Genomic DNA, 56,884 nt, shown 5'->3' on the forward strand with positions numbered 1-56,884 from the left:
CTCTCTGTCGCACGAAGGGGCAGGAGGAGCGAATCCCTCCCCCGGAGAACACCCGGGAGCCGTGCACAGGCTCTCGATGAGGAATTCAAGCCAATCACAGAGTCAGGCATTCCCTGGCCGGAGCGACCCCCCAGGCCCGTGCCGCGTCCGCACCACGCATCCGGCCCGGCACTGTGCCGCGCCGCCCGTGTCCCCCCGATGTCCCGGCGGATATGCCCGACGATCGACCCGGCGATGCCCTGCGCCGTCTCGGTGCACGGGTGGGAAAAGAGAGATCGGGTATGGAAAAAAAACTACGCCTCGAACCGTGACCCGTCCATCTGCACCATCTCGAACGAGCAGTAGGAGCAGCGGAAGCGGGATCCCTTGAGCTGCCCCTTCTCGTCGGTGAGCGTCCCCGCCGGGAAGAGGGAGGAGTTGCCGCAGCGGGGGCAGACCCGGAGTTTCGGCGGTCGCGGTCCGCGGGACTCCAGATTCTCGTAGCCGCAGTTGGCGCAGCGGTAGCGGACCTCCCTCACGGCACCCAGATCGTCCAGCACCTCCCTATCCACGAAGAGGGAGGCGGCGCGGCACTGGGGGCAGATGGAGAACTTCGTCGGCTTCTTCCCGTGCTGCTCGAAGTTCTCGTAGTTGCAGGCGGCGCAGCGGACCCAGACGCCGTTTCGCTCGCCCTGCTCGCCCAGCACCTCCTGGTCCACGAAGAGCGAGCCGCTCCCGCAGTTCGGGCAGCGCTTGAACCGGATCAGACGGGTCTCCAGCGGCTCGTAGCTCTCGAAGCCGCAGTTGGCGCACCGCACCTGGATCCCCTTCAGGCTCCCGTCCGCATCGTGGATCTCCCGGTCGATGAAGAGCGAGGAACTGCCGCAGTGCGGGCAGAGTTTGAACTTCAGTGCCATGGAGGTACATCGGGCGGACGGTGTTAAATTCCTGCCGCAGTGCGCTCCGGCAGGATGCCGGAGCGATTCCCGGATCGCCATGGAAGGCTGACTGGGGCAGCGATCCGTCCGTGCAGATATCTCTGCGAAAGGGAGGTTCGCAATACGCCAATTCCACGTCTCCACGCCCCGATTCGGATCGACCGCAGGGTACCGGGACCCGCGCTCCCGCGCCGGCAAAGGAGGGAAGACCCCCGGGGGCGGCACGGCGGAGGAGACCCCTGCCCGGCGGGCATTCCGGAGGAAATCTCCAGCATCCCGGACCGCCCGTGACGTGGCAGGAGGTATCATGTCCTCCCGCTGTGATGGTGGCGCACGTGGCGGTTCCAGGTCGGCATCACCGCATCCCCCTACCCGCGACAGGGGGCCTTGGCTTCCCCGGACCGTTCCTTCTGCCCCTGCTGGCGCGGGCGGACCCGGTGCAGACGGGGCAACCCGCCGGGGGAAGCGCCCCATCGCCGCTCCGCCCTCCCGAACCGGGAAACACCCCGTATCGGGGGAGGAGCGGACCGCTCCCGAAAACCGCAGCGTGCAGAAGGGCGCCGCACCCGTACACGGGTTCCCGCAGTGCCGCGCAAAGGGAGTTTAATAAGTGGGAACCGCTCTACCTTTACACCAGGTAACGATATGGCACTACTGGAATGGATCGTGGGCGGACTGCTGCTGCTCGTGGCGATCGGCCTGATCATTTTCTTCGTGGGAATCTACAACCGGTTCTACACCCTGAAGAACTCCGCGGAGGCGACCCTCGGGCAGATCAAGGTCGCCATGAAGAAGAGGCTCGACATGATCGAGCAGCTCCTGGGATCGGTGCGGAGCTACGCGACGTTCGAGAAGGAGACCCTGACGAAGGTGACCGAGATGCGGGCCAGAATCGGGGGCGCATCCCCGGAGCAGCTCGCCGAGGTGGAGCGGGAGTCGAGAACCATCCTCGGGCGGCTGATCGCCGTCGCGGAGGCCTATCCCGATCTCAAGACCTCGGCGACCGTCATGAACCTCATGGATGCCGTGCGGGGCGTGGAGGACGAGATCGCCCGCCAGCGCTACACCTACAACAACATCGCCCAGCAGTACAACACCATGACGGACACCATCCCTTCCAACATCGTTGCACGCCTGCTCAACTTCGTGAAGCTCCAGTATCTGCAGTTCGAAGAGGCGATTGCCACGCCTCCCCGGATCGAGTTCTAGAGGACGCCTCTCATGGACGAGAAGCAGCAGATCGCCCTCGTGGTCGTCATCGGGCTCGTCATCGGAGCGATCGGGCTGCTGCTGCTCACTGTCGCGCCGCAGGCGCTCCCCGAGGATCTGGCCGTCGAACGCTACGAGGCCGACTTCTACGGGAACGGCACCCTGGTCGAACGGATCACCTACGACGTGGGCGTCTCGGGGCGCTACCGCATGCTCTTCCGCAACTGGGAGGCCCCGCTCGTCTTCGACGGGATCGATCGCCCCCACGTCACCTTCGTCTCGGTGCGGGGGCCCGACGGAACCATCGGCTATGCGAAGGACTACCGCGGGGAGGTCTTCGTCAGCAGCGAGGCGTCGGGAGCGAGGAGCGTCGTGCAGAACCTGGCCTTCGAGAGCGAGAGCGGCGTCTACGCTCCGGCCTACTTCGGGGCGGGGATGTACACGGTCGAGTACCGCTACGTGGTGCATCCCCCGATCGAGACCGACGGGCAGCTCGCCCACATCAACCTGCGGCTTGCCGACGAGCACATCCCCTACCGGAACGTGCGGATCGCCATCCACTCCCCCCACCTCCAGGAGGTCTTCCCCTACCCGCCGTTCCTGGGCGTGCAGCAGGAGGACGGATCCGCGATCGTGACGGGGAGCGCCGCTGCGGACGAGCCTCTCGGCGCCGACATCCTCTACACGGACGACCTTCTGCAGGAGATCGACGGGTTCCCCCTGACCGTGACGGATGTGCGGGGGCAGACGACCACGGCGAACCTGCTCTACTCCCTCCCCTACCAGATCGCAGCCGTGCTCTCCCTCCTGGCGCGGATCTTCCTGCTGCTCGCGCCCTTCCTCCTTCTCCTCATCTACTACCGCTACGGGCGGGAGAAGCCGTATTCCGTGCCGAATTACCTCTCCTTCGTCCCGAACCCGGGCCTGAAGCCCTGGGCGGTCAACCTGCTCTTCCGCGGGGATGCCACCGACTTCGACGAGAACGGTTTCTACGCCACCCTCCTCGACCTGCACCGCCGGCGGAAGCTCCGGATCACCGAGCGGGAGGGCGGCGGGAGCGTGACCCTGCAGGTGCTGGACGCCGCATCCGACGATCCCTACGAGAGCCGGGTGCTCCAGGCGCTCCGCTCCATCGAGAAGGAGGGGGCGGTCGACACCGGGGAACTCGAACGGCTCGCCGCCCGGGCGAAGACCGATGCGGCGGCCCGGACCGAGATCCTCCGCTACCAGCGGGAGCTCCGTTCGGTCACCCGCCACTCCGATCCCCGCCTCGTCGCCCGCTACATCACGGACGGGCGGTGGCGGGTGCTGCCGGTCGCCGCGATCGGGGCGGTGCTCGCCATCGCCGCGGCGATCGTGCTGATCCTGGCCCCGTATACCGCCTACATAGCGATCCCCGCGATCGTCGCCGCCATCCTGGTGATCGGGCAGGCGGGGGTGAGCCTGCTCTTCCCCTCCACCCTCTTCGGGCGGTGGAAGGGCGACGCCTACAAGGAGAAGCTGGAGTGGGACGCCTTCCGCACCTTCCTCTCGGACCTGGCGCTGATGAAGCAGTACTCCCCGGCGGACATCTCCATGTGGGGTGAGTGGCTGGTCTACGGCACCGCCCTCGGGGTCGGCGAGAAGGTGGAGCGGGCGATGAAAGACCTGAACGTGAACCTCGCGGAGGCGAACGTGCCGCTCTACGTGCCGTTGAGGACTGCGTTCGTGCCCGTCATCCTCTTCACCCCCCCGCCTCCCGCCGGCGGCAGGGGCGGAGGTTTCGGCGGGGGCGGATTCGGCGGAGGCGGAGGTTTCGGCGGGGGCGGCGCCGGCGGGCGGTGAGGCGCACCCGCCCTCTTCCCCCCGAAGACCGCATATACCTGCAGGGCGGTTTACCGCCGGTCTGCGGATCTCGCAAAACCCTTTTCATCCAGCGGAGGACAGAGAGACCCGGCATGGGAGGAGAGGCTGGCGAGTCCCTCCCCGCAGAGGTCGAGCCGCAGGGGATCGGTGAGATCCCGGTGCGGTACCGCGGCGGCGGCGACTGCGTGGTGCTCGACGTGCGGGAACCGGAGGAGTATGCCCGGGGCCGCATCGAGGGTGCGAAGAACATCGCCTTCCCCGATACAGAGGCTCTATCCCGGGGGCCCGAAGAAGGACTGCCCCTGCATCGTCGGCTGCAGGCGCGGCGTGCGGGCTCCAAGCGTGCGGCAGTGCACGGGGGAGCGGGGGTCCCCGGGAGTCTGCAGCATCCAGGGCGGGATCGAGGCAGGCGCAGGGAATGCCGCTCGTTGCGCAGCGGCGGGCAGGGGAGAGGGGGCCTTCCCCGCAAGAGAATCCTCACCGGGAAAGCCGGGGTCAATTGATCCAGATTTCGTCCCGTTCAGAGAACACCGCTTCTCCCCATGCCGGGAAGGACGATCGGACCAGGGGGGAGGGCCGCCGCATACCCGCATGCGACAAGGTCCGCTCTGTCCGTGTTCCGATCCCCCTGCTTCCCTGCAGCAGGACAGCCTCCGTATGCGAGAGGGAGATCTGTCCTGCGCCCGCACCTCTTGCTCGATTGCGGTTCACCCATGCGGGGCTATCGCACCGAGGGGAGAGGGGGCGCACCCTCCTCCCGCCGTTCCCCGCCCCCGCTGATGCGATGCCCTGCGGGGAGGATCCGTGGCGGCGATTCACCATGCGCTCCCGCCCCTGCGGTACGATGCCCCCGGGTTGGAAGCCCCGGGCGCGGTCCGCTCGTCCCGCGGCGATGCGGTCGGGACCCTGCGGGGAGACAAGAAAGCCTATCGCCCGTCTCGGAAAAACGTCCGTGACCAGGACCGGATTTCAGATAACGCCGATTCCCTCGCCCCCGGGATCATCGCACTTGGGGAGGAGGGCGGTAAACGGATCGGGTCCGCCAATCCTTCTCCTCGCTTGACAGTCGATCGAAACCTGCACCTCCCGTTCCAACGCAGGCGAGATCGCCTCCGGCCAATCCCCGGAGGAGGGATCCGAAATCGAACGATTGGCCCTTCGCAACACGGCTTCAGTGCCCATGATCTCCGATATCGCCCGGCAGATCCCGGGGGGGAGATCGAGGAGCCGTTCCCTTCTCCCCGTATCGTGCTGCGGCAGGACAGATGGACGGGGATACGAGCGGAAGGATGGAGTGCACCGATCGTCTGCAAAAAGGGCCCGGGCCAGGCAGGGCCGTTACTTCTTCTCTTCCTCGACGATGTGCAGGATCTCGTCGATCACCTCGATCATGAAGATCTCGTCGAGTTCCATCGTCTCGTTTCCGAGCATGTCGATCAGGGCGTTGCTGGCCAGGTCGAGGGCCTCGTTCTCGTCGTCGGCATACACGAGGATGTCTGCAGTATAGCGGATGTGGAACTTCTCCTTCTCTGTCAATCGGTTCACCTCACGCGCCCTGCGGCGGGGGCTGCATTGACTCCTGCGGCAGGGTATAAAGAAGTTGTGGATTGCCTCCGGGGGCGTTTGCGCCTGCAGGATGCAGCACCGGAATCCTTTATGGCCCGGATTCCCCAATGGATCAGCATGAAGAGGCCGATCCTTCAGGTGGCTCTGGATCTCCTGGAGCTGAAGCGGGCAGTGCAGATCGCGAAGGATGCCGTGGACGGCGGCGCGGACTGGATCGAGGCGGGAACCCCGCTGATCAAGAGCGAGGGGATGAACGCGGTGCGGACGCTGCGGGCGGCGTTTCCCGATCACGTGATCGTGGCCGACATGAAGGTCGCCGATACCGGGACGGTCGAGGTGGAGATGGCGGCAAAAGCCGGTGCCGGCGTGGTCTGCGTCCTCGCCGATGCGGACGACGCGGTGATCGGGGAGTGCGTCCGCGCCGCGCGGCTCTACGGCGTTAAGATCATGGCCGACCTGATGGCGGTGCAGGACCCCGTCCGGCGGGCAAAGGAGCTGGAAGCGCTCGGCGTGGACTGCATCAACGCCCACGTGGGGATCGACCAGCAGATGGTCGGGAAGACCTCGGTGGCGCTGCTCCAGAGCCTGGTCGGCGAGGTGGGGATCCCGATCGCGGTCGCCGGAGGGCTGGAGCCATCCACGGCAGCCCGGGTGGCGGAGCTGGGGGCTTCCATCGTCATCGTCGGCGGAGCCATCGTGCGGTCGGCGGACGTGCGGGGGTCGACGGCAGCGGTGCGGCAGGCGATCGACCGCCGGGAGGCGAAGGAGGAGAGGCGGGAGAGCCGGGACGAGGCGATCCGCCGCATCCTTCTCGAAGTCTCGGCCCCGAACGTCTCCGACGCCCTGCACCGCAAGGGTGCCATGGCGGGGGCCGCGCCCCTCTGCGGGAACGTGAAGATGGTCGGACGGGCCGTCACCGTGCAGACGTTCGCCGGGGACTGGGCGAAACCGGTGGAAGCGATCGATCGGGCAGAGCCCGGGGACGTGATCGTCATCTACAACGACGGCGGCACCCACGTCGCCCCCTGGGGCGAACTCGCCACCCTCTCCTGCATCGGCCGCGGGCTCGCCGGGGTGGTGATCGACGGGGCGGTGCGGGACGTCGACGATATCCGGAGGCTCGGCTTTCCCACATTCGCCCGGGCCGTCGCCCCGAACGCGGGGGAGCCGAAGGGGTTCGGGGAGATCAACACCGAGATCACCTGCTGCGGGCAGACCGTGCGGCCCGGGGACTGGATCGTCGGGGACGAGAGCGGTGTCGTCGTCGTGCCGCGGGAGCGGGCCTACGAGGTGGCGCGGAGGGCGCTCGAAGTGAAGAAGACGGAAGAGCGGATCCGCCAGGAGATCCGGGAGGGATCCACCCTCTCCACGGTGATGGAACTCCTGAAGTGGGAGAAGAAGTAGGAGGTCACTGGAAGGTGCTGCGCTCCAGGAGCTGACCCCCGTGCGCCAGGAGCTCGCGGATCGCCGCGCGGGGATCGTCCACGCGGAGGATCAGCACGGCGGCATCCTTTCCGCTGTAGGCATAGGAGTACTCGATGTTGACGTTCGCATCCCCCAGGATGCGGGCGATCTCGTAGAGACCGCCGGGCTCGTCCCGCATCTTCACTCCGATCACGTCGGTGAACGAGACGATGAACCCCATCTCGGTCAATTTCCTGTGCGCACGGTCCGGATGATCCACGAGCGCGCGGACCACGCCGAAACCGTCGGCCTCCGCGATGGAGAACGCGAAGATGTTGATCTTCTCCTCCTCGAGCGCGTGGGCGACCGCCGCCAGCCGCCCGGGCCTGTTCTCCGAGAACACGGATATCTGCTGGATGATGTACTTCTCTTTCTCCATGTCAGAGCACCCTCTTGTCAACGACCCTTTTTGCCTTCCCCTCGAAGCGGGGAAGGGATCCCGGCGCCACCAGCTCCACGTCGGCGCTGACGTTCAGCGAGTTCTGGAGCTTGTGGGCCACTTTCTTCTTGATGTTCATCAGTTCGGGGATCTTGTCGGAGAACGACTCCGGCGAGAGTTCCACCCGCACCAGCATCTCGTCGAGCGCCCCCGTGCGGTCGACCACGATCTGGAACTGCCGCCCGACCTCCGGGATCCCCATCAGGGCATGCTCGATCTGGGAGGGGAAGACGTTGATCCCCCGGATGATCAGCATGTCGTCCACCCGCCCCTGGATGCGGGTGATGCGGGGATGCGTCCGCCCGCAGGGGCAGGGATCGCCATTCAGCGTGCTGATATCCCCGATGCGGAAACGGACCATGGGCAGCGCCTCCTTCTGCAGGATCGTCATCACCAGTTCGCCGGGTTCGCCCGGGGCGCAGGGCTCGCCGCTGTTCGGGTCCAGGACCTCGACCAGCGCAAAGTCGCTCCAGACGTGCATACCCTTCTGCTCGGCGCACTCCGTGAAGAGCGGCCCCGACAGTTCGCTCGTCCCGTAGATGTCGAAGGCCCGGATCCCCAGCCACTCCTGGATGCGGGTCCGCATCCGCTCCGACCAGGGCTCGGCTCCCAGGACACCGGTCCGCAGCTGGGTGTCCTTCGCGATGCTGATCCCCATCCGCTCCGCCACTTCGCCCATGTGGATCAGGTACGAGGGGGTGCAGGCGATCGCGGTCGCGCCCAGATCCTGCATCAGCTCGATCTGCCGCTCGGTGTTGCCCACGCTCGTGGGGAGCACCGTCGCCCCGATCCGTTCGGCCCCGTAGTGGAGACCCAGCCCGCCGGTGAAGAGCCCGTAGCCGTAGCTCACCTGTATCACGTCCCCCCGCCCGAGTCCGCAGGAGGTGAGCGCCCGCGCCAGCGACGTGGTCCAGGCGTCCACGTCCCGCTGCGTGTAGCCGACCACGGTCGGTTTTCCGGTGGTGCCGCTCGAGACATGGTAGCGCACGAGCTCCTCCTTCCCCACCGTGAAGATCCGATCGGGATAGTTGTCCCGCAGATCCCGTTTGTACATGAACGGCAGCTTCGTCACGTCGGCGAGCGTGCGGATGTCGTCCGGGTGGACATGCGCCTCCCGCATTCGTTCATGGTAGAACGGGTTGAAGCTGTAGAGGCGGTAGACCAGCGTCTTCAGGAGACGGAACTGGAGTTTCTCGAGGTCCTCTCTCGGCATCTCCTCGATCCGCGGATCCCAGTAGCTCAATACAATCCCTCCCGATGATCGACGACCCTCTTTGCCTTCCCCTCGAAGCGGGGCAGGGTTCCGGGCTCCACCAGCTTCACCGCCGTGCGCAGCCCCAGCGCGTCGTGCAGGGCCCGGGCCACCTTCTGCTGGATCTTTGCGAGATCCCGCAGCTCCCCGCTGAAGACCGCGCGGTTGATCTCCACCTCGATCGTCATCTCGTCCATGTGGTTGACACGGTCAATGTGCACCATGAAATGATCTCCCACCTCGTTCAAGGCCAGCAGTACATGTTCTATCTGCGAGGGGAATACGTTTATGCCCCGGATGACCAGCATGTCGTCGCTCCTGCCGGATATGCGGCCGATCTTCTGTCCGCGGCCGCAGGTGCATCCATCCTCCATCAGCATGGTGATGTCCCCCGTGCGGTAGCGGACGAGCGGCATCGCCTCTTTCACGAGCGGGGTGATCACCATCTCGCCGCGCTCCCCCGGCCCCAGCCGTTCCCCGCTCACCGGATCGACGATCTCCACCAGGTAGCTGTCGTGCCAGATGTGCAGCCCGTCCCGCTCGGGGCACTCGAAGGCGACACCGGGCCCGAACATCTCGGAGAGCCCGTAGGAGTCGTACGCCGTCACCTGGAGCCTCTCCTCGAGTTCGCGGCGCATGTTGTCCGACCAGGGTTCGGCGCCGAAGATGCCCGTTGTGAGCGAGGGGAGCCCCGCCCCCATCGACTCGGCGACCTCGGCGAGGTGCATCGCGTAGCTCGGAGTGCAGTGGATGGCGTTCACCCCGAAGTCCTGGATCATCTCGATCTGCCGCCGGGTGTTGCCTGTCGCCGACGGGACGACGGTGAGCCCGATCAGCTCGGCACCGTAGTGGAAGCCGAGACCACCGGTGAAGAGGCCGTAGTTCACCGCATTCTGGAAGACATCCCCCTCTTTGAGACCGATCATGGTCAGGTTGCGGGCGATCAGCTCCGCCCAGCGCGCCAGGTCCTGCCGCGTGTAGCCGACCACGGTGGGCTTCCCCGTGGTGCCCGAGGTGGTGTGGATCCGCACCACCCGCTTCAGGGGCACGGCGAGGAAGCCGAAGGGGTAGCCCTCGCGCAGCTCCTTTTTCCACGTGAAGGGGAGTCTCTCCACGTCGTCGAGCGTGCGGATGGTTTCGGGGGCGACTCCCGCTTCCTTGAACTTCCTGCGGTAGAACTCCACGTTCTGCGCCTGGGACAGCGTCCATTTCAGGCCGCCGAGCTGATGCTCCTCCAGAGCGCGACCCTGCAGGGTCTCCATCTTCGGATTCCAGAACATAGGAAAACTCTTGATATGCTATTGCGTGGCAGACCTTATTACATTACCTTTTTGCGGATCGCCGACCGCCGCGGCAGGTTCGTTCAGATCCCGCCGTTCCCGGAAGGGCGCACGCCGGAGATACGGTACGCCTCGGGAGGGACCCGCATCTCGAAGCGGGCGCCGCGCTCCCCGCACTCCCGGATGGCGATGCCGGTGATCCCCAGGATCTCGCGGATCAGGAAGAGCCCGTAGCCGGTGTTCCGCCCGTAGCCCTGCCGGAAGATCACCTCCTTCTCCGCCACCGGCACTCCGACGCCGTCGTCCTCGCAGGTGACGACGACATGCTCCCCGTCGCGGCGGTAGCCGATCCGGATCTCGGAGAGCGTCTCACCCCCGTGACGGAGGGCGTTCTCGATCAGGTTGTAGAAGACCTTCTCCAGCAGGGGATCCGCGTAGATCTCCAGTCCGTCCAGATCCAGATGCAGGTTCACCCGGTTCAGGGGCAGGGAGGCGGCGGCGGACTGCGCGATCTCCCGGACGGACTGCCAGACCGGCATGTGGATGCCCATGTTCTGGTAGTCGCGGCTGAAGCGGATCAGGTCCTGCATCTTCCGCGAGACCTCCGCGGCCGTGTCCAGGTACTTCCGGATCCGAGGATCCGTCCCGAACTCCGCGGCGAGCTGGACGTAGCCCTGGATCGCGGTCAGCTGGTTCAGGAGATCGTGGCGGGTGACGGACCCGAGCAGGTTCAGCTTCTCGTTCGCCCGGTGGAGCGCCTCCTCGATGCGTCTCCTGTCGGTGACGTCCCGCCCCACGGACTGGTACTCCGCAATCCGCCCGTCGGCATCCAGGATCACGCGATCGGTCCACTGCTGCCAGCGCACCTCGCCGCCGGGCATGACGATGCGGTGCTCGATGGTCGCCACCGGGTTCTCCCGCGATAGGGAGGCGAAGTGGCGGCGCAGCGGCTCCCGATCCTCCTCCGGGATCGCAGGGCGGAAGACCCTGCCCAGGATCTCCGAGCGGTCCTTACCAAAATAGCGGCAGTAGGCCTCGTTCACGAAGATGTGGGTGCCGTCGGGGAGGTAGCGGGAGATGAACTCGATCTGGTCCTCGACGACCGCCCGATAGCGCCTCTCGCCCTCCTGGTGAGCCTTCTGGGTCTGCTCGAGGGCCTCCAGCATGCGGTTGATCGTCATTCCCAGGTGCGCCAGTTCGTCGTCCCCGTGCACGGACAGCCGCGCTCCGGGATCGGCCTCGCTCCCGATCCTCGCCACGGAGGCGTTCAGCGTGGCGAGGGGCAGGAGCGCCAGCTTCTCCAGCGCAAAGAGGGTGACCAGCCCGAAGACCAGGCAGACGGAGAGGATGATCAGCGTGAAGGAGAACGTGCTCGCCTCCCCCTGCCGGTAGATGTCCCGCGGCATCTCCGCCCGCAGCACGGACGCCGGGGAGCCGTGGATATCGGACAGGACAGAATGAGCCGCCACCGTCGTGGGGGAGACGGGCTGGACGACTGGGGCGTCGTCGTGCAGTACCGCAGAAGGAACCGCCGTATCCCCGAGCGGCAGCACCGCCAGGGATAGGGCGGTCACCTCGCCCGTATGGGCGACCAGATCCGCGTCCAGGTACCGCCCCATGATCAGCGATCCCCGGCGCGGGCCCCCGTCCTCGCTCGTCAGGATCGGGCGGGAGGCGACCAGCATCGGACCGTCCGGGAGCTGGAGGATGCCGGCCCGGGGTTCCGGGGCGAGGAGCGGGGAACCCGGGCGGGCCTCTGCGAGCAGTCCCGGAGCGATCGGGACCGCCGTCCGGTTCTCCAGATCGTAGCCCTTCCCCCAGACCAGCGCGCCGGAGGTGTTGTAGAAGAGCATCGCGTGGATGTCCAGCCCGACGAAGGTCTTGTCCATCAGGTTGGACGCGATGAACGGCTGGTTGCCGTCCTCGACGAAGGTGTAGGTGTCGTCCCAGGAGGCCCAGTCGTAGGCGGTGCTGTCCAGGTGGGAGAGGGTCTCCCCGATCGTGCTCTCGGCGCGGCGGAGGTTGCGGACGGCGACCTGCTCCTCCAGGCGCGCGTAATCCTGCAGGATGACAAATGAAGATACCAGGGTCAGGAGCGCCATCAAAGCGATGATGGTGATGGAGACGATGAGGAGGGTCTTTTTGCGAATTTCCATGATCGTTCCCCGCAGCGGATGGGGATCAGGGGAGAGGCATGCGGGTGCCTGCACCGGGCAAGACCATTATTTATTCTATTCTATATATAAATATTTTGAATTATCAATTGGTTCAATAATTAGTTATATCTATAAATAAAAAGCATAAATTCGGAATATCGTGCTGATGCCGTGGCTTCGGCACGGAGGGGGGGGATCAGCCGCGGCGGATGACGCAGGTCATGCAGTGCGCCCCGCCATAGCCGCCGGTGGCGTTCGTGAGCAGGAGAGGGGTCATGTCGAGGCCATGCGCGTAGATGTCTGCCTTGTGCGGGAAGAACTCTGCATCGTGGCGGAGGCGGGCATAATCCCGCTCCGCCTGGGCGAGCAGCGGCCCGTACTTCTTCGGGTAGAGGTCGGCTTTCTCCTGCAGCCGCTTCAGCACCATGGGCGCCAGCACCGCCGAGTCGGGGGAGACGCAGACCCCTTCCCGGATGCAGAGAAAGTTGGTCGCGTAGCAGAGCTGCTCGAGCGTGGAGATCTCGATCAGTTCGAACCCCTTCCCGGCGACGTACTCCCGCAGGCTCCCGCCCGCCCCCTCGCGCACGTACCCGTCGGAGTCCCTGCGGTAGACCTCCACGCTCGCCCCCTCCAGGAGAACCGGGGAGCCCACGGCCAGGTGCGGGGCGGCAACGTTGAAGTAGGTGTCCAGGTGCATCGCCACCATGGGGTCGAAACCTCCGACGAGCGGGTGGCGGGGGGCATGCACGACGGCGACCTCCTCGAACGAGAGCCCGTGCGCCAGGAGATCCTGCACCCCCTCCTCGCTGGTGCGGGGGCCGCAGCCCACCAGCGCGAACGCGCCGGCGGGGATGAAATCCCCTCCTTCCAGACTGCCGCGGGCGATCTCGTGGGCTATCGGCAGCTCCAGCGCCCGAAGGGCGAGACGGGAGACCTCCACCTCCCCGCCCCGATCCGCGGTCGCCATCCGCCCGAGCACCATCCCGCGGTCGGTCGCCACCTGCTGGTCCCGCATGAAGTAGAGGTTGTAGAGGGGGTTGTCCAGCTCCACCCGCACGCGATCGCGGGCGATGGTGAGAACGGGATCGAGCAGCGCGATCCGGAAGAGGTGTTCGGAATCCCGCTCCTCCAGGGGCAGGGGGAAGCAGAGCTCGGCGCGGAGCCGCGGCGGCAGCTCCCCCTCCGGGATGGCGCACCGCCTCTCCAGCCGGCGTTCGGCGAGCTCCCGGAGACCCTGGCGGATCGCCGCACGGTAGCCCGCCCCCTGCACCACCGCCTCCTCGAGGCGGTCGACCCGGACCTGGAACCCGTTCTGCAGCACCTCGACCATCCGGCGGTGCTCCCGTTCGGCCTCCCCGAGGTTGAAGAACCGCTCGTACAGGTGGTATCCCGGCGCCAGGAGGGCGAAGAAGACCTCGATCCCCGGCGCATGCACCATCACGCGGCGCAACGGCTCCCACTCGGCTCCGGCCCCGGCCTGCATGCTCAACAGTACTCCCTCCCTCCATTTATCCCTGCCTCATCTGAAAAATGCCGAAAAACGATGGTTTAATGTGAACGCGGAGGCCAATACCTTGATAGAATGGCGAGGTGTGCAGCGATGGATCGTCCTCCCTGGCTGGTCGTCCACGGCTACGGTTCCCATATCAAGACCACGCAGTCGCAGCTGATCATCCAGCGGGGCGGGACGCTGGAGCGATACCCCCTGGGCTCCGTGCAGCACCTGCTGGTGCTGGGCGGGCATACCATCCATTCCGCCGCCATCGCGACGCTCCTGAAGGGGGGAGCGTCCATCACCTTCTTCGATCCCGACGGCACCCCCCTCGGGATGCTCCACCGCTACGGGGAGCGCCCCCAGGAGCGGATCCGCTCCGCCCAGCAGAGTTCCCCCGGGCGGAAGTACGCGATCGCGATCGCCACGGCGGCGATCCGGGTCCGCATCATGCTCGTGGAGCAGCTCGCCGAGGCCGCGAACGAACCTCTCCTCTTCGAGGGGGAGTCCCTGCTGCTTCACCAGGCGCAGCAGGAGCTCGAGTACCTGGTGCGGATGGAGGAGGTGCGGCGGCTCTACAGGCTCACGGCGGACATGTACTACGAGATCATGGCACGGACACTCCCGCCGGAGCTCGGGTTCCGCCGGCGGACGGAGCGCCCGCACCGCGATCCGGTCAACGCCCTCCTCTCTCTGGGATACGCGGTCCTCTTCGGTGCCTGCAGCGTCGCGGTGCACGGCGCCCACCTCGACCCGGACCTCGGGATGCTCCACGAGGGGGCGGCGGGGCTGATCCACGACATCGCCGAGACCCTGAAACCCCGGATGGTGGATACGGCCGTCTTCGCGATGGCCCGGAACGGCCTCGATCCCGACACCTACGAGTGCACCGAGAAGCGCTGCCACCTCTCGCACGATCTCGCCGGCAGGCTCATCGGAGCGCTGCACGAATCCGTGCGGCAGGACGAGATCGACGACTGCGTCAACAGTCTCCGCGAGTCCCTGCTCTACGGCACACCGTTCCGGATCTCGTCCTGAGGCCGCGTCCGCTGCACGGAAAACTGCGAGAAGTCGGCATCGGGATGGGGCAGGATCTCCACGTCGCGGACGACCGCCCGCGGGCAGCCGTAGAGCATCGAGGTGAACTTCTCGAGAATCGCCGCATCCGCGCGTGCCACGATCCGCACCCGCCCGTCGGGGAGGTTCTCCACCTCCCCCACGATGCCCAGGTTGATCGCCATCCTCCGGATGCAGGAGCGGAACCCCACCTTCTGGACGCGTCCGGCGATCAGGATCTCGACCGTCTTCACACGAGGCGCTCCACCATGATCCGCAACGCCACGTCCAGCTCGTCGAATACCGTATCGCGGAGGTGGTCCTCCCGCACGCTCATGGCCGCATTCACCGCCATGCCCAGGATGTCCCGGCTCCGCTCCCCCCCGTCGCCGGCGTAGACCCGCAGCGCCATGTCCCCGAGGACGTACGCCCGCCGGGAGAGGGGGCGGATGATGGAGGCCTCCTCCACCGCGTACTGCAGGAGGCGATCGGCCACTCTGTCCTGCGCAGCCTTCCGCGCGAGGAGAGAGAGTTCCACGGCGTACTGGGCCCGCTTCGCACGGTCCGGGAGGGAGCGGATGGCCCGGTCGACGGACGCGGCCTCCTGGACCGTGAACAGACCCTTGTCGACGCTGTCGTACGCCTGGCGCAGGAGACGGCAGGCGTTGGTGGCGGGAGGCTCCGCCCCGGCGGCCCCGAGCTGGGATAGCAGCGTATCCCGCACCTGCTCGTCCGGGATGCTGCCTGCCACGCGGATCGCCCGCTTCCGCAGGGACTCGTCCCCCCGCTTGGCGTGCAGCATCAGCAGGAGCTGCACGATGCCCTTCTTCACCATGGAGGAGATGAAGGGGATCTGGATCGCCTCGACAGCCTTCTCCGCCTCTCCGATCAGGCGCAAGCTGTCGTCCTTGTCGCCGTAGGTCTCGGCGAGCGGGATCACGTCGAGCAGCATGGATACACGGTCGTAGGGGAGGGGGATGTCCAGGATCCCCTGGTAGATGGACGACAGGATGCCCTTCCCCTTGGCGCTCTGGATCACGATGGGGAAGATGGCGACGAGCGCATTCACGTACTCGATCGGCTCCTGGATCTGCTGGACGAGATCCAGCATCAGGTCGATATTCTCGTCCCGCGGGTTCAGCGCCTGGATGCTCACGATGGAGAGTACGAGCTGGCGGCGCACCTGGGAGCTCCGCTCCTCGTCCACCTGCGGCAGGAGGGCGAGCGCCTCGTTCAGGGCCTGGCGGGCCTCCTCTTCGGCCACCTTCCCGAGAAGCCCGGAGAGGTCGGAGAGGATCAGCACCCGTTCGTAGATATCCTTCACCTGACCCGCGGCAGTGTGCACCTGGTGCAGGATCTCCTGGGCGCGCCGTGTCTTCTTGATCCGCAGGTAGGAGTCGGCCAGATTGGCCATCCGCGAGAGCTTCAGGTAGGAGTCGCCCGTGAGGGAGAGGAAGCGGTAGGTCAGGTCCAGGATCACCATCGAGGTCCTCGCGTGCTCCAGGCGCTGCAGCAGATCGACCATCACCTCGTTCGGCCCGGGCGAGTCCATGTCCTCCACGAAGTCCTTGAAGTTGGAAGCGACGCGGTAGATCATCGCATTCCGCTCGAGCGGGCTCTCGATCTCCAGGATGAAGAGGGCGAGCGGGATGATGTAGCTCGGGTTCTTCTGGTTCTGCTTGTACTCCAGGATGATGTCGATGTAGCGGGCCAGTTTGAGCGCGATCTGGTGGCGGTTCTTCTGCTCTTTCAGGAGCTGGACCGCCCGCTCGAAGGGCTCGAGCTGCCGTGCAAAGGCGAGCGGATCCTCCGCTTCCGGGTTCGGCCCGGCGAAGAGGAGGCAGCCGATCCGCACCAGCCCCTCGAGGATGTTCTCCCGCAGCTGCTGCCGCAGGGAGAGATCCGCGATCTGCTGGGTGAGGGTGTAGGCCTCGTTCAGGGCATCGGGGGAGAGCTGGTGGATGCCGTAGCGGATCATGCCGTTGATCACGCTCTCGTAGGCGTAGAGCTCGAAGTCCTTATCCAGGAGATCGCTGCTCCATACCCGCATGCGGTTCAGGAGGTTCAGGTCGTTCTGCTCCACGGCCAGGAGGGATGCCTCGTCGATGATCCGGCAGAGGGCCTCCGATCGGGACCGCTGCCCCTCGATCGCGCAGGTGAGCCCGACAGCCCGCTGGAGGAGGTCACGGTTCTTGCGGGTGACGGCGATCTTGGCCATCTCGATCACGATGAACGAGATCGCCTTCTCCCGCTCCGCCTGGTCGCTCATCTGATCGGCCATGGTGATCAGGATGGAGGCGTCATGGAACTGGACGAAACCCCGTTCGAGCAGGATGCGGATGCAGCCCGTCAGGAGATCGTCCGGACGGGTGTGCATGCGGATCAGGGACTCGATCGCGGTGGTGTGGGAGACGACCAGGTCGAAGTCGTACTCCTTGCAGATCTCGGCGACCGCACGGGCGATGAGCGAGTCCCGGGTGTCGGCGTCGTAGAGGTCGATGATCTTGCGCTGCAGGAGATCGACCTCGTACTTCAGCACGCCTTCCTTGATGATCCGCACGCTGGTGTCGAGGGCGTGCTTCCCGGTCCGGTCGTGGGGGGACCCGATCCGTGAGAAGATGTCGAGAGCGTTGTAGAACTCCCCGCCCCGCAGGAGGCTGTTGATGATCAGGAGGTACTGGGAGAGGTAGGACTCGGTCGACTCCCGCGCGGCCTCCTCCAGGATCGGGACGACGTTCAGGAGGATGGTGATGTCACCGACGTGCTCCACGACCGCGGTGCTGGCGCTCACGATCTCCTTCACCGGGTGCCAGCCGGGATCCTCCACGCGCTCGTTGAACTCCAGCGCCTTCTCCAGGTACCAGCGGTCGCCGCTCTTCTCCGCCTTCTCCAGCAGCTTGATGACGATGCACCGCGCCGAGAGCGGGATGTCCTTCTCCAGTTTGAGGAGCGTGCTGTGGATCTGCCGCTTCTCCCGCAGGCGGTCGAGCAGCTGCTCGACCAGCACCGAGATGATCTCCACCCGCCGCGGCTCGGGCACGTCCTCCAGATCGTCCAGGACGGATTTGACGTCCGAGACGTGTTTTCCGAGCGCCGAGCGCGAGGTCTTCTCCGCGATGCTCGCGATGCAGTTCAAGCGGCGGATCTTCTGCTTGATCTCCGTGGCGCTGCGGAAGGCGTCCACCACGATGCCGGGATCCTGGCGGAGGATGCCGATCGTGGCGATCGCCTTTGCAAGTTCGCTGTGGAGGAGAGAGCGTTTCGAGATGTCCCCCATCAGCTCGGTCAGGCCGAGCGAGGTGTAGAGCAGGCGTGTGTCCCTGACGTTGATGCTCCAGACGATGATCAGGGGAATGATATCGATCAGGATGTTGGAGCGGTACTTCCGGAACCCGATACGCTGGACGATTTCCATGCCTTTCTCGATCAGGACCGCGTCCTTGTGGTTCACGCCCCCCTCGATCAGCTCCTTGCTGATGGTCGCGAGGACCTTGCTCTGGAAGCTCTTCCGCTTCAGCTTGTCGCAGAGCTCGAAGACCGCCTGGAGCCAGCGCTCGTCCTTGGTCTCCACGTACGTGCGGGAGGCCCTGACAGCGACCTCGTCGATCTCGGCGTCGGAGAGTTCGTCCAGGACCGCCAGCATCTCGGGGGACTTCTCCTTGAAGATGGTGGCGACGATCGTCTTGTTGATGGAGTCCAGGATGAGCTTTCTCTCCTTGCGTCTCTGGATGGTGGAGACGTTGCGGATGAGGTGCCGCACCTCGTCCCGGTCCCGACGGGAGAGCGCCAGGTTGATCTTCTGTTTGATGTTGATTGTACTCTCGTCAACAGCCACGGTACATCCCATCCCGTATTTTATTATATAAGCCACATACCATATTAAAATATTCTCATTAAATTTTACTCGTTAAAATTTTGGAAATTTTTAATTACGAAAAATATTGGGGAACTCGAATATCCAGAGGAGAGTATGGCAAATCATAACAAAATGCCTGAATATCCCAGAGAATAGCGTAAATTTCTGGATATTCTATCCCCGTTCGTTAATAGCGAGCCCTGCCCGTTCCCGCCCGAGAGGCCTCCGTGAATCGCCCGCGATGCGACGGGAAGGGCTGGATCTCAGAACTGGCCGGTTTCCGGTTCGATGCAGCGGATGATCTCTTCGTAGAAGCGTTTTGCCCTCTCCTCGTCGCCGGACTCCACGATCACCCGCACCAGGGGCTCCGTGCCCGAAGCCCGCACGAGCGCCCAGCCGTCGTCGCGCACGATGCGGATGCCGTCGGTGAAGTCCAGGGCATCGCCGGCGTAGGCCTTCTCGATCCGCCGCAGGATCTCGAGCGGCGTGCGGGTGCGGATCTTCCGCTGGATCGTGTGGTGGGGCGGCAGCCGGGCGACCAGGGAGGAGAGGGGCCGCCCCTCGCGGGCGAGCAGGTGCACCATCATCGCCGCGGTCATCGCACCGTCGCGGCAGAACTGGAACGAGGGGAAGATCAGCCCGCCGTTGCCCTCGCCCCCGAAGACCACGGGTTCGCCGGCGGCCGCCAGCTCCCGCATTCTCCTCGCCACGTATACGCTCCCGACGGGGGTGTACTCGATCCGGCAGCCGTTCTGTTCGGCCACGTCCTCGATCATGCGGGAGCAGCTCACCGGCGCCACCACGACCCCCTTGCGGGAGCGGCAGATGAACTGCTCGATGAGGGCGAACTCGTCCATCTCGTCCACGAACCGCCCGCTCTCGTCCACGAAGACCGCACGGTCGGCATCCCCGTCGTGAGCGACGCCGAATGCCGCCCCGCTGCCCCGGACCAGTTCGGACAGTGCGGCAAGCCCCTCCACGGAGGGTTCCGGCATCCTTCCGGGAAAACGGCCGTCCATCTGGGCGTGGATGGTGAAGACCCGGCAGCCCAGGGCGGCGAGGATCGCGGGTGTCGTCAGGCAGGAGGGGCCGGAGCCGGGGTCCACCGCGACGGTCATGCCGCCGCCGATCGGGCCCGGGAACTGCTCCACGACGCCGCGGACGTAGTCCTGCACCAGATGGGGGGCGGACGTCTCGCTCCCCACACCGTTCCAGGGGGCGGAACGGAAGTCCCGGTTGAAGATCCGCTCTTCGAGGGCCAGGAGTTTCTCGTCCCCCATCTCGGTCCCGTCCGCATCGATGACCTTGACCCCGTTGTACTCCGGCGGGTTGTGGGAGGCGGTGATCATCGCCCCGCCCCCGTAGCCCTGCTGGCGCATCAGATACTGGAGGGCCGGCGTCGGGAGGATGCCGAGGTCGACCACGTCGCATCCCGTCGCCATGACCCCCCCCTTGAGGGCGCTCGCGAGCGCCTCTCCCGAAGTCCGCGTGTCCCGCCCGACGCCGATGACGCCGTCCGACAGGGATCCCAGCGCCGCGCCGATGCGGAGCGCGAGATCCGGCGTCATGTCCTTCCCGACGATGCCCCGCACGCCGTTCGTGCCGAACAGCCGCTTCTCAACCTTCCGCACGCCCACGCACGCCTCCGCGCTCCTATTCCGTATGGTGCAGCCGTCTCATTAGCTTTTCCCGGGCCGCATCCGCAGCCTGGAACGCGGCCGCCGAATCCTCCGCCAGAACCGCGATCATGACGATGCCCGGAGGACTGCAGTGCAGACGGACTCCGATGATGCCCGCCATGCCCTCTGTCTCGCGGCGGATCTCCTCGAGGGCGAGAGCGATCGCTGCGGGGGGCGGCCCCCTCGCCCCCTCCCGCCCGCCCGCGTCCTCCACCCGCCCTGCATAGGTGACGATGGCGCCGCGGTCCGCTCCGTGCTCCCGCTGCAGCCCGGCAACCAGCCCCGGCAGCGTGACGTAGTCCTGGAAGCGGGGCAGGGCCTCCACGACCTCCTCGACGGCGGGGTTGCGGAGAACCGTGTTCTCCGCAGCGAGGTCCCCGATGACGATCTTGGGGAAGGCCCGGGTCTTGAATCCCTCGACGATGGCGTACTCGACGCCCGCATCCGCGAGCTGGGAGAGAACCGCATCCAGATCCGCATCCGCCGCCACGAGCACGGCCTTCTCGGCGTCGATGCCCGCCGAGACCGCCGCCCCCGCCGCGTGGTAGCGGGTGGTGTCCTTCCCCACCTCCAGGGCATAGCGGTGATGGCCCAGGTGCTTCACCGCGGCTGTCTTCCCGATCGGGGCGAGGCGGCGGATCAGGTCCACAATGAAGGTGGTCTTCCCGGCGCCGGAGGTGCCCGCCACGTGGATGATCCGCATCTACCCGCCGCTCTCCCGTTCGGGCTGCTTCTTCCGCAGCCGTGCAGACGCCTCCGCCACTCTCCGCATGACCTCGGCGATCCGGTCTTCGATCTCGATCTCGCTGTCGATATCGAGCGTGGTCCCCTCCACCTCCAGCAGGAACCGCGCCACCTCGCTCGCCTCGAAGAGCACGTCGTCCAGCTCCTCGGCCGTGAAGAATCCGCACATCGCCCCGTAGAAGAAGGTGGCTCCGGCCTTCTTCACCTTCCGTTTGAACGCGGACCTCGCCTGGTTCACGGCCTGCGGGGAGTAGGTGTCGACCATGAACGGGACGAGCTCCGGCAGGTGCTGGCCGATGTAGGTCATCTCCGCGCCGCTCGAGGTCTTGAAGTCCGCGCAGAGCCGCCCGATCGCCCACTCGCGGGCCGTGATGTAGGTGTGCTTGCGGAGGAACTGGTTCACTTTGAGGTAGGACTCGCCGTCCACCTTCTTGAACTTCTGGTACTTGTCGGGTTGCACCCGCCCGCCGGACTCTTCCATTCAGTGACCGGTTGGGCGGGCCATCGTATTCAAGGCATTGGTTTGCAGCCGCACCCTGCCGGCTTCGCCGGAATTGCCGGGCTCCCGCCGCCGTCTGCAGCGGCTGCCGTGGCACCGGCAGGGCGCTTCCGCCATGGGCGGGTGGCAGAAAAGAGTGCACGGCCGAACCCCCCGGGCCGGCGGGCGGGAGAAGGGGGTGTGATCGGTTCAGATGGCGCCGGGCTTGAGCGCCCAGGTCTTCTGCTCGTACTCGCGGGCCAGGTCCTGCACCGGCGGGAGTTCCTGACCGTTGATCCGGATCGGCTGATCGGGACTGTTGCCGTTCAGGTAGTCGGTGAGCACCGAGTCGATGGCGGCGATGTCGATCCAGTCCAGCTGGAGCCACCGGGACTTCATGCCCATGGACTCCTTCTTCACCTCTTTGAGCAGGGTGCTGAAGGCCTCCAGGGTCTTGAGCTTGATGGACTCCTTGTCCAGCGTGAAGTGGGTGAGCTGGTACCAGGCGGGCCGCTTCATTCCGTCGTGCTGGATGATCAGTTTGTACCTGTCGAGACGGTTCTTGCATAGGATGATATCGAATGTCTTGTGCGCAATATCGAGCTTCATCGTCTCTCCTTCCGGGGGTTCTGTTCGGGAATGTATTATATTTCGTCCACGATTAAAATATAATTCGGTTAGAAGAAAGATTGGAAATACTTGCGAATTTTTCTATTTTTACGCATTATTTTCACATTTATACAAATCCAAAAATATTCAATGCTGAAATATAATAGTAATTATTATATTCCCCTCCGCCCCCTCCGGCGGTTTGCGGAGATCCGCACCCGCGGGATGGGGTGCGAACACGCCGGGGGCGGCACGGCGGAGAGGGCGGCGCGGGGATCCCCGGGGCGCATCCTTCCGCCGCCGGACGCCTCCCCCCGCTCCCGTGCGGCTGCGACCTCAGCCGGGGAGCAGCCGTGCCAGATCCTCCCTCTGCGCCACGTAGACCTCCACCATGTGGTGGGGATGGTAGCGCATCTTGGACTCCCGCAGCCCCGCATTCCCGAGATCGGACTCCCGGTTGATGAACGGGAAGCGTTCTGCCAGCACCCTGGCGGTCTCGGCATTCATCGCCTTGTAGATCCCCTCGCAGTCGGGCAGACCCTTCTCGAAGTGGACGACGGCGGTGGTCTCGTTCAGCGGCTCGAAGAGCGCCATCGATGCGACGCGGCCGTCCACGCGGATCGTCCGCCCCTCGATCCCGAGTTCCTGGAAGTGATCCAGCGTGCGGAGGATCGCCTCCTTCTCGTGGGCAAGGATGGGATGGGACTCGCAGTCCCGCCAGTCGCACCACTCCAGCAGGAACTCCCGCACGTCCGCCAGGTCGTCCGGGCCCATGGCGTCGACGGCGTAGGTGCATCGCCTGCGGAAGCGGTTCAGCTGACGGCGGATGTTGAGGTACCTCCGCCCGCGGAGCTCCGCCAGGTCGGAGGCGCGGTAGACGTATTCGAAGTAGTTCCGCCGCGGGTGGAGGGGCAGATCGGGATACGCCGCGGCGACCTTCTCCCGCGAGGCGGAGTCCAGGATGGCGAGAGGGGTGTCCCCTCCCTCGCGGACAGCAAGCCGGATGGTCTCCTCCAGCAGCTCCGCGTCCGGCGGACCGATGGGGACCCGGAAGATGGTCCTGCCGTCGATGGTGCTCGCGAGCACGATGCTCTCCCGCACCTGCGCGAAGCGGTAGTGCGCATAGGCGTTCCAGGCCACCATATTGGTGAACGTGTTATCGCTGTGCTCCTGGGGGAAGCGTGCGTAGTGCCTGCGGAAGAGATCGCGATCCGCCAGGGTCACCTCTCTGAAGTCGGCGGGCGAGAGCACCTCACTCCCCACCCCGGTAGAGCATGGGGACATCCCCCTCGCAGCGCCGGAATCCGTTCGCGGCGTAGAAACCCTCGGTGCCTTTCTCCGCGATGAGGCCGATCCACTCTATCCCTCCCCGTCTGCAGGCATCCAGGAGGAGGGACAGGATGCCCGATCCGATGCCGAGACGCCGGTATTCGGAGAGCAGGCAGAGGTCCTGGATGTAGGCGTCCGAGACCCCGTCGGAGATCACCCGCCCCATCCCGACGGCCCGCCCGCTCGCCCGATCGACTGCGACGGCAAATGCGTAGCTGCCCCGGATAACCGGAAGGACGCCCGCCGGATCCCACTCCTCGCACCACCACCCCGCAGAGCGGTACAGGTCCACGATCTCCTCACGGCTCCAGGTATTCACCAGCCGGAATTCGATATCCGGAGTCTTCCCCATGGCAACGACCTACTCCTGCGGTGCCGGCCCGCATGTCAGGACCGGTATGCCGTCTGCGTATAAAAAAGGTATGAATGACCCCGGCACGGGCTAAAACCGTCTCCGTGCCGTGCCGTGGCGTTTTTTGGCCCTGTACGGCAGCCCGGCTGTTTCCGCCCCGGCAGGAGGGGGAGGATGGGATGCATGCGGCGCCCGGATCGGGAGATGGCAGCCTGCGTGCCGAATCCATCGGATGGGGGGCGATCGGGCCGGCACACTCCCGTCGCTCTCACGCAGAACTCCAGGGGGGAGCCTCCCGGATCGAGGCGTCGGTCTCCCTCTCCGCACATCCGAACACATGCGCAACAACGGGCCCGGTGGAAAACCCCTGCGGTGTTTTTCCTGCACCGATCCCGCGGATACCCTGCCGGCGATCGGGATCCTCCCCGCAGCCCTGCGGGAGATGCCCTCTCTCCATGGGGATCGTGCGACAGGCCCGAACGATACGGACCGGGGAGAGAAGCCTCTCTGCCGCCGGAGGGGCAGGGGCCCGCTGGTGAGACCGCCGGAGAGCCGCCAATCTCGACGAGGATTCCGGCAGAGCCGAAAAACGCCGTAACGGGGGGAGAGGCGATCGTCTTCAGCTGGCCACGTCCGCCCCGTACTTCTCCTGCAGCATCTTCAGCAGGTCGTCCGAGCGCCGGGATATCGCGACGATGCGCATGACCGCCCGGTTCAGCTGCTCGTTCAGTTCGTTCACCTGCTTCCGGGTGATGAAGTTCTTCCGGCTCGCGCTCTTGATGCGATCTTCTGCGATCTGACAGTTGTAGAAGAACCGATCGACGATGCAGCTGGCCTCGTGAAGACTGAACCGGAACTGATTGGCCTCCTCCCCCAGAATGTCGTTCAGCTCTTTGAGTTCCACGTCGATCTCGTTCAGAATGTCGATGATGGAGACGAGCGCCTGCTGCCGCTCCATCTCCTCCAGCTCCCGGGTGGCATCGGCCGCTCCGTCCAGTTTCCTCACGTACAGATCCATGGCGTGGGCCATGTCCCGGAAGAACTGCTTGTCCCTCCCTTCAAGAGCCTCAGCCCTCTCCCGCAGACGTTCGACTTCCCGCTCCAGACGCACCCGAAACTCGTTCTCATCGTATTCCATGCACATCGGCCCCCTCTTCCGATTGACCCGGAACCATCTCCTCCCCCGTTTACGGGCGGCGGAGATCGGCTTTGCAGCCTGCCCGGTACTCCGCCTGCCTCACGTTTACCAATGCCAAACTTATTAATAAATCTTTTTAAATGATCGCATACTATACAGAAGAAAATATTCAATTATTGCGATAAATACCATCATATAGAACATATCCTTGAATATCAGGCCTTTTCCTGCAATGGAACCGGCCCGGAGAGATTAACTGCAGGGATATCCCCGATACGGGGCAGTAGCATCGGCGCACAACCCGCATGCCCGGGCGGGTGCAGCAGGGCCGCAGGAGGCGGCGGCCCCGCGCCGGATCAAGCCGGCGTCCGGGCGGATCTTCCCAGACTCTCCCGTATCCTGCCGATATCCGCCCGTGCGTCCTCGCGGGCGGGATCGATCTCCAGCACCCTCTCGAACCTGCGCAGTGCGAGGTCCGGATGACCCATCCGCTGCAGCAGACGCCCCTTCTCAAGCCAGGCATCCGCGCAGGACGGATCGATATCGATCGCCCGATCGTAGCACCGCAGGGCTTCGCGGAACCGCCCGTGGCTGCGGAGCGTGTTCCCCCGGCTCACCCAGGCAGCCGGTCCGGGCTCGCTGTTGAAGATCGGCAGCATACCCATGGGTCCCCACCTGTATACAGCAGACTCGAATTGCCAGGTATATCAACGTTTCTTCGGCCCCACGCATCAGGAGCAGGACCCGGGCGGCAGGCTGCCCGAAACAGCGGTGGATGGAAAAGAGGTATTTCAGCGGGTGATCACGTAATCGGATTTGTATCGCCGCTCCTGTTTCAGGGTGCCGTCCGGCTGCATGATCAGGGCCATCATCTCGGCCTCCGCCACCTCCTCCCCTGCATGCTCCCCCTCCGCCGATGGCAGCCGCGGCCCGCCCAGCGGATCCCCGGCCAGCAGGCGGGGCGCCTGTTCGTTCTCGCGGGAGACGCAGGTCTGCAGGAGAGCCCGGAGATCCCCGATCTCGTCGGCGATTCCCTTCAGTACCGCCTCCATCTCCATCACCCGCACTTCAAGGCTGCGGATCCGCTCGGGGTATCCCGTCTGGACCCTTTCCTGTAGGTTTGCCATCATCATAGAAGCTGGATTCGACGTCCCCCTATAAATCCTTCCTGCTTTTCCCGGCGTTCCGCTCTTTCCCGAACGCACGGAGATTGCCGGGCGGCTGCCGGGGATCCACCGTCCCGATTCCCGTTCGATCCCCCGGATCCCGGGCAGCGCAGGAGACGGGTGCCCGCGGGCGACCGCCGGGCTGTCTGCCGTTGCGGTGCAGGGAGGGATCCCGGGAGGGTGCGGCTCGGCAGAGGCTGCCCGGCAGGTAAACAGTTAATACGCAGTGCGTCCATCCGTCATCGTTTCGGCGAGGAACGAGAAGGAGATGGATCTGCCGTGGCGACGGAAGGCAATACGCACGATCGCGCGGGTGCGAAGGGAGATTGCCCGGATACGCTTCTCAGGAGCGGGAGCATCTTCGGTGCCGGCGTCCGCAACCGCAGCGGGGAGGAGCTCGGCCATATCCGGGACATCCTGGTGGACGTCGAGAGCGGGCGGGCTGCGTACATCGTGCTCGCCTTCGGCGGCGGGGTGCTCGGGGTGGGCGAGAAGGTCTTCGCCATCCCCTGGGAGAACCTGTCATCCTGCCCGGAGCGGGGGGAGTTTATCCTGGACATCGGGAGGGAGCACCTGGAGAAGGCGGAAGGGCTATCAGAGGACGAGTGGCCGCTTCGGAGCGACTGGAAGCACACCAGGTCCCTGATGCCCTATCGGGAGGAGTAGAAGGGGAGAGGGGCGGCGCCTCCGCGATCCCCGATACGCGTTCGCCATACGGGGTTCCGCCTCTCCATCACCGGATCACTGCCCTGTTGCCCGTTCCCGGGGCTCACAGGCCTCGGGAATAGCGAGCAGATGTCTCGGATCGCGGGAGTGCAGGCAACATTTAAATAATATCGTTCACTATTTCCCGCCACTGCCTGGACTGTATTGGGTTGCGGCAGCGTAATCGACAACGAGATGGTATACATGGCGAATGCAGGAACGGAAACAGCGACCGGGGCGCGAACCCGGGGGTTCGGAGAAGGGCTGCGACTGTTGTCCGCGAGGGACATCATGAGCGTCAAGGTGCGGAACCCGCAGGGAGAGGACCTCGGCGAGATCAAGAACCTGATGGTCGACCTCAACGCCGGTCGAATCGTCTACGCCGTGCTCGCCTTCGGCGGGGTGGTCGGGGTGGGCGAGAAGCTCTTCGCCATCCCCTGGGAGGCCTTTTCCCAGAGACCTGACGAGGAGGTCTTCATCCTGAACGCGGACCGGGACCTGCTGGAGAAGTCTCCGGGGTTCCGCGAGGACGAGTGGCCCATGCACGGCGACTGGGAGCTCGTGGAGCCGCTCCCCGCGGAAGCCCGTTATCCGGAGGAGCGGGCAGAGGCGGAACGCCGGGAGAGACGGGAGATGCCCATGGGCGAATCCGTGGGGCTGTACACCCCCCGCCGGGACATCGAATGCCCCACCTACGAAGCCGGCCGCAGATCCCCGGAATACGATCGCGAGTGGCTGGAGGGCATGTACGCCTGGTTCGGCGTCCGCCCTTACTGGACCGTGTGCGAATAACGACCCCGAAGGGAGGGCGCTCGTCCCGGATGAACGGAGAGCCCCTGTCAACGGCGTTTTTTACCGCCCGATCCCTGCACGGCGCCGCGGATCTCCTTTTCCTGTCGGCAGGCGAAGATCCCGCCCATTCCGGTGAGGCGCGGGGGAGAGAATCCGCCTCCGGCGGCGATCCCTCTCCCCGGAATCCGTGCATATTCCCCGCTTCCGTGCCGGAGAAACGTATAAATAGTCTCGTGCCTCTACAGCCCGCCTTGCCTCGGAGGGTTTACGCCGCGGCACGGAGACTGGAGACGTGAGAGAGAGATGGAGGCCAGATCGAGGAGGATGGAAGGCATGAGGCTGCTGTCTGCGGACGACGCCATGGACACGAAGGTGCGGAACCCGCAGGGAGAGGACCTCGGCGAGATCAAGAACCTGATGGTCGACCTGAATACGGGCAGGATCATCTACGCCGTGCTCGCCTTCGGCGGGGTGCTCGGGATGGGCGAGAAGCTCTATGCCGTCCCCTGGGAGGCTCTGGCAGCCCGGCCGGAGCGGGAGGGCTTTGTCCTGAACATGGACCGGGAGCAGCTGGAGAATGCCCCCGCGTTCCGCGAGGACGAGTGGCCCATGCACGGCGACTGGGAGCTGGTGGAGCCGACCCGCACGGCGGCATACTATACGGCCGCACGCGAAGTCCGCCCGGAGGAGAGAGCGGCAGCCCCCGCCGAGCGTGTCGAGCCCCGCGCAGAGACCTGGGAGGAGCGGCAGGAAGCGGCGAAGAGGCGGGATGAAGAGAGATACCGGGGGATGAGCAAGGAAGAGATCCGGTCCAAGCAGGCTGCGGAGATCCAGGCGTTGCCGCGATCCATGCGCCCGTCCACCGGCCGCGACATTCCCGGACGGGGACCGGCCTGCGCCGCCTACGAACAGGCCAAAAAATCGCCGGATTACGACCGCGAGTGGCTGGAGGGCATGTTCACCTGGTTCGGGGCGCCGCCGTACTGGTGCGAGTAACGTTCCCCGTCCGCGGGTGGCGGACCTTCCGGGACCCTGCATTCCGGAGTGTGCCTGACCTCAGCAGGACCGATTCGCGGGGCACGCGGTTCATATAGACGGGCGTCCAGATCAGCTGCTGCAGGGGGACCGGCCCGTGGCGGAGATCGGGAGACGGGAGAGAGAACTCGAAGCGGTGATCGGCTACTCCTTCAGGAATCCTGCCCTGCTGCGGCGGGCGCTCACCCGCCTCGCCTACGCGAAGGAGCAGGGTCTGGATGCGGCGGACCACATGGACGCCCTGGCAACCCTGGGAGACGCGGTCTTCGAGCTCGCCACAATCGAGAGCCTGGTGCAGTCGGGCGAGACCGAGAAGGGCGCGATCACGAACCAGAAGGTGAACCGCGTGAATATGGTGCAGCTCCGCAGGGTTGCGGAGTCCCTCCGCATCGAGCGGTACGTCTACTGGGGCAGAGGGGAGGAGGGGCAGCACATCTGGACGTCGGGACGGGTGCTCGCCGAGTGCATCGAGGCGGTGATCGGCGCCGTCTACCTGGACGGGGGCATGGCAGCCGCCCGGCAGGTGCTGGAGCACCTGGGGTTCCTCGGGTGCTGAGGGATCCCCGGGGTGCCGCCCTTCCCTACTGCATGATGTAGTTCAGCAGGTCCAGGTAATCCCCCAGCATGCGGGTGATCAGGAACTTCTCCCGCACCGTCTCTTTTCCTTTCCTGCCCATCTCGTTCGCCATGGCCGGATCCTGCATCAACTGCACGATGCGGTCGGCGAACGTGCGGGTGTCCGTCGGGTCTACCAGGAACCCGTTCTCGCCGTCCGTGATCTGGAGCGGGATCCCGCCCACGTTCGATGCGACGACCGGGCGGCCCTTCCAGAGCGCCTCGGTGACCGTGAGCCCGAACCCCTCCCGCAGGGACTTCTGGAGGATCACGTCCGAGACGCGCTGGAGGACGTTCACGAGCATGTTGTTCTCGCAGGTGATGAAGATGATGTCCCCCTCCCTGGCGAGATCCCTCGCCTTTCTGGCAACGCTCTCGTAGATCCCGTAGCCCTCGGGATCGTCGGCCGCCATGCACCCGCAGAGCACCAGGCGGCAGTCGATCTCCGTTCGCACCTCCTCGAAGATGTCCAGCACCCCCAGGGGATCCTTCCACTTGTCGAACCGCGAGATCTGGGTGAGGATCGGCTTGTCGGTGGGGATGCCGTAGCTCTCGACGTACTTCTGGATCGCCCCGTGGGGAATCTCGCGGTTCTTCACCGTCAGGGGATCGATCGCCGGAGTGACGATCCGCTGCTCCACGGGCAGATCCTCTTTCAGGTACTTCTCGTCGGAGACGACCATCAGGTCGTAGAGGAGGACGTAGCCCTGGATGAACTTCCAGATCTCTTCGTCGGGGTGCGTGAGATCGATGTGGCACTGCCAGATCCAGGGCTGCGTGCGGCGGTGGTAGCGGATGAGGGGGAGGGGCTGCGGATCGTGGACGATGATCGCGTCGTGGTCGAGGTGGGCGTAGCTGGGGAAGTTCTCGTTGGTGGCGAGATAGAGCTGCTTTTCCGCCGCCGAGACGGTCACCGCCTCACCCTGCAGACCGTTGTGGATCTTCTTCGTGACGGTGAAGAAGTTGGGGTTCCCGTGGAGCAGCCTCCACTCGGCGTCGATCCCGATGTCGTTGATGAGCGGCATCAGCGACGATATGAGTTCGGCCACGCCGCCGCCCTGGTAGGTGGAGTTGATCATGGCGATATGGCTTCCGTAGAGCGTTCTCGCCTTGCGGTAGATGTCGGCGATCACCTTGTCCTTGACCACGCCGTGATAATCCACGAGACTCGGTACGGCCATCGGTTTCTCTCCCCTCCCCCTTGAAGGGGAGATACTTTATGAAGATATCGCCCCTTCCGGCGAAACACCGGCGTCTCTCCCCTTCAGGGACGTGCGCCGGGGAGTATCCGGTCTCCGCGGCGCCGAACCGCCCTCCCCGGCGCACTGCTTCAGGAGGGGGAGCACCTGCCGCTGCGTGCTGAGGTTGAACCGCGCCTTGGACGGCGCCTGACCGACCTTGATCGAGTAGGCGTCGGAGGGCAGCACCTCGAAGAGGTCCTCGTCCGTGCGGTCGTCCCCGATCGCCAGGATGAAGTCCCAGGATTTGCGGTTGATCCAGTGGGAGACCGCCCGCCCTTTGTTGATGACTGCGCTGCGGACTTCGATCACCTTGTGCCCCTCGAGCACGGCGAGGTTCAGATTGGACGTCAGGTGCAGCAGGTCGTCCTTGAGCTCCATCGCCCGGAGCGAGGCCAGTCCGGGTTCCGCCCTGCGGTAGTGCCAGACGAGGGAGTGCTCCTTCTCCTCCACGAAGGAACCGGGCGTCCTGTCCGCATAGATCTGGAGAATGGGACGGATCTCCTGCTTCCATTCGCTGGAGAGCTGTTCGGGCATCCACCATGCCGAGCGCGCATCCCGGATCCAGACACCGTGTTCGGAGACGATCCCGACGGGGAGCGTGCCGAACCAGCGGTCCATGGTCTTCCGGTCCCGCCCGGTGATGATCACCACCTCGTTCCGGGGATCCGCCGCCAGCATCTCCAGCTGCCGGAGGACGGCCTCGTCGGGAGCCGCTTTCTGCGGGCGGGACGCGAACGGCACCAGCGTGCCGTCGTAGTCGAGCAGGATGAGACGCTCTCTCGCTGCCTGGTAATCCGATACGAGCAGGTCTTTTGCGCTCTCCGTCAGGATCTCCTGGGACCGCTCCTGCTGGATCGACGTCACGGCGTTCAGCTTCTGGATGAAGTCTTCCGCCCAGTAGCGGATATCGTAGCGGCGGAGCCGCTCCTGCATCAGGCGGTTCCGCTCCACCTGCTCCTGCTCCGGCATGGTGAGCGCCGTCTCCAGGGCCTCCACCAGCGCCTCCCGATCGCTGGGGTTCACGATGATCGCCTCGCCGAGCTCCTGCGCCGCGCCCGCCATCTCGGAGAGGATCAGCACCCCGGCGCCTGTCGTGCGGGTTGCGACGAACTCCTTGGCCATCAGGTTCATGCCGTCCCGGAGGGGGGTGAGCAGGGCGACGTCGGCGATGTGGTAGTTGGCGATCAGGGTCTTGAAGGGGAGATAGTTGTAGATGTACTGGATGGGCACCCAGTCCAGCGTCCCGTACCGCCCGTTGATCCGCCCGACCAGCCCGTCGATCTGGTGCTTCAGCTGCTGGTAGTGCCCGAGGGTTGCCCGGGAGGGAACCGCGACGAGGATCAGTGATACCTCGCCCCGGTACTCCGGATGCTTCTCCAGAAAGGCGTCGAAGGCCTCCAGGCGGGGCGGGATGCCCTTGGTGTAGTCCAGCCGATCGAACGATAGGATGATCCTGCGCCGCCCGTACTTCCTGCGGATGCGGCGGATCTCCGCCTGGACCTCCGCATCCTGGACGGCATCGGCGTACTTCCCGTAGTCGATGCCCATCGGGAACATGTCCGCCCAGACCAGGCGGTTCCCCACGGTCACCTCACCCAGCGAGTGCTCGTAGCCCAGGATCCGCCGCACGCTGGAGAGGAAGTGGCGCACATAGTCGTAGGTGTGGAACCCGATGAGATCGGCACCGAGGAGGCCCTCCAGGATCTCCTTTCTCCAGGGCAGCAGGCGGAAGATCTCGAAGGAGGGGAAGGGGATGTGGAGGAAGAACCCGATCCGGGCAGACGGGAGCCTCTCCCGCAGCATCTGCGGGAGCAGCATCAGCTGGTAGTCGTGCACCCAGATGGTGTCGCCGGGATCCGCCACCTCCATCACGGCATCGCAGAACGCCTGGTTCACCCGCCGGTACACGTTCCACTGCCGCGGGTCGAACTCTGCCAGGTGGGTGAAGTAGTGGAAGAGGGGCCAGAGGGTGTTGTTGCAGAAACCTCCGTAGTACTGCCGCACGTCGTACTCGGAGAGGAAGACGGGATGGCAGCGTTCGGCGGCAAGGGCATGGCAGACTCTCTCCTTCTCCTCCGCATGACTCCTCCGCACGGTCAGGCCCGGCCACCCCACCCAGATGCTGTCGTAGGACTTGTAGAACGAACCGACACCCGTGGCAAGCCCACCGGCACTGGTCTGGAGGCAGATCCCGCCCTTCCTCTTCGCGATGCTCACGGGCAGCCTGTTGGACACGATAACGAGTTTCGCCATACGGATGCGATCCGGAAACCGGTTGCACCCTTACATTCTCATAGACAATTAAGGTTACCCCTGCCGCGATCTCCGGGCGGGATCACCTGTTCCGGGAGGGTGCGGGAAGGAACGGGCGGAGCGATGCCGCCAGTTTGGCGAGGTCCATCGACTGCAGCACGACCTTTCCCGGTCCCGTGAGGGTGGTGACAAAGAGCCCTTCGCCGCCGAACAGCACGGTGCGCACCCCGCCGGCAAGGGCGATCGAGTAGGTGACCGAGGAGTCGAACCCGACCACCAGGCTGGTCTCCGCCTTCACGGTCTCGCCGGCGGCCAGATCCATCTCCACGATGTCCCCGCAGCAGTGCAGGAAGGCGCAGCCCTTCCCGCTCACTCTCTGGAGGATGAAGCCCTCGCCCCCGAAGAATCCGGCCCCGAGCTTGCGGGCGAACGCGATCTCCAGGTCCACCCCCTCCTCGGAGCAGAGGTAGGCGTCCTTCTGGGCGATGAAATCCGATCCGTCCAGGCGGACGGGGAAGATCTTCCCGGGGATCGAGCCGGCGAACGAGACGAACCCCGCCCCGCCTTCCGGGCGGAACCGTGTCAGGAAGAAGCTCTCCCCCACGACCATCCTCTTGAGCCCGCCCAGGATGCCGCCCTTCGCCTGGGTCTGCATCTGCATGTTCCCGCTCATGTTCGCCATCGCACCCGCTTCGGCATAGATGCTCTCGCCCTCGGCGAGGCGGAGGGTCACCATCTGCAGGTTGTCGCCGACAATCTCGTACTCCATGGCAGGAGTGGTTGGAAGAGGAAGGGGATAACCTGTCCGATCCGGCGGCTCCCTGCCTACTTCTCCACCACGTAGCGGACGAGGAAGGCGGGGCGCACGCCCAGGGCATTGAGGAGGATGGCGAGCAGGTAGACGGCCGTCAGGGCGTACTTCCCCTTCTGCAGGTAGCGCCGCGGCGAGACCGAGATGTAGCGGTCGAGCTGGACCAGCCGCCCCCTCCGCCTCGCCCTGCGGCAGAGTTCGAGGTCCTCCATGAACGGCAGGGGGTCGTATCCCCCGAGGGAGAGGAAGACGTCCTTCCGCATGAAGATGCCGAAGTCCCCGAAGTACATCGGCGTCACCCGCACGAGGCGGTTCCAGACGGCGCTCTCCGTGCGGAGCAGGAGGTCCCGGCTCCGGAAGGAGTGGCGGAACGCTCCGCCGATCGCGCCGTCGGCCTTCAGGGTCTCTCGGATCCGCAGGAGAGAATCCGCCGGGATGCGGCAGTCCACGTGCAGGAAGAGGAGGATATCGCCCTCCGCCTCCTGAACGCCTCGGTTCATCTGGACGGCCCGCCCCCGCTCCGAGACGATCACCTTCAGCGGACGGGGAAAGCCCCCGCGGCAGCGCTCCACCTCGGCGAGCGTGCGGTCCGAACTGCCGCCGTCCACCAGGATCAGCTCGAACTCCCCGGCAAGGTTGCGGTGGTGGGAGAGGAACGGCTCGATGCTCTCCTCCTCGTTCAGTACCGGGGTGACGATCGAGATCATGGCAGTCCTTATGCACCCCCTTCCGGCGGGACTCTCTATTAAACCTCTCGGTTCGGGTGCAGATGAGCGTTGCGGCCTCCCCCAGGCTACGGGGGACGTTCCGGGGCGTGATCCGTGGCCGGCGGCGAGCGACATCCCCCGATGCCCGGAAGAGCCGCCGTGACCCGAGAGAGCGGCCCAAAGGTTATTCAGGAGAGAGCCCGATACCGTCCTGCGGGTTGCGCGCGATGGATGCGATCGTCGTCATGGCCAAGGCCCCCCAGCCGCACCGGGTGAAGACCCGCCTGATCCCGCCGCTGACGGGCGGGGAGGCGGCCCGGCTCTACCACGGTTTCCTGCTGGACAAACTGGACCAGGTGCTGCACGTCGGCAGCCCGGCCCACCGCGTCATCGCCTACACCCCGGACGACGCGGAACCCTTCTTCCGCGCTCTCGCAGGGAACCGCTACCGCCTGCTCCGCCAGGCAGGGGGAGACCTGGGAGAGCGGCTCTCCTCCGCTGCCGGATCTCTCTTCGCAGAAGGCTGCCGGCGGGTGCTGCTCCTGGACAGCGATACTCCGCACCTCCCGCCGGCGTACATCCAGAGCGGGCTCATGGCTCTGGAGAGATCCGACGTCGTCATCGGCCCCTGCGACGATGGCGGCTACTACCTGGTGGGCATGCGGCGGCACACGCCCGCGCTCTTCCGCGGCATCCCCTGGAGCACGCCGGCCGTGACGGCCCGCACGATCCGGAGAGCCGGGCAGCTGGGACTGACGGTCGCCCTGCTGGATCGCTGGTTCGACGTGGACACGATCGCCGATCTCGTGCGCCTGAAGCGGGATCTGGAGTCGGGCGGGGACTCCGGTCAGTTCCCCTGCGTCCACACCCGCACCGCTCTGCTCGATCTGGATCTCCCCTGACCGCCGCAGGGGCGTGGTCGGCCGTGCGGCTCCGATGCGGCGTTACAGGAGGAATCGGGTCGCCGATCGAACCAAAGACTAATATTCCGGGAGCATTCTAAGGGATGCCGGACGATAACCGGTCACAGGAGTGCTGGACCATGGCAGAGTACGAGTTGAGAGACGATTCGAGCGTAGGGGCGTTTGTGAGGGCCAGGATTCGGGATTTCGAGAGGGAGCATCCCGGGGGATCGGTGTATGTCGCCGACAACCGCGGGATGTGGGACGTGCGGTTCACCTACGGGCGGGGGAGCGATCAGCGGGGGACCGCGTATATCGGCGCCCCCGAGGCCGTCGGGCAGGCGACCCGCCTCCGCTGGCCCCCGGGGCAGCGGGCGGATATCGACAGGATCACCTTCGAGAATACGGCCGGCCTCGAGGGGTTCATCCTGGCGGTACTGCGGTTCGAGAGCGGGGAGGAGAAGCCGAAGGCGACATCGATCTGACCCCGCCCATCGGATCCCCGGGAGGTCCGTTTCGCCCGTCAGAGATTCCGCCACCTCCCGCGGGGCGGGCGGCCGCCTCCGCGGGAGGCCTGGCCTCCCATTCTCGCCACGCGTTCTCTCGTCTCTGCTGATGCCGTCTGCAGACCCCTCTTTCCGTGCGGGGCGTTTCCTCCGGCCCGTGCAACCCGCCGCCGGGTCTCGATGTCCGCGGATGCCAGGCCTCTTCTGGATCGCATTGTCATGCCGCTCCTCCCGGGTGCCGCCAGCGTGCCGGGGGATGGGGGCTGGCGGGCATCCCCGTTCACTCCTGTTCCGATCGCGCTCCCGGCGGGAACCGCGGCGCACCGGGTGAGTCCACCCTCTCCCGCGGCATGCGGGCCCCGGCAACGGCCGGCGATCCGTTCCCGCCTCTCTTCCCTCCGGGCGGGATCCGGTCAGGTCCAACCCCCCGGGGCTCTGCCGATTGTCCATGCCGGTATAAAGCGTTATCGGCCGCATTCCAGAAAACGGGATGAAACCTGCCCTTTTACAGGATCGGCCCGTTCGGCGCGCCCGATGCGGAATGCGGGCGAGAATACCCCTCTGGCGAGGGCGGGGGGGACCGTGACGGGAGTCGCGCCCAGGATCAGGGTTTATGGGTGCGGGCGACCACCTCTCCTGCATGAACGCCGATGAAGCCCGGAGACTGCTCTTTCAGTACGTGCAGAAGGAGAGCCTGATCAGGCACTCCCTTGCCACCGCCGCGATCCTGCGGCGGGTGGGGGAGCACCTGGGCCAGGATGCGGAGCGGTGGGAGGTGATCGGGATCCTGCACGACATCGACTACGAGGTGGTCGGGGGGGACATGCAGCGGCACGGCGCCGTGGGTGCCGGGATCCTGCGGGAGCACGGGGTGGATGCGGATATCGCGGAGGCGGTGCGGCGCCACAACGATATGGTCTGCGGCAGTTCCGATGCGCCGCTCGATACCGCGCTCCAGGCCGCCGACAATATCTCCGGGCTGATCATCGCCGCCGCGATGGTGAAGGGCGGGGCGATCTCCGGGGTCAGGGCGGACACGGTTGCCAAGAAGATGAAGGAGAAGGCGTTTGCCGCCGGGTGCCGCCGGGAGAAGGTGCGGGAGATCGAGCGGCTGATGGATCTTGCCACCTTCTACCGCCTGGCAGTCGAGGCGCTGCAGGGGATAAAATCCGATCTCGGGCTCCACTGACACGGCATGCCCGCCATCGAACCGCCCTGATGACGAAGATCGGGGGACAGGCCGTGCCCGTCTGCGGGAGACGCTGCGGGCGGGAGAAGGGGGCACCGGAAGGGTTCCCTCCGATCCCTGCCATCTCCCGTTCCCCATACCCGCCCGCGGGGGGAGGGGGAACGCGCCCTCTCATCCCCCGATTCCCCTCCGCTGCGCGACAGGCCCGTCAGCAGAACCGGTGAGGGGCGGGTGACTGCCGGGACGGCTGCTGCTGGGTGATGCAGTGGAGGGTGCCCAGCCCCCGGACCATCGCCCGGCCGTCGATGCCCACCACCTTCCGGGAGGGGAAGACGCCCTGCAGGATCTCGAGCGCCCGGCGGTCGTTCCGATGCCCGAACGTCGGGACCAGGACGACGGTGTTGCCGATGTAGAAGTTGGCGTAACTGGCGGGAAGCCGCTCCTCGTCGCCGACGCGGCCGGGCATCGGCAGGGGGACGACCGTGAACGGGTTATTGTCCTGGTCCCGCGCCCGCCGCAGGATCGCGTGGTTCTCCTCCAGGATCGCGTGGTTCGCGTCTCCCGCATCCTCCTCCCGCGCGCAGACGACGGTGTTCGGTCCGACGAACCGCGCGATGTCGTCGATGTGGCCGTCGGTGTCGTCCCCGGCGATCCCCTCTTTGAGCCAGACGATCCTTGATACTCCGAGGTACTCCTGGAGGTAGCCTTCGATCTCCCCGCGGGAGAGGCAGGGATTGCGGTTCGGGTTGAGGAGGCACTGCTCTGTCGTCAGGACGGTGCCCCGCCCGTTCACCTCGATGGACCCGCCCTCGAGCACGATATCGGGGCGGAATGCCATAAGACGCAGCTCCCGGTTGATCTTGGCGGGAACGTGCGTGTCCCGCATCAGTTCCGGGTATTTCTCCCCCCAGGCGTTGAAGATCCAGTCGACCATCGCGAGACGGCCCCCCTCCCGGTTGACGACGAACGTGGGGCCGTAGTCGCGGAACCAGACGTCCGCGTAGCCCAGGACATGGAAACGGATCCGATCGAGCGGGACGCCCGCTCCGCCCAGCAGCCCCCGCACCCGCTCCTCCATGGCGGGATCGCCGACGAGGAGCTCCACGCGCTCTCCCGTGCTGACGGCTTTTACGATGGCGGCATACGCCCGTTCGACCTCCCCGAGATCCGGGAACGTGGTGCTGTCGTGCGGCCAGGCAAGCCAGACGGCATCGTGCCGCTCCCATTCCGCCGGCATACGGTAGCCCTGCTTACGGGGCGTCCCCGCACGGTCCCGCACGGGGACCGCGCCGCCCGCCGGAACCAGCGGCAGGTAGGTCGCCGGGCAGCGGTTCTCCAGGAATCCCCAGCCCTCCCGCACCTGCCGGTTCATGCCGAGATCGAGATCGGCGATCAGGATCCCCTCCTCCGTGCCGCCCCGTGCGAGCACCTTCCCGAACGCGTCGCAGACGAACGAGCTCCCCCAGAAGAGGATCTCGCCCTCCCGCCCCACGCGGTTGACGGCGGCGACGTGGATGCCGTTGGCAATCGCGTGCCCCCGCTGGACGGTCTCCCAGGCCTCGCGCCAGTCGCCCTCCGGGGGCTCCAGGCCCCGGATCCTCCCGATGGCGGTGGGGTAGAAGATGATGTCCGCCCCCATCAGGGTGACCGCCCGGGCCGCCTCGGGGAACCACTGGTCGTAGCAGATGAGCACGGCAAACCGCCCGAACTCCGTGCTGTAGACCTCGTAGCGCTCTCCCGCCCGGAAGTAGCGCTTCTCGTAGAAGAGGGGATCGCACGGAACGTGCACCTTGCGGTAGACGGGCAGGATGCACCCGTCGGTATCGACGACCGCCACCGCGTTGTAGCCGCCCTCCCCCGCACGCTCGTAGAGGGGGACGACGATCACCGCGTGGTGCTCCCGTGCGAGGGCGGCGAACGCCTCCGTGGACTCCCCGGGGATGGACTCGGCGTACCGGGCGGCATCCGCCGACGCGGACTGCGGGAAGTAGGGGGTGCGGTAGAGTTCCGGGAGGCAGAGGATCTCCGCCCCCTGCTCCAGGGCGGACGCCGCGTAGCGCAGGGTCTTCTCCAGGTTCTTCTCGAGATCCTCCGATACGGCCGTCTGGACAAGTCCGATTCGAACTGTGCGGGCATTCATAGGGTTTCCATCCATGGGCGATCCCACCGCGGCGCGGCAGACGTCGCGGGAGCGCGTCAGGGCTTCTTCTCCAGGAACGCGTGCGCCTTCATCAGCACATCCCGGGTGTTCTGGAACGTGGCCTGGGCCAGGGCCTTGTCGTAGGGCAGCCACTTGTAGCCGATATGCTCGAAGGAGAGGACCACGTCCGCCTGGTCGGTCTCCATCAGGAAGTAGACCACCTCCTTGTAGACCGTGCGACCGCGGGCGCGGAAGAAGTAGTTGATCTCCTCGCGGAACCCGGGGACGAAGCGGGCGTCCGCGATCCCCGTCTCCTCCCGCAGTTCGCGGACAGCGGCCTCTTCTCCGCTCTCCCCGCGCTTTGCGTGCCCTTTCACCAGATCCCAGTGCCCGGCCTCGTACTGCAGCAGGAGATAGAGCCGCCCGTCGGCATTTCGGACTACGACGGCACCATAGGATCTCTCTCGGGGCATGCAGGGTCGTCTCCCGGCGGGGAGTCAGGGCGATGGGCTCTCCAGCTCTCGCTGTACTATTCGGAACTCTTCTTCAAGTCTTTTTCGATACGAGGGGTTATACAGCCCCGCCGCCGGGTGCAGGGCCGGCACGATCCGCAGGCGGCGGCCGAAGAGATCCGCGGTGAAGACTCTGCCCGTCACGTCCGTGATGCGCTCGAACTCGACCGGGATCCGCCCCAGGATGTAGCGGGCGGAGTGCCGCCCCAGCGTGACCAGAATCTCGGGCGAGACGAGCTCGATCTGGCGGTCGAGGTAGGGGGAGCAGATCTCGATCTCGCAGGCCCGGGGATCCCGGTTCCCCGGCGGGCGGTGCTTGACGACGTTGCCGATGAACACGTCCCCGCGGGAGAGTCCGATTCCCTGCAGGAGGGAATCGAGAACCGCCCCCGCCCGCCCGACGAACGGGCGTCCGCTCTCGTCTTCGCGCTCCCCCGGCGCCTCCCCGACGAGCATCAGGCGGGCCTCGAGGCTGCCCTCACCGGGGACCGCCTGGCGGGCCGTCTTCCAGAGCGGGCACTTGCGGCACCCGCGGATCTCCCCGGCGAGGGCGGCCATCTGCTCCCCGCGGGACGGTATCGGCGGCATCTCCTCTCACCTATACAGAGGATGGAGGTTTATACTCTTCTCTCCCTTCCCCCGTTCACCCGCAGCGGGGATCGCCGCCTGCCGCCCGTCCAGGATCCGCCGATCGACGACGGCAAGCGCGGGGCTCACCGTATAGACCAGGGGCAGGGCGGTCGGCAGGTCGATCCGGGCGATCGCATCGGGCGGTATCCGCTCCAGGCGGAGGATCAGCGCCCGCAGAGTGGTGCGGTGGGAGACCACGATCACGTTCCTGCCGCCCCGCAGCGCGGGGGCGATCCCGTCGCGCCAGCAGGGGAGGAGTCGGTAGAGGGCGTCCTCGAGCGACTCCGCGGAGGGGATCCGGTCCGGGTCCAGGTGCGCGTACCGGGGATCGTGCAGCGGGTGGCGGGGATCGGTCTGCGGCAGCGGCGGGGGGCGGGCGTCGAACGCGTTCCGCCACCGCTCCACCGCGCTCCGCCCGAACTCGCGGTAGAGGTCCTGCCGGGTCCGCCCCTCCAGCAGCCCGTAGTGCCGCTCGTTCAGCCGCCAAGAGCAGCAGACGGGCAGGTGCGGGCAGTCCAGGGCGGCGGTCACGATCGCGAGGGTCCGCACCGCCCGCTTCAGCACCGAGGCGAACCCGCAGTGCGGGACGATGCCCCCCTCCCGGATGCGGGCGGCAGCCGTCTCGGATTCCCGCACGCCGCGTTCGGAGAGATCGGGATCCGCCCACCCGCTCAGCCGCCCCTCCGCATTCCACGCGCTCTCCCCGTGGCGGAGCAGGATCAGGTGCGCCATGCACCTCCCCCGGAGGGGCGATGGCCGCCGTCTACTCTCTCCCGCCATACCGCTGCACGTGCTCCCGGGCCTTCCGGTATCTCCCGTCCCGATCCCCGCCGATCGACGCACCCGTCCGCCCGTAGAACCTCCAGTCCTCCCCGACGGGGCAGACCGCGATGCAGATGCCGCAGGGCGAGACGCCTCTGCGGTTCAGCGCGGCGCTTCTGGCAGCGCAGGCCCGCCGGTCCGTCAGGCTCTCGGGATACTCCCCGCCCTCCAGCGCATGCGCCGGGCAGAGCCGCACGCACTGCAGGCAGCGGGTGCAGAGGTCGCCCGGGAGGATCGGATCCGGCGGGATCTCCGCCGCGGTGAAGACGGACCCGAAGCGGACCCTCGGGCCGTACTGCGGCGTGAGGAGGGTGTTGTTCACCCCGAACGTCCCCAGCCCCGCGAGGAAGGCGGCATGCCGCTGCGAGAAGAAGGCGATCGGGTTGTTCAGGAGCGCCTCGACGCCCGCATACCCGTCCCGGGGAACGAAGACGGAGGGATGGCCCTGCTCGTTCAGGAATGCGGCCAGCCGGTACGTGTACTGGTCCAGGTGCGCGTTCACCGCGGTGTAGAGCTCGCGGTAGTAGATGGAGGGGGCCGTCTCGACCACCGGCAGGTGGACGGGCAGGCCGATCACGACCACCGAGCGGGCCTCGGGGAAGATGGACTGCGGGAAGAACTCCGGCGGCACCCAGGGCTCGAACGGCGGATCCTCCCAGCGCTCCACGTTCGCCACCCCGACGAGGGGGATCTCCATCCGGCGGCAGCGGCGCCGGAGGGACCGCTTCAGATCGGCACGCATATCCTCAGGTACTCGTACGCAGCCTCCCATAATCGTATCCGCGTAATACGGAATCTGAACAATGACCATGTGATGGTGTAAGGGAGAGTTTGAGGGGCAGAATAATGCACTGAATGCCATCAGGGATCCCATGGATTTCATCGATCGTCATTACGAAGTTCCGATTACCCGTGGTCTCAACAGGTTCATCATCGGCTAATGGGACATCGTTGTTCCCATAGAAGATGGGACACGTTTAACAGCATATTACGCACCCCTTCAAATGCCTAATACTCTGCAAAGCCATGCAACACAATCTTTATTGTTCGTTATGTAGATTACCCAAAACGGTGCGAGTATGTCTGGATTGCGAGATTGGTTGTTGGGAAAGTGTAGCGATCCTGTTGAACAGTATCTCCTTGAAGTATACAAAGGACTGCGTTATCATGCTACTTGGGAGCCGAATAGTCCATTGGAAGTGGGAGATATTGGGACTGTAAAGAACAATCAGTTTATATACGAATCGGACCTCGAATCGAAAGGAATCGATTTTAAAATTCGTAAAGATCGAACAAAAGGGGATATGTTTTATGCGTCAGAAGGTGGAGTGAACTTCTTCGCAAAAGCTGCAGGAAACGCCAATATCATAAAGGGGTTGCTGGGTGGAGTAGAAGCAGATTTCGCGATTCAATTTAAAAGAAAAAACGCGACGTATCTATCCCTCGGAGAGACGTTAACCCACTCCATTCGCGATCAACATGCCGTGGCAAAAGAAATCGAACAAAGATATCATGATGGGAAATGGGAATCAAATTGGGCTGTCGTTACGGAGCTGATTGAGGCGAAAAACGGCATCATTCTGATATCTGGAGAGAAAGAGTCCAGTGTGGGATTAAATCTTGCAGGCGAAGGGAAAATCCCCTACACCGACATTAATCTTGCTAACGCAAAGGTAGGTCTGCAATTAGTGGGAGGCCATTCCCTATTTCGTAAATTCTGTACTTGTGAAGGAATCACCCCCCTTCTTAAAATTTTCCAGATGGAAGAGCAGATACAAACGACGAAGCAACCGCTGAGATATTCAGGATATAAGGGGGCGCACATAGATTATGCGAGAGAAAATGGCAGTACATTTACAATCCCGGGGGAAACCAGGGTGGATCGGCGTATGCACTCCAACGAGGCGAAATTTAAACCTATAGAAACAAAGGCGAAATTTGTTGAAAAGGAACTTGATGTATCGCAGTTTACATCCTATACAGTTTAAATCCTATATATAGGAGAGATTGTTCATTCATCGATTGGGCAAGTATGTGATCCGCGGCCAAACTTGCCCAGTCTCGCTAACGCAGGGGTGGAGCCAATAGCCCCTCGGGTAAGCTACCGAGGGGCAACATTCTTCAATTATGCCCTGAAACCAGAAATTAGGGAAGAAGACTAAGTTCCCTCCTTCTTCAGTCAGGATCGGTACGCCCATACCACCTATGCCCTGCAGCGAGAGATGAAAGCACTCGATATCCTGACTGATTAAGCCTTCCAGAACGGCGATGCTCATCAGGTCATCACGTATTTAGACGAGTATGGGTTTACCATCGTTCCAGCCGCTCAACCCATCGTACGCGTTCAATGCTTTTCCTCACGCTTAGCTTATGATCTTGAACTTCTCGTGATAGGTCATCCCATCTTCACATACGGCATTTAATCGATTTCTGCACAATAATTGAGCCCTTTGCCACAATATTTTCCAATCTACCTCGTGTAATATGGTGCAGGCAGAGATCGCTGATAGAATGCGGAAGTATACTCCTTTGGCCTGAAACCTGTCCGAGTGTTTCAGCCATGTGATCTCGGAATGCGAGCGGGGCGGGGAACGGGAGGGGTCCGGGCATCGGAAAAGCTTGCCCGTTGACAATCCGCCCGATCTCCCCGCGGTCCCGCATCACCGCGCCATCAGCGCGAACACGCCCCATCCGAGGTATTCACGCGTGTACGCGGCGTATCGTCTTGGCTCCTGAGCCAGTCTGGCTCTGACATCGTTCGCGAAGTCGTCGTCGGGATTCGCGTCGAGCCATCGGCGCATGGTGAGCCACTTGGCCGCCTCGTACCTGTCCCAGCCTTCCTGGTCGGCCAGGACCATCTCCACAACGTCGTAGCCGAGGTCGCCAAAAGACGCGAGAAGTTCCGGAAGCCTGAGAAAGTCGGAGATGGAATGGGCTTCGCATCCCCGGGCAACGTCTTCCGTCGGGGGCAACTTCCGCCAGTAGGGCTCGCCGATGAGGATGATTCCCCCGGGGCGGAGACTCTTCGCCAGAAGGCGGATGGTGCCGGCGACTCCCCCGCCGATCCACGTGGCACCGAGACAGGCTGCCACATCGACCTTCCCGTCGGCGACGTAGCCGGCAGCGTCGCCGTGGATGAACTGGACGCGATCGGCGACTCCGAGTTCTTCGGCGCGGAGTTTCGCCTGCTCGGTGAACAACGGGCTCAGGTCGATGCCGACGCCGGCGATCCCGTAATCGCGTGCCCAGGTGCAGAGCATCTCGCCCGAACCGCTGCCGAGGTCGAGCACACGGGCCCCCGGTTCCAGGCGCAACGCTGCGCCGAGAGTGGCGAGATTTTCTGGTGTGAACGGGTTATGGATGCGGTGAGCACTCTCGGCAATGGTGAAGATCCGCGGGATATCCATCGTACAAACTCCGATTACTGCGTTGTGCACGAACGGGCATATACCCTTCGTGACCGGAGTGGATAAAGGGTTTGAACTATCCCGCTACAGCCCCAACGGTTCGATTTGTCGCTCCGGTGTTCCGTACGGAAACCTGAACGCGCACTCTTTCATAAACAGGGGGAAGAATCCGGCCGGATCCCCCTATCGCTCATCAGCACTCTTCCGGCCGGATTCCCCAAAAAATTTTCAAATGCCATTGCTATGATTCTCACCCCCCCCGGCAGCGCGGGGTAAAGGATTCATCCGCTGATGGCGAAACCTGCCGACCTCCAACGCCCTGGAACGCTTCTGTCTGCAGGGACAATGGCTCCCGGGGGCCATTTTAGCGATCACGGGCATGAGCCCTGATCTTTTGGTGTCTTCAACAGCGACCGTGTACACGGTGCCGCCTCTCTGAGACGCAGCTGCTTTCCCGGCCGCACCTCTTCCTCGTTCGCATCCGCGCACACCGCCAGACACGGCTCCCATCAGGCTCAATACAGCCATTAAAATAACTTCACCGCCCTGAAGCGCCGGATGATGGGAGAGGGTGTGCCGGATCTTCGGTATCGAAAAGAGCTGCCGTAGGGGGGGGAACGGCAGATTCGCTGCCGATCCGGCGGTACCTTCCCGCACGGGATAGTCAAGCCGCCCGTGTTGCGTAATTTTTATTTCAGTCGGTTGGCTTCATGGATTTGCCCGCTGGCCCGTCCGGTACAGCCCCAAAAACGGGCTGGCGTGAAAAAATGCACGGTTTACCCGCCCCCGGGAGCCTCCCCGGCGACCGCACGAGCGGGGAGGGTGCAGAGCCCCTCCGGCGGAGAGGACGTCCCGGGGCATGTTCCACCTCCGATGGGGATCGCGGCAGAGCCAGAAAACATTTCAGATCTTCTTGACCTTCTCCTGCTTGAGCAGCATCTTGGCGATCAGGAAGATCACGAACGCGATGATGATGAAGTAGATGACATCGGAGAGGAACGGCCCCCACCCGAAGATGAAGGGGCCGACGGCCAGAGTCGCCGTCTGCCAGTCCCCTCCGGTGGCGGCAATCGCCGGGTTGATCAGCGGCATCACGACGTTGTCCACGAGAGATTTCACCAGCTGGTTGGCGGCGACGCCCATGATGAAGGCGATGGCCAGCGCGACGACCTTGTACTCGTTCAAGAACTCGATGAATTCCTGGAACAGACCCATATTTGACACCTTACGGGAATGTTCCCGCGATGACAGGATAAAGGCAGCGATTCGTATCGCCGCGGGGCTTCTCTTCGTCCCCCCGCGCTTCGCCGCAGACGAAAACCGGAATTCAGCCGGATACATTTTTTTCGAGAGAAGGGTACAGTGATAAGCGATGAATCGCGAGATCCTGGAGAGGATGAGCCGGGAGGATCTCGAGAGCTATCTGGAGTTCCTCCTCTGGCACTACCGGGTGGTGGATGCGTTCTGGTTCATCTACGTGGCCGAGCAGTTCGGCCAGCCCACCGCGGAGCGCCTGAACGAACGGGTATGGGGCCGTGTCGCGGGCATGGCGGCGCGGGACATCAGATCGCGGTTCGCCATCGCGGAGGGGGGCCTCGAGGGGTTCGTCCGGGCGCTGAAGCTCTTCCCCTGGGCCATCATCGTGAACTACGAGATCGAGGTGCGGGACGGAGAGGTGATCCTGACCACTCCCTCCTGCCCGACCCAGGAGGCGCGGCTGCGCCGCGGTCTTCCGGAGTACGTCTGCCGGGAGATGCACCGTGCCGAGTTCACGAGTTTCGCCCGCGAGATCGACGAGCGGATCCGCGTCGAGTGCATCCACGCCCCGCCCGATCCGCACCCGCCGCATCGCTTCTGCATGTGGCGGTTCTTCCTGGAGGATGGCGGGGAAAAGACGCCCCGGTGACTCCGAAAATTTTCGGAGTCGAAGCAGTCTTTATCCCCTGCACGAACCGGGGATTCCGTCGATGCCGCACGGGAGATCGGGTGCTGCTGCAGGGTTTCTGATCGTCCTGATCGCCGCTGCGGGGGGGGGGCGCCGGTCCTGAACGGCACGGAATGGATCCTCTCCGCGTACTCCCCGGCGGCGACGCGGCGCCCGTGCTGAACGGGACGACCGTCACCCTGCGGTTCCGCGGGCACACCGTATCGGGGTCGTCCGGCTGCAACCAGTACTTCGCAGACTGCGCCGCGGAGGGATCCGCCATGCGGTTTTCGAACATCGGGTCCACCGAGATGAACTGCGGCGCGCCCGCCGTCATGGAGCAGGAGAGCCGGTCCCTGGGCGCGCTGGAGTCCGCGGGGGTGTATGCCGTGGACGGGGACCGTCTCTCGATCCGGGACGGCAGCGGAGCGGAGATCCCCGCGGATCCCCGGCTCCAGCCCAAAGGAGCAGATTTTTCCCTCCCCTGCTCCAACCCTCTCCGTCATGCGAACCAACAGGCACATCTATTTCCTGGATCTGGCTCTCCGGTGTGCCCACCAGGGCACCTGCCTGCGGCGCAACTTCGGCGCGATCATCGTGGACGAGTACAACACCATCGTCTCGACCGGCTACACCGGCGCTCCGCGGAAGCAGCTGGACTGCACCGAGATCAGGAAGTGCTGGAGGCAGGAGCACCATATCCCCTCGGGTTCGAACTACGAGAAGTGCCGCAGCGTGCACGCGGAGATGAACGCCCTGATCCAGGCCGGCAAGCAGGCGCGGGGGTGCACGCTCTACCTGGCGGGCTTCGAGGTGGGATCGGAGCAGCCGGCGAAGATCTGGCCCTGCTTCCTCTGCTCGAAGATGATCGTCAACAGCGGGGTGAAGAGCATCGTCATGCGGACCGGCGAGACCGAGTACCTGGAGATGGACCCGATCCACCTCTACCAGATGCGGAGCCGGGAGGCGATGGGGGAGGGGGACGCCTGATCGGGGTCCGCGGATCCCCGCCTTTTTTCTACCCGGACCGCCCAGATCACTATCCATGCACGAGAAGAGCGGTCATTTCGAACGGGGCCGCTGGGTGGAGGACCCGGCAGCCGGGCCTGCTCCTGCGGAAGCCCCCGCCGCCCCCGCCATCGATCAACTGGGCAGCGAAGCCCTCCAGTCCGTCCAGAAAGCGGTGGACGATGTACTCCGCTTCGGCCGCCACCTCTTCCTGACGCCGGAGGGGCGCGAGCAGATCGAGAGGAAGGTCCAGAAGACCGCCGCAGAACTGGAACAGGCGATCCAGTCGGTGGCCGAGGCCGCCCGAAAGAGGGTGGAGAAGAAGGAGTAGGGGGGTATACGGGCATCCCCCTGCTCCCGGGGGTTCATCGTTCTCCCGGCGGGGGAACCCGCTACGGGCGGATGTAGAAGAACCCCTCCGCCTGCCGCCGCACGATCTCGCCCATGGCGGCCGGGCAGATCTCCACGCCCTCGATCAGCATCTCCCCGCCGACCCCGAAGGCCCGCATCGCGTTCGAGCAGGCGACGAACCGTACTCCCTTCTGCATCAGCTCCCGGATGGCGCCCGCGCGGTGGTTCGGTCTCTGGATGAGCATCAGGACGGCTTCGTAGTTCACCACGACCTCGACCTCTGCCTCGCCCATGTCCAGCAGGGCGTTCCGTGCGTTCGTCAGGACGAGATCCGCCTTGCCGTACTCGTCGATGTGGATGAGAATCCTGTAGTGCGCCATGATGCTGATAGATACGGAGGATAGGGTTATGAACGCTTGGAAACGGCACGGCGCCTGCGGGGGACCGCGGGGATGCGTCAGCGTTCTCTTCCGCCCGTGCTCTCCTGGATCATGAGCATCTTCAGGAGGGCGGCCGCCACCTCGAGCGAGGTGTAGTCCAGGCGCTGCAGCCGTTCGACGAGCAGGATGTACGGCTCCAGCTTCTCCGCCTCCAGCACCTCCTGCACCCGGTCCAGGAGGATGCTGGCCCGCGCCTCCTCCACCTCCACGGGCGAGGGGATCGGCTGCTGCGCGATCGTCGTCCCGGTGAACCGCTGGATCTCCCGCAGTTTCTGGACCTCGCGGCCGGAGACGAAGGTATAGGCGCGTCCGCCTCTCCCCATGCGCCCGGTCCGCCCGATGCGGTGGACGTAGTACTCCTCGTCCTGCGGAACGTCGTAGTTGACGACCGCCTCGATCCCCCCGACATCGATGCCCCGCGCGGCGACATCGGTCGCCACCAGGATCTCGGTCTCGCCGCTGCGGAACTTTCCCATCACCCGCTCCCGCTGCGACTGGCCCATGTCCCCGTGGAGACCCTCCACGGAATACCCCCGCGCTTGCAGCGTGTTCACCAGGTCGTCCACCTTCCGCTTGGTGTTGCAGAATACGAGCACGGACCGGAAGGCCTGGAGATCGACGAGCCGGGAGAGGAGATCGGCTTTGTGCCGCTCCTGCACCTCGAAGTAGTACTGCTCGATCCCCGGCACGGTCAGCTGGCGGTGCGTCACCTTCACGAAGAGCGGCTCGTGCTGGAACTGCCGTGCCAGGTCGAGGATCCCCTGCGGCATGGTGGCGGAGAAGAGCACCATCTGCCGCTGGCGGGGGATCCCGCGGAGAATGGTCTCGATGTCGTCGTAGAACCCCATGTCCAGCATCTCGTCCGCCTCGTCCAGCACGACCAGCCGCACGGCGTCGAGGGAGAGCGTCCCCCGCCGCATGTGGTCCATCACCCGCCCGGGCGTGCCGATGACGATCTGCACCCCCCGGCGGAGCGCGCTTATCTGCCGCTCGATCGGCGCCCCGCCGTAGACGGGGAGGACCTGGATCCCTTTCCGGTAGCGGCCGATCTTGCGGAGCTCGTCGGAGACCTGGATCGCCAGTTCCCGGGTGGGGCAGAGGACGATCGTCTGCACCCGCCGATCGCGGGGATCGGCCATCTCGAGCGCGGGGATGCCGAAGGCGGCGGTCTTCCCCGTGCCCGTGTACGCCTGTCCGACCACGTCCCGCCTCTCCAGGATCGGGAGAATGGCCAGGGACTGGATGGGGGTGGGCTCTTCGAACCCCATATCCCCGATCCCCCTCTGCACCTCGCGGGAGAGGGGGAGATCGGCAAAAGAGATCTTCTCGGCCGCAGTCTCAGCTCTCATCGACTTCAAGACCTGCGGCTGCCTAGAGATAATTATTTCGCCGCAGCCAGGCGACCTGCGGGCGGGTATAGCGGTAGAAGATGTCGCACTTCTCGTCCTGGAAGTTCCAGGGGACCACGATCAGCACGTCCCCCTCGCGGATCCAGACCCTCTTCTTCATCTTTCCCCGTATACGCCCCAGGCGTGTGACGCCGTCCCCGCACCGCACCCGGATATGGTTGCCGCCCATCATCAGGTCGGCAATCCCGAATATCTCCTTGTTCCGTTTCTTGGGCAGCCGTACGCGAATGCACTCCGTCCCGGCGTCGTTTACCTCCTCGACATCGAAATCGGTATCCCTGTCGGTCCCCTGCTCTTTCCAGTGTGTCAGTTAATCCACTCCAATTTTTGATATTTCGATTATTTCAGCCACGGACAATGCCTGAAGGGTTATACCTTTGCCCCGCGGGACGATAAAGGTATGCCCCGCCCCCCGCGCTGCCGGAGGGGGTTCCGGCAGGGGGACGGTGAAGGGCGGCGGATCCCGGGGGCCGCACGGGTGCGGCGGGTCGTCCCCCTCCCGGTTGCAGGGGGATCGCGGGGCGGGGGGTGGATCGGGGAGGTCCCGCGAGCGGCAGTGTCGCGTACGCTCTTCGCGGATCGCCGTACGCGGTTCGGCCCGGCAGGCGAATGCCGCTCACCGGGCGCACCCGCCGCCGAACGGTTACCGTGGCTTGTACGTCCCCCACTTCTCGAGGGCCTCCCCGAGCTCCCGCGCGGTTTTCGCCTTCTCCTCGAGGGAGACGCCCTCCTTCCAGGCCTCGATCGCCTGCATGGTGGCCATCGCGCCGGCGCGGGTGCCCTTCGGGTGCCCGTGGATGCCGCCGCTCACGAGCAGGACGAGATCGGTCCCGTAGATGTCGAGCACGTCCGGCACGAGCCCGGGGTGCAGACCCCCCGAGGATACGGGGAACGCGCTCCTGATCTGCCCCCAGTCCTGGTCCAGGATCAGGCGGTCGACCGCCCGCGTGTGCGGCTCCCGCAGGATATCGGCGAGCACGGTGACCTCCGACCTGGTGCCGACCAGTTTGCCGACCGCGGTTCCGGAGTGGATCTGGCTCACGCCGATCAGCCGCATGATCTTGGCCAGGAACTGCATGCTGATCCCGTGCTTCCCGGACCGCGTGAACGCCGCGTGCATCGCGCGGTGGGCGTGGATGGCGAGACCGAGATCGGAGCAGTAATCCCGCAGGGTCATCACCGCCGACGTCCCGGCGACCACGACGTCGATCATCGCGTAGTTCCAGCCGTGGTCGGCGAGCATCTCGGCCCGTTTTTTCATCACCTCCGTCTCGGCGGTGATGTTGATGAGGGCGGACTTCCGCTCGCCGCTCTCCTGCTCGGCCCGCTCCCGCAGGCGGGTGAGCTGCTCCACCCGTTCCTCGAAGGGGTTGAACGCGGTCGACGTCAGGTTCTCGTCGTCCTTGACAAAATCGAATCCGCCCATCCAGGTCTCGTAGCCGACCTCTGCATGCTCTTTCGCCGTATACCCCACCTTCGGTTTCGGCACCGCTCCCGTCAGCGGGCGGTCGTGGACGTTCATCATCCGGCGGATGCCGTCCATGCCGAACGGCGGCCCCCGATAGTCCCGGATATACGCGGGAGGGAGGGTGGCGTCGATCAGCCGCAGGTTCGCGACGCCCTTCATCCCGAAGATGTTGCCGGCGATGCCGCTCATCAGCTGGGCTGCGTTTCCCGCCTCCCAGAGTTCGAGCGGGTAGGCGATCCTGACGTAGTTACCGTCGATCTCGAAGGCCTTCGCCTGTAGATCTCTCATGCGGGGCGGGAGCTGGTAGAGCGTGGTCCAGGTGCCGGTCGAGCTCTCCGAGGCGATCCGCCCGACCGCCTCCTCCCGGCTCATCCCCTCCGCCGGCTCGAAGTAGTAGAGGCATACCAGGTCGTCCTCCGCCGGCTCGTACCGCGTATCGACGAAGTCCCTGTACCAGTCGATTGCCATGGATATCAACCGGGAAATTACAGGCGGTCAACGTTTAATAACCTTGCACTTCGGCGGATTCCCGGGGGTGCGGGAGGGCTGCCCGGCCGGTTCTGCCGATCCCCGGACAGGCGGCGCTGCGGATCGCGATCGCGCCTGCGGACGGTTCGGGCTGGATCCTCCCTTCGCGGTTCCGTTCCCCGCGGCATCCCGCATGAACAGGTATTTCGGTGCGGAGGGTGCACAGTACACGTACTCGCGGACCGTGCCGCCCCGCGGGAGGGGGGTATCCGCGAACGGAACGGTATGGCGGTCGAGATGACGTACAGGGATCCCCCGGCATCCGCGCACCCTCCCCTCGTGGAGTTCAGGAACGTCAGCGTGGTGCGGGGCGGGCGGAGGGTGCTGGACTCGGTCTCGGTCACGATCGGCGAGGGGGAGAGCGTCGCCATCCTGGGGCCGAACGGGGCCGGGAAGACATCGTTTGTCAGGACCATCGCGCGGGAGTGCTACCCCCTGGCGCAGGACGGGGATACGATCGTGCGGATCCGGGGAAAGACGGCGTGGAACGTGTTCGAACTGCGCTCCCTGCTCGGGATCGTCTCCGCTGACCTGCAGCATGCGTTCATGCGGGAGATCGCCGGCAGAGACGTGATCCTCTCGGGTTTCTTCAGCAGCATCGGCCTCTTCCGCCATGCGGTGACACCGGCGATGGAGGAGAAGGCCCGCGCCGTCATGCGGTTCCTGGAGATCGAGCACCTGCAGGACCGCCCCATGACCACGCTCTCGGGCGGAGAGGGGCGCCGCTTCCTGATCGGGCGGGCGCTGGTGCACGACCCGAAGGCCCTCCTCCTCGACGAACCCACGACAAGCCTGGACCTGCACGCCCTGCACGCCTTCCGCCAGACGCTGCGGAAGATCGCGCGGGGCGGCACCGCCATCATCCTGGTCACGCACAACCTGCACGACATCCTCCCGGAGATCTCCCGCGTGATCCTGATGAAGGAGGGGCGTGTCTGGCGGGACGGGCCCAAAGCGGAGGTGCTGACCGACGGGTCCGTCGGCGAGGTGTTCGGTCTGCCGGTGCACGTGCGGGAGGAGAACGGCTGGTACTACGCGACGGGATTCTGACCGGCTGCAGTTCGGGGGCAGATCCGGATCGGCGGCCTCATGCCGCCGATAGAGGAGAACGGCGCAGGGTTCCTGCAGGAGGGATCGCTGCACGGTCCCAATGGCGGCTGGTTCATCTACCTCCTTCGGAGGATGGCGGTCTTTCTGCAGAAGGTGCAGAGAAGCGGCAGTGCCGGACCGTGAGACGATAGGGCGGACGGCGTCTCGCACTGGTATGCCCGATCATCTCACTTCAGCCGCATGCGCCGCGCCGCGTACTTCGCCAGCGCCACGATCGTCAGGATCGGCGGCCCTCCCGGCGCCTCCGGCAGCACCGAGGCGTCCGCAACGTACAGACCGCCCACCGCCGTCTCGAGATTCGTATCCACCGTCACGCCGATCCTCGCCGTTCCTCCCGGATGCGGGCCCCGCAGCGGTGCGATCGCGAACGTCGCGGGATCGGCGCCGGCCTCCCGCAGAATGGCGCCCGCGATCGAGGACCCGCCGGCGATGCGCTCCGCGTCCCGGGCGGTCACCCCCTTCACGACGGTCTCCCCGACGATCCCCGCGTCGTCGTCGCGGATCTTCACCATCATCCCGAGGATGTCGCCCGGGCCGACCTGCAGGCCCCTGTCCTGCAGCAGCGTCAGCAGCTGCCGCGAGTAGTGGGGCATCAGGAGACCGCCGTCGAACGGGATGTACGCTCCCATCGGGACATCCCGGTTGAACCCCGCCCCCCGGCAGACGCCGCCGATGGTCGCGAAGGTGTCGGCGAAGAGCGGGGAGGTGGGGAGGCCCAGGGGGGCGAGGAGCTTCGGGGTCTCCAGGGCTCCTGCCGCCAGCACCACGAGATCGTCGGCGATCTCCCGCCCGGCGCACCGCACCCCGGCGACCTCGCCGTGCCGCACGAGCACCGCCTCGACCTTCCTCTCCGTGATCACCTCCGCCCCGTTCTCCTCCGCCTCGCGGACGTAGCGGGCCGAAGTCCAGCGGGCCCCGGCAGGGCAGCCGAACCCGCACATCCCGTCCCGGGTGCACTGCGCGGGATCGATGAACTTCGGCATTTTGCGGGGCTGAAACCCGAGCGTGCGGGCGGCGTCCATGATGCGCCGCGTGCCCTCCCCGATGAGCGTGTCGGGGAGCTCCTTCACCCCGAGCTCCCTCTCCGCCTCCGCGTACTCCCGGGAGAGATCGATGCCGAGGGCTCCGAGTTCCTGCTCCAGGCACCGCAGTCCGTTCCCGGCGGAGACGGTCGTCGTGCCGCCGAGGCAGAAGACCCGCATCAGTTTGATGCCGGCGTCCACGTTCGCGTAGTGGCGGAGGGCGTCGCGCTCCGCGATCGCCGGGCCCCTCTCGATCAGCAGGACCGCGTGCCCCTGCGCCGCCAGCTCCCTCGCGACCGTCCCGCCGCCGGCACCGGAACCGACCACGATCGCCATACAGAGGAGAGGATTCCAGCGGATAAAAAATACGCGGAGAGCCCCCCTGCCGGGACTGCGGCGCCGGTGCCGGGGCGCGGAGGGGCTCCGGCGGGGGAACCGGGAGCCGCCGGGATCGCGTGCCCGGTTCCGCCGCGGTCCGCACACCCTCCTGCACGCCGCCGGATCGGGGCGGACCGTCCCGCCGCTGCCGGCATGTTCTCCGGGTTTCCTGCCTGCGCCGATGCGCGCAGTCTCCCCCTTGCGGGAATCGAGGGGAGGATTCCGCATCGCGGAAGATCGCGGATCTCCGGGGGCTCGCGGGCGGGCCACCCGCAAACGCGGCGTTCTCCTGCCTTCCGCGGGGGGTCGGGGGCATCGAGGGGCCTGCCGAACGCTGCCGCCGCAGCCCGGCGTCCCGCCCGTCACCGTCCGCGCCGCAATCCCAGGATCTCCGCGAGATCGTCCAGGACCGCCCGGATCGCAGCGAAGTACTCGTCCAGATCCGCAGGTTTGGTGATATGGCGGAGGATGGGCCGCTTCTGGAGTTCTGCCCGTTCTCCCGGGCCGACGGATCCCGCCAGCACCACGATCGGGATCCGCCGCAGCCGATCGTCGCGCTGGAGTTCGTCCAGCAGCTGGAGCCCGCTGCAGCGGGGCAGGTGCAGGTCCAGCAGGATGAGATCCGGCGGGGGTGCACCGGCATACGGCCCTTCCCGGCGCAGGAATGCCGCCGCCTCCTCGCCGTCGCCCACCACCGCGAGGCGGCCGGGCACCGCTGACTCGCGGAGGGCTTCCTGCATCAGTTTGACGTCTGCAGGATTGTCCTCGACGAGCAGGATCTCGATCGGATTCATGGACGGTCACGCCCCTGCGGAACCGGCTGCCGCGCCGCGGGGAGCGTGAAGTGGAACGTCGAGCCCTTCCCGGGCTCGGACTCGACCCAGATCCCGCCTCCGTGCCGCTCGACGATCCGTTTGACGATCGCGAGACCGATGCCGGTTCCTTCGTACCGTTCCCGCCCGTGCAGCCGCTGGAAGAGGTCGAAGATCTTCTCGCGGTGCTCCGGCTCGATCCCGATCCCGTTGTCCGCGACCGAGAACCGCACCGTGTCGCCCTCCCCCCGGGCCGATATGTGGACCGCCGCAGGGGTGTCCGCCCTGCCGAACTTGATGGCGTTCCCGACGAGATTCTGGAAGACCTGGCGGAGCTGGGAGGGATCGGCCAGCACGGGCGGCAGGGGATCCTGCGTGACCGCAACGTGTTTCTCTTCGATCGAGAGCTTGAGCATCTCCAGAGCCTCCCGCAGGACGGCCCCGGCATCCGTGGGTTCGAATGGTGTAGCCCGCGAATGGATCCGCGAGTATTCGAGCAGATCCGCGATCAGCGCCTGCATCCTTCTTCCGCCCTGCTCGATGAACCCGATGAAATCGTCGGCATCGGCATCCAGCCTCCCGCCGTACCGCCGCCGCAGCAGCTGCGCGTAACTGGTGATCATCCGCACCGGCTCCTGGAGATCGTGGGAGGCGACGTAGGCGAACCGTTCCAGGTCCGCGTTGCTCTGCTCGAGATTCTCCAGGGATCTCTTCAGCGCCTCCTCGGCACGCTTCCGTTCGGTGTTGTCGATCATGTAGCCTTTCGTTCCGACGAGGCTGCCACGGTCGTCGAAGACGCCGATGACGTTCTCGATCACGGGGATGGGGCTGCCGTCCTTCCGCTTCCGCAGCCTCTCATGCCCATCGAGTCTCTTCTCCTTCTCGAGACGCGCAAGGAGCTCCTCGCGCTCGGAGGGATCGGCATAGATGTCCAGGACGCTGGACGACAGCGCCTCTTCCCGGGAGAGAAACCCGAACATGCGGAGAAACGCGGGATTGCAGTCCAGGATCTCGCCTGCGCGGGAGCAGATGAAATTGCCGGTGATATCTTCGTTGAAGAGGCTCCTGTACTTCTCCTCGCTCTCCCGGAGGGCATTTTCGATGCGCTTTCTCTCGGAGATGTCGCGGACGTACTCGATCACCCCGGAGAGAGCGCCTGTCCGCTCGTCCACGAGGGGGAACGAGTGGAGGTCGAGCCATCCCCCTGCCTCACCGCCGGGCCCGCTCTTTCGCACCGTCCCGTGCGCGGGTTCTCCCGTCGCGAGAGTGCGGAGCGAGGGGCATGCCTCGCAGGGCTGCTCTCTTCCGTGGTATGCTTCATAGCACTTCTTCCCGGCGAGCGGCATGCAGTGGGCATACCACTCCTCCATGGCATGGTTCACCCGCAGAATGGACATATCGCAGTCGAGGATGCTGATCCCGTCCTGGATGCTGTGGAAGATGTCGTTCAGGAACTCCTCGCGCTTCTGGAGGGCGCGTTCGGCCTGCTCCCTCTCCCGGATCTCGCGGCGAAGGGACTCGACGGTGCGGGTGAGTTCGACGGTCTGCGAGGCCACGAGACGCTCGAGCTGGCGCCGGTGGATCTCGACTTCCTCCTCGAGCTGCCGGCGCGCCGTGATGTCCCGGGCGGTCCCGATCACGCGTTCCGCACGACCGGAGGCGTCGAAGACGGCTTTTGCGTGCACCTCGATCCACCGCACCTCCCCCGCCGGCAGCCCGATGCGGAACGTCTCCCGATGCGAACTGTCCCGATCCGCTTCGCGGATCGTCTTCCGCACCGCCTCGTCGATTCGGGGGCGATCCCCGGGATGGATCAGGCTCCGGAACCGCTCGAAGGTCACGGGATACATATCGGTGAGGGCGCGGAAGGCCGGTTCGAGATCCGTCAGACCGCTGATCCGGTCCTGGCGGATGTCCCATTCCCAGATCGATGTCCCGGAGGCGGCGAGGGCGAACCGCAGCCGTTCGGAACTCTCGCGGAGCTTCTCTTCCATCTGCTCCCGCACGATTCCGGACCCGACGAGATCGGCGACCGCCTCCAGGGCCTTGATCTCCGGGAACGTCCAGACGCGATCGCACCGGCATTCATCGAATCCGATGAAACCCCATACGCTCCCCCCGGCCCGGATGGGGACCAGGA

General features: G+C 65.4%; 54 protein-coding genes (1 of these 54 cut by a window edge). 18 read left to right on the forward strand and 36 right to left on the reverse strand.

All coding sequences use genetic code 11. From position 1 onward, the window contains the following. Positions 1-293: 293 nt before the first annotated feature. A complete protein-coding gene (locus tag QMC96_08185; GenBank protein MDI6876732.1) occupies positions 294-896 on the reverse strand; it encodes a hypothetical protein in 603 nt (200 codons plus the stop codon). 666 nt (positions 897-1,562) lie between these two features. Here QMC96_08185 and QMC96_08190 point away from each other — a divergent pair. The 3 genes from QMC96_08190 to QMC96_08200 all read left to right on the forward strand — a co-directional run bounded on the left by QMC96_08190 (position 1,563) and on the right by QMC96_08200 (position 4,474). Then, positions 1,563-2,126 carry a LemA family protein gene (locus QMC96_08190; GenBank protein MDI6876733.1) on the forward strand — a complete coding sequence of 188 codons (564 nt, stop codon included), beginning with the start codon at positions 1,563-1,565 and terminating at the stop codon, positions 2,124-2,126. Between the two features lie 12 nt (positions 2,127-2,138). Then, positions 2,139-3,950: a DUF2207 domain-containing protein gene (locus QMC96_08195; protein ID MDI6876734.1), complete on the forward strand. Its 1,812-nt coding sequence runs from the start codon at positions 2,139-2,141 to the stop codon at positions 3,948-3,950. Between the two features lie 113 nt (positions 3,951-4,063). Then, positions 4,064-4,474 (forward strand): rhodanese-like domain-containing protein, encoded by a 411-nt coding sequence (locus QMC96_08200; GenBank protein ID MDI6876735.1) that lies wholly within the window; start codon positions 4,064-4,066, stop codon positions 4,472-4,474. 835 nt (positions 4,475-5,309) lie between these two features. Here the strand turns inward: QMC96_08200 and QMC96_08205 are convergent. Further along, complete coding sequence (locus QMC96_08205; GenBank protein MDI6876736.1) at positions 5,310-5,507, reverse strand: hypothetical protein; 198 nt, start codon at positions 5,505-5,507, stop codon at positions 5,310-5,312. 147 nt (positions 5,508-5,654) lie between these two features. Here QMC96_08205 and QMC96_08210 point away from each other — a divergent pair, with 147 nt between their 5' ends. Then, on the forward strand, positions 5,655-6,941 hold the full coding sequence (locus tag QMC96_08210) for a bifunctional hexulose-6-phosphate synthase/ribonuclease regulator (protein MDI6876737.1): 1,287 nt from the start codon (positions 5,655-5,657) through the stop codon (positions 6,939-6,941). Positions 6,942-6,945: 4 nt separating this feature from the next. Here the strand turns inward: QMC96_08210 and QMC96_08215 are convergent, their stop codons facing one another. The 5 genes from QMC96_08215 to QMC96_08235 all read right to left on the reverse strand — a co-directional run bounded on the left by QMC96_08215 (position 6,946) and on the right by QMC96_08235 (position 13,611). Then, entirely contained in the window at positions 6,946-7,380 is a 435-nt protein-coding gene (locus QMC96_08215; protein MDI6876738.1) for an ACT domain-containing protein, read from the reverse strand. Position 7,381: 1 nt separating this feature from the next. Further along, positions 7,382-8,683, reverse strand: a complete 1,302-nt coding sequence (locus QMC96_08220) for a phenylacetate--CoA ligase (protein ID MDI6876739.1) — start codon at positions 8,681-8,683, stop codon at positions 7,382-7,384. Further along, a complete protein-coding gene (locus QMC96_08225) occupies positions 8,680-9,972 on the reverse strand; it encodes a phenylacetate--CoA ligase (protein MDI6876740.1) in 1,293 nt (430 codons plus the stop codon). The genes QMC96_08220 and QMC96_08225 overlap by 4 nt, the downstream gene beginning before the upstream one ends. Before the next feature lie 83 nt (positions 9,973-10,055). Then, on the reverse strand, positions 10,056-12,128 hold the full coding sequence (locus QMC96_08230) for a CHASE4 domain-containing protein (GenBank protein ID MDI6876741.1): 2,073 nt from the start codon (positions 12,126-12,128) through the stop codon (positions 10,056-10,058). A 196-nt stretch (positions 12,129-12,324) separates the two neighbouring features. Continuing rightward, positions 12,325-13,611, reverse strand: a complete 1,287-nt coding sequence (locus QMC96_08235) for an arginine deiminase family protein (protein ID MDI6876742.1) — start codon at positions 13,609-13,611, stop codon at positions 12,325-12,327. 117 nt (positions 13,612-13,728) lie between these two features. On the opposite strand from QMC96_08235, the gene cas1 reads away from it, so the two are divergent. After that, positions 13,729-14,658, forward strand: coding sequence for a CRISPR-associated endonuclease Cas1 (gene cas1 / locus QMC96_08240; protein MDI6876743.1), 930 nt, complete (start codon positions 13,729-13,731; stop codon positions 14,656-14,658). Here the strand turns inward: cas1 and QMC96_08245 are convergent. The 11 genes from QMC96_08245 to QMC96_08295 all read right to left on the reverse strand — a co-directional run bounded on the left by QMC96_08245 (position 14,628) and on the right by QMC96_08295 (position 25,988). After that, positions 14,628-14,930: an acylphosphatase gene (locus QMC96_08245; GenBank protein MDI6876744.1), complete on the reverse strand. Its 303-nt coding sequence runs from the start codon at positions 14,928-14,930 to the stop codon at positions 14,628-14,630. The two genes, cas1 and QMC96_08245, sit on opposite strands and share 31 nt — an antisense overlap. After that, entirely contained in the window at positions 14,927-18,511 is a 3,585-nt protein-coding gene (locus QMC96_08250) for a hypothetical protein (protein MDI6876745.1), read from the reverse strand. Before QMC96_08250 ends, QMC96_08245 begins: the two co-directional genes overlap by 4 nt. 284 nt (positions 18,512-18,795) lie before the next feature. Further along, a complete protein-coding gene (gene glmM, locus QMC96_08255) occupies positions 18,796-20,169 on the reverse strand; it encodes a phosphoglucosamine mutase (GenBank protein ID MDI6876746.1) in 1,374 nt (457 codons plus the stop codon). 16 nt (positions 20,170-20,185) lie between these two features. Then, complete coding sequence (gene mobB / locus QMC96_08260) at positions 20,186-20,914, reverse strand: molybdopterin-guanine dinucleotide biosynthesis protein B (GenBank protein ID MDI6876747.1); 729 nt, start codon at positions 20,912-20,914, stop codon at positions 20,186-20,188. Next, positions 20,915-21,436, reverse strand: coding sequence for a DUF5806 family protein (locus QMC96_08265; GenBank protein ID MDI6876748.1), 522 nt, complete (start codon positions 21,434-21,436; stop codon positions 20,915-20,917). It abuts the gene before it with no gap. 207 nt (positions 21,437-21,643) lie between these two features. Next, positions 21,644-22,042, reverse strand: a complete 399-nt coding sequence (locus QMC96_08270; protein MDI6876749.1) for a hypothetical protein — start codon at positions 22,040-22,042, stop codon at positions 21,644-21,646. Between the two features lie 336 nt (positions 22,043-22,378). Further along, on the reverse strand, positions 22,379-23,293 hold the full coding sequence (locus QMC96_08275; GenBank protein MDI6876750.1) for a phosphatidylglycerol lysyltransferase domain-containing protein: 915 nt from the start codon (positions 23,291-23,293) through the stop codon (positions 22,379-22,381). A gap of 1 nt (position 23,294) precedes the next feature. Next, complete coding sequence (locus QMC96_08280; protein ID MDI6876751.1) at positions 23,295-23,723, reverse strand: GNAT family N-acetyltransferase; 429 nt, start codon at positions 23,721-23,723, stop codon at positions 23,295-23,297. Positions 23,724-24,342: 619 nt separating this feature from the next. Continuing rightward, positions 24,343-24,861: a hypothetical protein gene (locus QMC96_08285; GenBank protein ID MDI6876752.1), complete on the reverse strand. Its 519-nt coding sequence runs from the start codon at positions 24,859-24,861 to the stop codon at positions 24,343-24,345. Between the two features lie 356 nt (positions 24,862-25,217). Beyond that, positions 25,218-25,526 (reverse strand): tetratricopeptide repeat protein, encoded by a 309-nt coding sequence (locus tag QMC96_08290; protein MDI6876753.1) that lies wholly within the window; start codon positions 25,524-25,526, stop codon positions 25,218-25,220. Positions 25,527-25,652: 126 nt separating this feature from the next. Continuing rightward, positions 25,653-25,988: a hypothetical protein gene (locus tag QMC96_08295; GenBank protein ID MDI6876754.1), complete on the reverse strand. Its 336-nt coding sequence runs from the start codon at positions 25,986-25,988 to the stop codon at positions 25,653-25,655. Between the two features lie 318 nt (positions 25,989-26,306). Between QMC96_08295 and QMC96_08300 the strand changes: the two genes are divergently transcribed. From QMC96_08300 to QMC96_08315, 4 genes are all read left to right on the forward strand, one after another. Continuing rightward, complete coding sequence (locus QMC96_08300) at positions 26,307-26,693, forward strand: PRC-barrel domain-containing protein (protein ID MDI6876755.1); 387 nt, start codon at positions 26,307-26,309, stop codon at positions 26,691-26,693. 243 nt (positions 26,694-26,936) lie between these two features. Continuing rightward, positions 26,937-27,524: a PRC-barrel domain-containing protein gene (locus QMC96_08305; GenBank protein MDI6876756.1), complete on the forward strand. Its 588-nt coding sequence runs from the start codon at positions 26,937-26,939 to the stop codon at positions 27,522-27,524. Positions 27,525-27,857: 333 nt separating this feature from the next. Continuing rightward, positions 27,858-28,520 (forward strand): PRC-barrel domain-containing protein, encoded by a 663-nt coding sequence (locus QMC96_08310; GenBank protein ID MDI6876757.1) that lies wholly within the window; start codon positions 27,858-27,860, stop codon positions 28,518-28,520. Between the two features lie 136 nt (positions 28,521-28,656). Then, positions 28,657-29,115: a ribonuclease III domain-containing protein gene (locus QMC96_08315; GenBank protein ID MDI6876758.1), complete on the forward strand. Its 459-nt coding sequence runs from the start codon at positions 28,657-28,659 to the stop codon at positions 29,113-29,115. Between the two features lie 25 nt (positions 29,116-29,140). On the opposite strand, the gene QMC96_08320 is transcribed toward QMC96_08315, so the two are convergent. The 4 genes from QMC96_08320 to QMC96_08335 form a co-directional block, all read right to left on the reverse strand. Continuing rightward, on the reverse strand, positions 29,141-30,355 hold the full coding sequence (locus QMC96_08320; protein MDI6876759.1) for a glycosyltransferase: 1,215 nt from the start codon (positions 30,353-30,355) through the stop codon (positions 29,141-29,143). Between the two features lie 36 nt (positions 30,356-30,391). Beyond that, on the reverse strand, positions 30,392-32,668 hold the full coding sequence (locus QMC96_08325; GenBank protein ID MDI6876760.1) for a bifunctional alpha,alpha-trehalose-phosphate synthase (UDP-forming)/trehalose-phosphatase: 2,277 nt from the start codon (positions 32,666-32,668) through the stop codon (positions 30,392-30,394). Between the two features lie 82 nt (positions 32,669-32,750). Continuing rightward, on the reverse strand, positions 32,751-33,437 hold the full coding sequence (locus QMC96_08330; protein MDI6876761.1) for a TIGR00266 family protein: 687 nt from the start codon (positions 33,435-33,437) through the stop codon (positions 32,751-32,753). A gap of 56 nt (positions 33,438-33,493) precedes the next feature. After that, a complete protein-coding gene (locus QMC96_08335; protein MDI6876762.1) occupies positions 33,494-34,186 on the reverse strand; it encodes a TIGR04283 family arsenosugar biosynthesis glycosyltransferase in 693 nt (230 codons plus the stop codon). Positions 34,187-34,413: 227 nt separating this feature from the next. Here QMC96_08335 and QMC96_08340 point away from each other — a divergent pair, with 227 nt between their 5' ends. The 3 genes from QMC96_08340 (at position 34,414) to QMC96_08350 (ending at position 36,783) form a co-directional block, all read left to right on the forward strand. Continuing rightward, positions 34,414-35,088, forward strand: a complete 675-nt coding sequence (locus QMC96_08340) for a TIGR04282 family arsenosugar biosynthesis glycosyltransferase (GenBank protein ID MDI6876763.1) — start codon at positions 34,414-34,416, stop codon at positions 35,086-35,088. Between the two features lie 140 nt (positions 35,089-35,228). After that, positions 35,229-35,573: a hypothetical protein gene (locus QMC96_08345; protein ID MDI6876764.1), complete on the forward strand. Its 345-nt coding sequence runs from the start codon at positions 35,229-35,231 to the stop codon at positions 35,571-35,573. A gap of 634 nt (positions 35,574-36,207) precedes the next feature. Further along, positions 36,208-36,783 (forward strand): HD domain-containing protein, encoded by a 576-nt coding sequence (locus tag QMC96_08350; protein ID MDI6876765.1) that lies wholly within the window; start codon positions 36,208-36,210, stop codon positions 36,781-36,783. A gap of 208 nt (positions 36,784-36,991) precedes the next feature. Here QMC96_08350 and QMC96_08355 read toward each other — a convergent pair whose 3' ends face one another. Genes QMC96_08355 through QMC96_08375 form a run of 5 tightly spaced genes read right to left on the reverse strand, consistent with a single transcriptional unit; the run spans position 36,992 to position 41,629 of the window. Continuing rightward, positions 36,992-38,923, reverse strand: coding sequence for an agmatine deiminase family protein (locus tag QMC96_08355; protein ID MDI6876766.1), 1,932 nt, complete (start codon positions 38,921-38,923; stop codon positions 36,992-36,994). A 56-nt stretch (positions 38,924-38,979) separates the two neighbouring features. Then, positions 38,980-39,396, reverse strand: coding sequence for an NUDIX domain-containing protein (locus QMC96_08360; GenBank protein MDI6876767.1), 417 nt, complete (start codon positions 39,394-39,396; stop codon positions 38,980-38,982). Between the two features lie 24 nt (positions 39,397-39,420). Next, positions 39,421-40,023, reverse strand: a complete 603-nt coding sequence (locus QMC96_08365; protein MDI6876768.1) for a uracil-DNA glycosylase — start codon at positions 40,021-40,023, stop codon at positions 39,421-39,423. Positions 40,024-40,029: 6 nt separating this feature from the next. Next, on the reverse strand, positions 40,030-40,797 hold the full coding sequence (locus QMC96_08370) for a 2,3-bisphosphoglycerate-dependent phosphoglycerate mutase (protein MDI6876769.1): 768 nt from the start codon (positions 40,795-40,797) through the stop codon (positions 40,030-40,032). 31 nt (positions 40,798-40,828) lie between these two features. Beyond that, a complete protein-coding gene (locus tag QMC96_08375) occupies positions 40,829-41,629 on the reverse strand; it encodes an epoxyqueuosine reductase (protein MDI6876770.1) in 801 nt (266 codons plus the stop codon). 337 nt (positions 41,630-41,966) lie between these two features. Between QMC96_08375 and QMC96_08380 the strand changes: the two genes are divergently transcribed. After that, positions 41,967-42,875, forward strand: a complete 909-nt coding sequence (locus QMC96_08380) for a hypothetical protein (protein ID MDI6876771.1) — start codon at positions 41,967-41,969, stop codon at positions 42,873-42,875. 672 nt (positions 42,876-43,547) lie between these two features. Here QMC96_08380 and QMC96_08385 read toward each other — a convergent pair. Together QMC96_08385 and QMC96_08390 are read right to left on the reverse strand one after the other, a co-directional pair. Further along, positions 43,548-44,294 (reverse strand): class I SAM-dependent methyltransferase, encoded by a 747-nt coding sequence (locus QMC96_08385; protein MDI6876772.1) that lies wholly within the window; start codon positions 44,292-44,294, stop codon positions 43,548-43,550. 903 nt (positions 44,295-45,197) lie between these two features. Beyond that, the gene (locus QMC96_08390) at positions 45,198-45,509 is read right to left on the reverse strand and encodes an MscL family protein (GenBank protein MDI6876773.1); all 312 of its coding nucleotides are present in this window, start codon (positions 45,507-45,509) and stop codon (positions 45,198-45,200) included. Positions 45,510-45,666: 157 nt separating this feature from the next. Between QMC96_08390 and QMC96_08395 the strand changes: the two genes are divergently transcribed. The 3 genes from QMC96_08395 (at position 45,667) to QMC96_08405 (ending at position 47,557) form a co-directional block, all read left to right on the forward strand. Further along, complete coding sequence (locus QMC96_08395) at positions 45,667-46,200, forward strand: DUF6125 family protein (protein MDI6876774.1); 534 nt, start codon at positions 45,667-45,669, stop codon at positions 46,198-46,200. A 522-nt stretch (positions 46,201-46,722) separates the two neighbouring features. Then, positions 46,723-47,208: a deaminase gene (locus QMC96_08400; GenBank protein MDI6876775.1), complete on the forward strand. Its 486-nt coding sequence runs from the start codon at positions 46,723-46,725 to the stop codon at positions 47,206-47,208. A 55-nt stretch (positions 47,209-47,263) separates the two neighbouring features. Then, complete coding sequence (locus QMC96_08405) at positions 47,264-47,557, forward strand: hypothetical protein (GenBank protein ID MDI6876776.1); 294 nt, start codon at positions 47,264-47,266, stop codon at positions 47,555-47,557. Positions 47,558-47,618: 61 nt separating this feature from the next. Here QMC96_08405 and QMC96_08410 read toward each other — a convergent pair whose 3' ends face one another. The 4 genes from QMC96_08410 to rbcL form a co-directional block, all read right to left on the reverse strand. Then, positions 47,619-47,957 (reverse strand): DsrE family protein, encoded by a 339-nt coding sequence (locus QMC96_08410; protein MDI6876777.1) that lies wholly within the window; start codon positions 47,955-47,957, stop codon positions 47,619-47,621. A gap of 77 nt (positions 47,958-48,034) precedes the next feature. Beyond that, complete coding sequence (locus QMC96_08415) at positions 48,035-49,366, reverse strand: DEAD/DEAH box helicase (GenBank protein MDI6876778.1); 1,332 nt, start codon at positions 49,364-49,366, stop codon at positions 48,035-48,037. A gap of 22 nt (positions 49,367-49,388) precedes the next feature. After that, a complete protein-coding gene (gene eif1A / locus QMC96_08420) occupies positions 49,389-49,736 on the reverse strand; it encodes a translation initiation factor eIF-1A (protein ID MDI6876779.1) in 348 nt (115 codons plus the stop codon). A 333-nt stretch (positions 49,737-50,069) separates the two neighbouring features. Beyond that, on the reverse strand, positions 50,070-51,362 hold the full coding sequence (gene rbcL, locus QMC96_08425; protein ID MDI6876780.1) for a type III ribulose-bisphosphate carboxylase: 1,293 nt from the start codon (positions 51,360-51,362) through the stop codon (positions 50,070-50,072). A 285-nt stretch (positions 51,363-51,647) separates the two neighbouring features. Here rbcL and QMC96_08430 point away from each other — a divergent pair, with 285 nt between their 5' ends. Then, a complete protein-coding gene (locus tag QMC96_08430; GenBank protein MDI6876781.1) occupies positions 51,648-52,472 on the forward strand; it encodes an ATP-binding cassette domain-containing protein in 825 nt (274 codons plus the stop codon). A 39-nt stretch (positions 52,473-52,511) separates the two neighbouring features. After that, a complete protein-coding gene (locus tag QMC96_08435) occupies positions 52,512-52,655 on the forward strand; it encodes a hypothetical protein (GenBank protein ID MDI6876782.1) in 144 nt (47 codons plus the stop codon). 44 nt (positions 52,656-52,699) lie between these two features. Here the strand turns inward: QMC96_08435 and QMC96_08440 are convergent, their stop codons facing one another. The 3 genes from QMC96_08440 to QMC96_08450 all read right to left on the reverse strand — a co-directional run. Continuing rightward, a complete protein-coding gene (locus tag QMC96_08440) occupies positions 52,700-53,890 on the reverse strand; it encodes an FAD-dependent oxidoreductase (protein ID MDI6876783.1) in 1,191 nt (396 codons plus the stop codon). A gap of 404 nt (positions 53,891-54,294) precedes the next feature. Next, positions 54,295-54,726, reverse strand: coding sequence for a response regulator (locus QMC96_08445; GenBank protein MDI6876784.1), 432 nt, complete (start codon positions 54,724-54,726; stop codon positions 54,295-54,297). Further along, on the reverse strand, positions 54,723-56,884 hold the 3' portion of the coding sequence (locus tag QMC96_08450; GenBank protein ID MDI6876785.1) for a PAS domain S-box protein. The gene runs 1,216 nt beyond the window's last position; the window shows 2,162 of its 3,378 coding nt (coding positions 1,217-3,378); the start codon falls outside the window, past its right edge; its stop codon occupies positions 54,723-54,725. The genes QMC96_08445 and QMC96_08450 overlap by 4 nt, the downstream gene beginning before the upstream one ends.

The sequence above is a fragment of the Methanomicrobiales archaeon genome (genome assembly GCA_030019205.1).
Lineage (GTDB): Archaea > Halobacteriota > Methanomicrobia > Methanomicrobiales > JACTUA01 > JASEFH01.

Coding starts and splice junctions, on each gene's coding strand:
- QMC96_08235 (MDI6876742.1), bottom strand. CDS start 13,611: ATGCAGGCCGGGGCCGGAGCCGAGTGGGAGCCGTTGCGCCGCGTGATG.
- QMC96_08310 (MDI6876757.1), top strand. CDS start 27,858: ATGAGGCTGCTGTCTGCGGACGACGCCATGGACACGAAGGTGCGGAAC.
- QMC96_08350 (MDI6876765.1), top strand. CDS start 36,208: ATGGGTGCGGGCGACCACCTCTCCTGCATGAACGCCGATGAAGCCCGG.
- QMC96_08230 (MDI6876741.1), bottom strand. CDS start 12,128: ATGGAAATTCGCAAAAAGACCCTCCTCATCGTCTCCATCACCATCATC.
- QMC96_08185 (MDI6876732.1), bottom strand. CDS start 896: ATGGCACTGAAGTTCAAACTCTGCCCGCACTGCGGCAGTTCCTCGCTC.
- QMC96_08320 (MDI6876759.1), bottom strand. CDS start 30,355: ATGGCCGTACCGAGTCTCGTGGATTATCACGGCGTGGTCAAGGACAAG.
- rbcL (MDI6876780.1), bottom strand. CDS start 51,362: ATGGCAATCGACTGGTACAGGGACTTCGTCGATACGCGGTACGAGCCG.
- QMC96_08270 (MDI6876749.1), bottom strand. CDS start 22,042: ATGAAGCTCGATATTGCGCACAAGACATTCGATATCATCCTATGCAAG.
- QMC96_08385 (MDI6876772.1), bottom strand. CDS start 44,294: ATGGATATCCCGCGGATCTTCACCATTGCCGAGAGTGCTCACCGCATC.
- QMC96_08265 (MDI6876748.1), bottom strand. CDS start 21,436: ATGGAAGAGTCCGGCGGGCGGGTGCAACCCGACAAGTACCAGAAGTTC.
- QMC96_08280 (MDI6876751.1), bottom strand. CDS start 23,723: ATGGGGAAGACTCCGGATATCGAATTCCGGCTGGTGAATACCTGGAGC.
- QMC96_08335 (MDI6876762.1), bottom strand. CDS start 34,186: ATGATCTCGATCGTCACCCCGGTACTGAACGAGGAGGAGAGCATCGAG.
- QMC96_08445 (MDI6876784.1), bottom strand. CDS start 54,726: ATGAATCCGATCGAGATCCTGCTCGTCGAGGACAATCCTGCAGACGTC.
- QMC96_08325 (MDI6876760.1), bottom strand. CDS start 32,668: ATGGCGAAACTCGTTATCGTGTCCAACAGGCTGCCCGTGAGCATCGCG.
- QMC96_08360 (MDI6876767.1), bottom strand. CDS start 39,396: ATGCCCCGAGAGAGATCCTATGGTGCCGTCGTAGTCCGAAATGCCGAC.
- QMC96_08305 (MDI6876756.1), top strand. CDS start 26,937: ATGGCGAATGCAGGAACGGAAACAGCGACCGGGGCGCGAACCCGGGGG.
- QMC96_08330 (MDI6876761.1), bottom strand. CDS start 33,437: ATGGAGTACGAGATTGTCGGCGACAACCTGCAGATGGTGACCCTCCGC.
- QMC96_08410 (MDI6876777.1), bottom strand. CDS start 47,957: ATGGCGCACTACAGGATTCTCATCCACATCGACGAGTACGGCAAGGCG.
- QMC96_08440 (MDI6876783.1), bottom strand. CDS start 53,890: ATGGCGATCGTGGTCGGTTCCGGTGCCGGCGGCGGGACGGTCGCGAGG.
- QMC96_08285 (MDI6876752.1), bottom strand. CDS start 24,861: ATGGAATACGATGAGAACGAGTTTCGGGTGCGTCTGGAGCGGGAAGTC.
- QMC96_08355 (MDI6876766.1), bottom strand. CDS start 38,923: ATGAATGCCCGCACAGTTCGAATCGGACTTGTCCAGACGGCCGTATCG.
- QMC96_08195 (MDI6876734.1), top strand. CDS start 2,139: ATGGACGAGAAGCAGCAGATCGCCCTCGTGGTCGTCATCGGGCTCGTC.
- cas1 (MDI6876743.1), top strand. CDS start 13,729: ATGGATCGTCCTCCCTGGCTGGTCGTCCACGGCTACGGTTCCCATATC.
- QMC96_08415 (MDI6876778.1), bottom strand. CDS start 49,366: ATGAGAGCTGAGACTGCGGCCGAGAAGATCTCTTTTGCCGATCTCCCC.
- QMC96_08430 (MDI6876781.1), top strand. CDS start 51,648: ATGGCGGTCGAGATGACGTACAGGGATCCCCCGGCATCCGCGCACCCT.
- QMC96_08390 (MDI6876773.1), bottom strand. CDS start 45,509: ATGGGTCTGTTCCAGGAATTCATCGAGTTCTTGAACGAGTACAAGGTC.
- QMC96_08380 (MDI6876771.1), top strand. CDS start 41,967: ATGTCTGGATTGCGAGATTGGTTGTTGGGAAAGTGTAGCGATCCTGTT.
- QMC96_08200 (MDI6876735.1), top strand. CDS start 4,064: ATGGGAGGAGAGGCTGGCGAGTCCCTCCCCGCAGAGGTCGAGCCGCAG.
- mobB (MDI6876747.1), bottom strand. CDS start 20,914: ATGCGGATCATCCACGTGGCGGGCACCTCCGGCGCCGGGAAGACCACC.
- QMC96_08290 (MDI6876753.1), bottom strand. CDS start 25,526: ATGGGTATGCTGCCGATCTTCAACAGCGAGCCCGGACCGGCTGCCTGG.
- QMC96_08345 (MDI6876764.1), top strand. CDS start 35,229: ATGGCAGAGTACGAGTTGAGAGACGATTCGAGCGTAGGGGCGTTTGTG.
- QMC96_08375 (MDI6876770.1), bottom strand. CDS start 41,629: ATGCGTGCCGATCTGAAGCGGTCCCTCCGGCGCCGCTGCCGCCGGATG.
- QMC96_08225 (MDI6876740.1), bottom strand. CDS start 9,972: ATGTTCTGGAATCCGAAGATGGAGACCCTGCAGGGTCGCGCTCTGGAG.
- QMC96_08395 (MDI6876774.1), top strand. CDS start 45,667: ATGAATCGCGAGATCCTGGAGAGGATGAGCCGGGAGGATCTCGAGAGC.
- QMC96_08435 (MDI6876782.1), top strand. CDS start 52,512: ATGCCGCCGATAGAGGAGAACGGCGCAGGGTTCCTGCAGGAGGGATCG.
- QMC96_08295 (MDI6876754.1), bottom strand. CDS start 25,988: ATGGCAAACCTACAGGAAAGGGTCCAGACGGGATACCCCGAGCGGATC.
- QMC96_08340 (MDI6876763.1), top strand. CDS start 34,414: ATGGATGCGATCGTCGTCATGGCCAAGGCCCCCCAGCCGCACCGGGTG.
- QMC96_08405 (MDI6876776.1), top strand. CDS start 47,264: ATGCACGAGAAGAGCGGTCATTTCGAACGGGGCCGCTGGGTGGAGGAC.
- QMC96_08400 (MDI6876775.1), top strand. CDS start 46,723: ATGCGAACCAACAGGCACATCTATTTCCTGGATCTGGCTCTCCGGTGT.
- QMC96_08365 (MDI6876768.1), bottom strand. CDS start 40,023: ATGCCGCCGATACCGTCCCGCGGGGAGCAGATGGCCGCCCTCGCCGGG.
- QMC96_08370 (MDI6876769.1), bottom strand. CDS start 40,797: ATGGCGCACCTGATCCTGCTCCGCCACGGGGAGAGCGCGTGGAATGCG.
- QMC96_08215 (MDI6876738.1), bottom strand. CDS start 7,380: ATGGAGAAAGAGAAGTACATCATCCAGCAGATATCCGTGTTCTCGGAG.
- QMC96_08210 (MDI6876737.1), top strand. CDS start 5,655: ATGAAGAGGCCGATCCTTCAGGTGGCTCTGGATCTCCTGGAGCTGAAG.
- QMC96_08190 (MDI6876733.1), top strand. CDS start 1,563: ATGGCACTACTGGAATGGATCGTGGGCGGACTGCTGCTGCTCGTGGCG.